The sequence below is a fragment of the Hymenobacter sp. genome (assembly GCF_036388155.1).
Classification (GTDB): domain Bacteria; phylum Bacteroidota; class Bacteroidia; order Cytophagales; family Hymenobacteraceae; genus Hymenobacter.
This window is the reverse complement of the sequence record NZ_DASVSI010000086.1, coordinates 1-53,401: the sequence shown is the minus strand read 5'-3', so window position 1 is coordinate 53,401 and position 53,401 is coordinate 1. Positions and strand designations below refer to the sequence as shown.

43 protein-coding genes are annotated in these 53,401 nt (G+C 61.7%); 30 read left to right on the top strand and 13 right to left on the bottom strand.

The features are described from left to right. Nucleotides 1–67: 67 nt before the first annotated feature. From VF629_RS12050 to tsaD, 4 genes are all read right to left on the bottom strand, one after another. Nucleotides 68–859: a C40 family peptidase gene (locus tag VF629_RS12050; protein ID WP_331058732.1), complete on the bottom strand. Its 792-nt coding sequence runs from the start codon at nt 857–859 to the stop codon at nt 68–70. Nucleotides 860–949: 90 nt separating this feature from the next. Beyond that, the gene (smpB, locus tag VF629_RS12045) at nt 950–1,408 is read right to left on the bottom strand and encodes an SsrA-binding protein SmpB (RefSeq protein WP_331058731.1); all 459 of its coding nucleotides are present in this window, start codon (nt 1,406–1,408) and stop codon (nt 950–952) included. A 25-nt stretch (nt 1,409–1,433) separates the two neighbouring features. Next, nucleotides 1,434–1,892, bottom strand: coding sequence for a thioesterase family protein (locus tag VF629_RS12040; protein WP_331058730.1), 459 nt, complete (start codon nt 1,890–1,892; stop codon nt 1,434–1,436). Between the two features lie 130 nt (nt 1,893–2,022). Then, the gene (tsaD, locus tag VF629_RS12035; protein WP_331058729.1) at nt 2,023–3,036 is read right to left on the bottom strand and encodes a tRNA (adenosine(37)-N6)-threonylcarbamoyltransferase complex transferase subunit TsaD; all 1,014 of its coding nucleotides are present in this window, start codon (nt 3,034–3,036) and stop codon (nt 2,023–2,025) included. A 285-nt stretch (nt 3,037–3,321) separates the two neighbouring features. Between tsaD and VF629_RS12030 the strand changes: the two genes are divergently transcribed. The 16 genes from VF629_RS12030 to VF629_RS11955 all read left to right on the top strand — a co-directional run bounded on the left by VF629_RS12030 (nt 3,322) and on the right by VF629_RS11955 (nt 22,804). Next, on the top strand, nt 3,322–7,941 hold the full coding sequence (locus VF629_RS12030) for a translocation/assembly module TamB domain-containing protein (protein ID WP_331058728.1): 4,620 nt from the start codon (nt 3,322–3,324) through the stop codon (nt 7,939–7,941). A 171-nt stretch (nt 7,942–8,112) separates the two neighbouring features. Continuing rightward, a complete protein-coding gene (locus tag VF629_RS12025; protein WP_331058727.1) occupies nt 8,113–9,012 on the top strand; it encodes a cell division protein FtsX in 900 nt (299 codons plus the stop codon). A gap of 97 nt (nt 9,013–9,109) precedes the next feature. Beyond that, nucleotides 9,110–9,439, top strand: coding sequence for a DUF3098 domain-containing protein (locus VF629_RS12020; RefSeq protein ID WP_331058726.1), 330 nt, complete (start codon nt 9,110–9,112; stop codon nt 9,437–9,439). 17 nt (nt 9,440–9,456) lie between these two features. Then, entirely contained in the window at nt 9,457–10,287 is an 831-nt protein-coding gene (locus tag VF629_RS12015; protein WP_331058725.1) for an undecaprenyl-diphosphate phosphatase, read from the top strand. Then, nucleotides 10,284–11,132 carry a tRNA pseudouridine(55) synthase TruB gene (gene truB, locus VF629_RS12010; protein ID WP_331058724.1) on the top strand — a complete coding sequence of 283 codons (849 nt, stop codon included), beginning with the start codon at nt 10,284–10,286 and terminating at the stop codon, nt 11,130–11,132. Before VF629_RS12015 ends, truB begins: the two co-directional genes overlap by 4 nt. A gap of 206 nt (nt 11,133–11,338) precedes the next feature. Next, entirely contained in the window at nt 11,339–12,286 is a 948-nt protein-coding gene (locus VF629_RS12005; protein ID WP_331058723.1) for a bifunctional riboflavin kinase/FAD synthetase, read from the top strand. 54 nt (nt 12,287–12,340) lie between these two features. Continuing rightward, nucleotides 12,341–13,585 (top strand): carboxypeptidase-like regulatory domain-containing protein, encoded by a 1,245-nt coding sequence (locus VF629_RS12000; RefSeq protein ID WP_331058722.1) that lies wholly within the window; start codon nt 12,341–12,343, stop codon nt 13,583–13,585. 67 nt (nt 13,586–13,652) lie between these two features. Continuing rightward, the gene (locus VF629_RS11995) at nt 13,653–14,882 is read left to right on the top strand and encodes a carboxypeptidase-like regulatory domain-containing protein (RefSeq protein ID WP_331058721.1); all 1,230 of its coding nucleotides are present in this window, start codon (nt 13,653–13,655) and stop codon (nt 14,880–14,882) included. A 10-nt stretch (nt 14,883–14,892) separates the two neighbouring features. Further along, nucleotides 14,893–15,594, top strand: a complete 702-nt coding sequence (locus tag VF629_RS11990) for a CoA transferase subunit A (RefSeq protein WP_331058720.1) — start codon at nt 14,893–14,895, stop codon at nt 15,592–15,594. Between the two features lie 14 nt (nt 15,595–15,608). Further along, nucleotides 15,609–15,989 carry a hypothetical protein gene (locus tag VF629_RS11985; RefSeq protein ID WP_331058719.1) on the top strand — a complete coding sequence of 127 codons (381 nt, stop codon included), beginning with the start codon at nt 15,609–15,611 and terminating at the stop codon, nt 15,987–15,989. Then, on the top strand, nt 15,982–16,227 hold the full coding sequence (locus tag VF629_RS11980) for a hypothetical protein (protein ID WP_331058718.1): 246 nt from the start codon (nt 15,982–15,984) through the stop codon (nt 16,225–16,227). Before VF629_RS11985 ends, VF629_RS11980 begins: the two co-directional genes overlap by 8 nt. Before the next feature lie 20 nt (nt 16,228–16,247). Then, entirely contained in the window at nt 16,248–17,654 is a 1,407-nt protein-coding gene (locus VF629_RS11975) for a serine hydrolase domain-containing protein (protein ID WP_331058717.1), read from the top strand. Between the two features lie 132 nt (nt 17,655–17,786). Beyond that, nucleotides 17,787–18,443 carry a 3-oxoacid CoA-transferase subunit B gene (locus tag VF629_RS11970; RefSeq protein WP_331058716.1) on the top strand — a complete coding sequence of 219 codons (657 nt, stop codon included), beginning with the start codon at nt 17,787–17,789 and terminating at the stop codon, nt 18,441–18,443. Between the two features lie 274 nt (nt 18,444–18,717). Then, complete coding sequence (locus tag VF629_RS11965) at nt 18,718–19,896, top strand: hypothetical protein (protein WP_331058715.1); 1,179 nt, start codon at nt 18,718–18,720, stop codon at nt 19,894–19,896. A 130-nt stretch (nt 19,897–20,026) separates the two neighbouring features. Beyond that, nucleotides 20,027–20,893 carry a hypothetical protein gene (locus VF629_RS11960; protein WP_331058714.1) on the top strand — a complete coding sequence of 289 codons (867 nt, stop codon included), beginning with the start codon at nt 20,027–20,029 and terminating at the stop codon, nt 20,891–20,893. 165 nt (nt 20,894–21,058) lie between these two features. Continuing rightward, nucleotides 21,059–22,804 (top strand): bifunctional GNAT family N-acetyltransferase/carbon-nitrogen hydrolase family protein, encoded by a 1,746-nt coding sequence (locus tag VF629_RS11955; protein WP_331058713.1) that lies wholly within the window; start codon nt 21,059–21,061, stop codon nt 22,802–22,804. A 60-nt stretch (nt 22,805–22,864) separates the two neighbouring features. Here VF629_RS11955 and VF629_RS11950 read toward each other — a convergent pair whose 3' ends face one another. Further along, nucleotides 22,865–23,395: a GNAT family N-acetyltransferase gene (locus VF629_RS11950; protein WP_331058712.1), complete on the bottom strand. Its 531-nt coding sequence runs from the start codon at nt 23,393–23,395 to the stop codon at nt 22,865–22,867. 226 nt (nt 23,396–23,621) lie between these two features. On the opposite strand from VF629_RS11950, the gene VF629_RS11945 reads away from it, so the two are divergent. The 3 genes from VF629_RS11945 to VF629_RS11935 all read left to right on the top strand — a co-directional run bounded on the left by VF629_RS11945 (nt 23,622) and on the right by VF629_RS11935 (nt 29,484). After that, nucleotides 23,622–24,335 (top strand): SDR family oxidoreductase, encoded by a 714-nt coding sequence (locus VF629_RS11945; RefSeq protein ID WP_331058711.1) that lies wholly within the window; start codon nt 23,622–23,624, stop codon nt 24,333–24,335. Nucleotides 24,336–24,747: 412 nt separating this feature from the next. After that, nucleotides 24,748–27,942: a TonB-dependent receptor gene (locus VF629_RS11940; protein WP_331058710.1), complete on the top strand. Its 3,195-nt coding sequence runs from the start codon at nt 24,748–24,750 to the stop codon at nt 27,940–27,942. Nucleotides 27,943–27,957: 15 nt separating this feature from the next. Further along, nucleotides 27,958–29,484: a RagB/SusD family nutrient uptake outer membrane protein gene (locus VF629_RS11935; protein WP_331058709.1), complete on the top strand. Its 1,527-nt coding sequence runs from the start codon at nt 27,958–27,960 to the stop codon at nt 29,482–29,484. Between the two features lie 102 nt (nt 29,485–29,586). Here VF629_RS11935 and VF629_RS11930 read toward each other — a convergent pair whose 3' ends face one another. Then, nucleotides 29,587–30,309 carry an RDD family protein gene (locus VF629_RS11930; RefSeq protein WP_331058708.1) on the bottom strand — a complete coding sequence of 241 codons (723 nt, stop codon included), beginning with the start codon at nt 30,307–30,309 and terminating at the stop codon, nt 29,587–29,589. Between the two features lie 129 nt (nt 30,310–30,438). Between VF629_RS11930 and VF629_RS11925 the strand changes: the two genes are divergently transcribed. The 11 genes from VF629_RS11925 to VF629_RS11875 all read left to right on the top strand — a co-directional run bounded on the left by VF629_RS11925 (nt 30,439) and on the right by VF629_RS11875 (nt 43,003). Then, nucleotides 30,439–31,416: a stage II sporulation protein M gene (locus VF629_RS11925; RefSeq protein ID WP_331058707.1), complete on the top strand. Its 978-nt coding sequence runs from the start codon at nt 30,439–30,441 to the stop codon at nt 31,414–31,416. 127 nt (nt 31,417–31,543) lie between these two features. Continuing rightward, complete coding sequence (locus tag VF629_RS11920; protein WP_331058706.1) at nt 31,544–32,500, top strand: hypothetical protein; 957 nt, start codon at nt 31,544–31,546, stop codon at nt 32,498–32,500. Nucleotides 32,501–32,621: 121 nt separating this feature from the next. Further along, on the top strand, nt 32,622–33,407 hold the full coding sequence (locus VF629_RS11915) for a DUF4129 domain-containing protein (protein WP_331058705.1): 786 nt from the start codon (nt 32,622–32,624) through the stop codon (nt 33,405–33,407). Nucleotides 33,408–33,427: 20 nt separating this feature from the next. Next, the gene (locus VF629_RS11910; RefSeq protein WP_331058704.1) at nt 33,428–34,918 is read left to right on the top strand and encodes a DUF4350 domain-containing protein; all 1,491 of its coding nucleotides are present in this window, start codon (nt 33,428–33,430) and stop codon (nt 34,916–34,918) included. Nucleotides 34,919–35,068: 150 nt separating this feature from the next. Continuing rightward, nucleotides 35,069–35,332 (top strand): hypothetical protein, encoded by a 264-nt coding sequence (locus tag VF629_RS11905; protein ID WP_331058703.1) that lies wholly within the window; start codon nt 35,069–35,071, stop codon nt 35,330–35,332. After that, complete coding sequence (locus tag VF629_RS11900; protein ID WP_331058702.1) at nt 35,333–36,433, top strand: MoxR family ATPase; 1,101 nt, start codon at nt 35,333–35,335, stop codon at nt 36,431–36,433. A gap of 143 nt (nt 36,434–36,576) precedes the next feature. Continuing rightward, a complete protein-coding gene (locus VF629_RS11895) occupies nt 36,577–37,128 on the top strand; it encodes an NADAR family protein (RefSeq protein ID WP_331058701.1) in 552 nt (183 codons plus the stop codon). After that, the gene (locus tag VF629_RS11890; protein WP_331058700.1) at nt 37,125–38,468 is read left to right on the top strand and encodes a DUF58 domain-containing protein; all 1,344 of its coding nucleotides are present in this window, start codon (nt 37,125–37,127) and stop codon (nt 38,466–38,468) included. Before VF629_RS11895 ends, VF629_RS11890 begins: the two co-directional genes overlap by 4 nt. A gap of 211 nt (nt 38,469–38,679) precedes the next feature. After that, entirely contained in the window at nt 38,680–40,650 is a 1,971-nt protein-coding gene (locus tag VF629_RS11885) for a beta-N-acetylhexosaminidase (RefSeq protein ID WP_331058699.1), read from the top strand. Nucleotides 40,651–40,670: 20 nt separating this feature from the next. Beyond that, the gene (locus tag VF629_RS11880) at nt 40,671–42,125 is read left to right on the top strand and encodes a DUF6056 family protein (protein WP_331058698.1); all 1,455 of its coding nucleotides are present in this window, start codon (nt 40,671–40,673) and stop codon (nt 42,123–42,125) included. A gap of 263 nt (nt 42,126–42,388) precedes the next feature. Continuing rightward, on the top strand, nt 42,389–43,003 hold the full coding sequence (locus VF629_RS11875) for a 3'-5' exonuclease (RefSeq protein WP_331058697.1): 615 nt from the start codon (nt 42,389–42,391) through the stop codon (nt 43,001–43,003). A 28-nt stretch (nt 43,004–43,031) separates the two neighbouring features. On the opposite strand, the gene VF629_RS11870 is transcribed toward VF629_RS11875, so the two are convergent. The 7 genes from VF629_RS11870 to VF629_RS11840 all read right to left on the bottom strand — a co-directional run. Then, nucleotides 43,032–46,853: a hypothetical protein gene (locus tag VF629_RS11870; protein ID WP_331058696.1), complete on the bottom strand. Its 3,822-nt coding sequence runs from the start codon at nt 46,851–46,853 to the stop codon at nt 43,032–43,034. Nucleotides 46,854–46,923: 70 nt separating this feature from the next. Further along, nucleotides 46,924–50,793 (bottom strand): HAMP domain-containing sensor histidine kinase, encoded by a 3,870-nt coding sequence (locus VF629_RS11865; RefSeq protein WP_331058695.1) that lies wholly within the window; start codon nt 50,791–50,793, stop codon nt 46,924–46,926. A 458-nt stretch (nt 50,794–51,251) separates the two neighbouring features. Beyond that, nucleotides 51,252–51,497, bottom strand: coding sequence for a hypothetical protein (locus VF629_RS11860; protein WP_331058694.1), 246 nt, complete (start codon nt 51,495–51,497; stop codon nt 51,252–51,254). 64 nt (nt 51,498–51,561) lie between these two features. Further along, on the bottom strand, nt 51,562–52,137 hold the full coding sequence (locus tag VF629_RS11855; protein ID WP_331058693.1) for a DUF420 domain-containing protein: 576 nt from the start codon (nt 52,135–52,137) through the stop codon (nt 51,562–51,564). Further along, a complete protein-coding gene (locus VF629_RS11850; protein ID WP_331058692.1) occupies nt 52,121–52,795 on the bottom strand; it encodes a hypothetical protein in 675 nt (224 codons plus the stop codon). Before VF629_RS11850 ends, VF629_RS11855 begins: the two co-directional genes overlap by 17 nt. A 3-nt stretch (nt 52,796–52,798) precedes the next feature. Then, nucleotides 52,799–53,143 carry a cytochrome C oxidase subunit IV family protein gene (locus VF629_RS11845; RefSeq protein WP_331058691.1) on the bottom strand — a complete coding sequence of 115 codons (345 nt, stop codon included), beginning with the start codon at nt 53,141–53,143 and terminating at the stop codon, nt 52,799–52,801. Nucleotides 53,144–53,239: 96 nt separating this feature from the next. Further along, on the bottom strand, nt 53,240–53,401 hold a 162-nt coding region (locus VF629_RS11840), incomplete at its 5' end, for a cytochrome c oxidase subunit 3 (RefSeq protein WP_331058733.1).

The following is a 53,401-nucleotide window of genomic DNA, read 5'->3' as shown; positions in this document are numbered from 1 at the left end:
TACTGCCCCGAGCGAGATGTCTCGGCTGCGCTCGACATGACGTTCTGGTAGCGTCTGGCCTTCTTCCCTACTCTGGCAGCAGGCGTTTGAGCAGGCGCAGCTTGTGGCTGTAGCGCTGCCGCTCGCGGTTGAAGATGCCGTTGTGGTCGAGCGGGTCGATGCGGACTTCGCCGTGGGCGTGCAGGATTTGGCCTTCGTCCAGCACCATGCCCACGTGCACGATGCGGCCCTCGGCGTTGTCGAAAAAGGCCAGGTCGCCGGGCTTGGCTTGGGCAACGAAGTGCACGGAGCGGCCGTGGTCAATCTGCTGGCGGGCGTCGCGCGGGAGTTGGATGCCCACCAAGCCGTAGAGCTGCTGGCACAGGCCAGAGCAGTCGAGACCGAAGATACTTTTGCCGCCCCACACGTAGGGCGCTTTCAGGTACATGAGGGCCGTTTTGCGCAGCAAGGTGGCCTGGCGGGCAAAATCGGGGGCCGCGGTGGGGTTGGTGGCCGTGCCGTTGAAAAAGTAGTTGCGGTCGCCGATGCGCACGTTCATGCCGTCGAAAAACGGCAGGCGGCAGCCCAGCGTGAGCGGAATTTTGGTGGTGGCGTCGCTCACGGCCTGCACCACGTCGAGGGCGCGCGGGTGGTCTTGGGCGCACCACTGGGCGTAGTACTCGGGCGACACCGGCGTGTGCTGCTTGAAATCAATCCAGCCCACGTAGTCGTCGGCGGCCAGCTGCACTTGCAGCCAGCTGTCCTGCGTCACCAAAATCTGGTAGCATTCCCCAAACAGCAGCTGGGTAACCAACTCGGCCCGGTCGTTGGGCTCGGCGCGGACGGGGACAGCGCTAAGGGCGCAAATACCGGGATTCAAGAGGTGAATGGGCGAATGAGTGAATGACTGAATGCAAAGAACGGTAGCAAAGCATTCACCCCTTCACTCATTCGCCCATTCACCCACTGATTACATCCGCTCCATGTCCCGCTTCTGGGCTTTTTCCTTGAGGTCGTTGCGCTTGTCGAAGAGCTTTTTGCCTTGGGCCAGCGCAATTTCGATTTTGGCAAAACCGCGGTCGGTCACGAACAGCCGGAGCGGAATGATGGTCAGGCCCTGGTCTACGCTTTTGCCGGCCAATTGCTTGAGCTCGCGCTTGTTGAGCAGCAGCTTGCGGGCGCGCATGGCGTCGTGGTTGTTGTAGGTGCCCAGCGCGTAGGGCGCGATGCGAATGGAGTGAATCCAGAGGTCGCCGCGCTGGTCGAAGGTGCAGTAGCCGTCGGTGAGGTTCACGTTGCCTTCGCGAATGCTTTTGATTTCGGTGCCTTGCAGCATCACGCCCGCGTCGTACTTGGCCAGGAAGGTGTATTCATGGCTGGCGCGGCGGTTCTTTATATTGATAATGACGGGTTTGTCGTCTTTGGCCATGCGGAAAGTTGTCAGTTGCACGTTGTCAGTTGTCGGCCTGACGCGGCGCGGGAGGTGATGTAAAAGGGGCCACTCCGGCCTCGGCTTGCAGCGCGGCGAAGCGGGCCGCCAAGCGGACGCGGGCCACGATGCGCTGCCCGGTGTGGCCAGTAGCCACGAGGCGGGTGCCCACCCGGGCTTCTACGGCACAACGCAAATTGGCGCCGTCGAGTCGCTCAAAGGTAGCCGTCAGGACCACGGTTTCGCCCACGAAGGCCGGCGCGTGGTGCTGAATGGCCAACTCGGTGCCAATGCCTTCCTCGTCGGCTTCTTTCATTTCTAGCACAAACAGCCGGGCGGCCCACTCCATTTCACGGCCCAGCGCAAAAGTGCTGAGCACCTGATGGACCAAGCCGCCGGTGTCGGGGCCAAAGTCGGCGTAGTCTTCCGACCGTACCAGGTAGCGGTGGGTTTTGGTATCGCCGGGCTGGAAGGAATTGGTCATGAGCAGTAGCGCGGACTTTTAGTCCGCGGTTTTGCGAAGTAGGAACGGCCGGTTTGCTTATCGCAACAACGGTTAATTTGCTGCGAACTGACTGAACGCGGACTGAAAGTCCCTGCCGGGCACGGCCGCGCTACGTCAGCTTCAGGCGCGGGTCAGGGCTGGTGAGCTGGGTGGCGAAGTCGCCGGCCTCGTACTGAAAATGCGCCGTCATGGCCACCATGGCGGCGTTGTCGGTGCAGAAGGCGAAGTCGGGGATGAACACCTCCCACCCTTGCGCTTCGGCTTCGGCTTGCAGGGCGGTGCGCAGGCCGGAATTGGCCGCCACCCCACCGGCCAGAGCTACTTGGGTGAGGCCGGTGTCGGCAGCGGCGCGGCGCAACTGGCGGAGCAGCGTGGCCACAATGGTGTGCTGGATGCTGGCGCAGAGGTCGGCCAGGTTCTGGGCCACGAAGTCGGGGTTGGCAGCGGTTTCTTTTTTCAAGAAGTAAAGCACCGACGTTTTCAGGCCACTAAACGAAAAGTCGTAACCCGGCATGGCTCCGACGGGGAACGGAAAGCGCGTGGGGTTGCCCTGGCGCGCCAGCTTGTCAAGGTGCGGGCCGCCGGGGTAGGGCAAGCCAAGCAGCTTGGCGGTTTTGTCGAAGGCTTCGCCGGCGGCGTCGTCGATGGTTTGGCCCATGATGTCCATTTCCAGCGCCGACTTCACCACCACCAGCTGCGTGTGGCCGCCGCTCACCGTGAGGCAGAGGAAGGGAAACGTCGGCTTGGGGTCACGGATGAAATGGGCCAGAATGTGGGCGCGCATGTGGTTCACGGCCAGCAGCGGCTTGTCGAGGGCCAGGGCCAGAGTCTTGGCAAACATGCCGCCTACTAATAAGGAGCCGAGCAGGCCCGGCCCCTGAGTGACGGCCACGGCGTCGAGGTCGGCTTTGGTGACGCCTGCTTCCTTGAGGGCGGCCGTGACGACGGGCAGCAGGTGCTGCTGGTGGGCGCGCGAGGCCAGCTCAGGCACCACGCCGCCGTACTGCTCGTGTACTTTTTGGGTGGCCACGACGTTACTCAGCAGCTGGCCGCCGGCCAGGACGGCGGCGCCGGTGTCGTCGCAGGAAGATTCAATCGCGAGGATGATGGGATGGGCAAGCATAACGTAACGGTAAGGCGCAGCAGAAAGTAAGCAGAGCGGCACAAGGCCTTAAACTTATGAAGCTCCTACGCCTCAAAGGTAGCGGGCCGGGCCGGGGGCCTTCGTGTGGTTGGGCGGCGATGACCAACTTTGCAACCAAGCCAAGGAGTTGAACCGCAGCCTGCCCGCGGCCGTTCCCTTGGCTTAATAGTTGATTACGATGCCCGACGGCTATTGTCATAAACGGCTAAAAAACCGCAACTTTGCGGATTACCCCGCGTTTTCGCTTCAAAATCATCTGCCCCGGTGCGTCGTTTCCTTTCCATTCTGCTGAAAGTGCTGCTGGGCCTCGCCCTGTTGGTGGTGTTGGCCGTGGTGGGGGCGCTGGTGACATTGCGGGTGCCGAGCGTGCAAACGCGGCTGGCCCGGGAAGCAGCGTCGGTGCTCACGCAAAAGCTGGGGCAGCAAGTCACGATTGGGCGGGTGGACGTGCGGCCGTTTTCGCGGGTGCTGCTGGACGGGGTGCGCGTGCTGGACCGGCGCGGCGGCGAGTTGTTCAGCATTGGCCGGGCCGACGCCGACATTTCCCTGTTTTCGGTGTTCGACCCACGGCACCTGCACATTGCCAAGCTGACGCTGAACGAGCCCCGGTTTGAGCTAAAGAACCTGGCGGGCCAGCCCGACACCACCACGTTCAGCCAGTTTATGTCGGCGGTGAAGCGGCTGATGGGGCCTTCGGACACCACCAAGTCGGCTCCATTCGATTTCAAGATTGCCGACGTGGCCCTGCGCAACGGCCATTTTGCCATTGAGAAGCAGGACGCGCCGCGCTCCCCGACCTACGGCAAAAGCATTGACTACGCCCATTTGGTGGTGGACAGCATCTACGCCGACGTGTCGAAAATCAGGCTGGGCGACACGCTGCGCCTGCGCATCAGCAACCTGCACGCGGTGGAATCACCCTCGAAAACGCAGTTGCGCGAAATCACGGCGGACATGACGTATGGGCCGCATTTCTGGGAATTCAAAGACCTGAGCTTGCGCGTGGGCCGCAGTCAAATCAAAGACTACGTGCGGTTTGAGTACCGGGTGTTCAGTAATTTCACGGAGTACAACGACTCGATGAGGACCGTTGCGCGCTTGCGTGGCTCTCAGATTTTCACCGACGACATTGCCAAGTTTGCTCCCCAGCTGGCCACGCTGCACGAATCGGTGCAGATATCCGGCGATGCATCCGGCTACGTGCGCGACTTCAAGGTGAACAACCTGGACGTGCGCTACGGCAAAGGCACGCACATTGTGGCCAAGCGCGCCCACGCCGACGGCCTGCCCAACTACCGCGAAAGCTTCATCGACCTGCGCCTGATGCCCTCGGTGGTGGTCACCAGCGACCTGAAAAAGTGGCTGCCGGCTTCGGCCAACAAGCTCGTGCAGCGCCTCGGTACCGTGAAGCTGCAAGGGCAGGTGCTGGGCTTCTACAACGACTTTGTGGCCAATGCCTCGTTTGACACGGCCCTGGGTTTTGTGGCCACCGACGTCAACCTCAAGACCAAAACCGACCTCACGCACGCGGCCTATTCTGGCACGGTGCGCTCGAATGCTTTTCAGGTAGGCAAGTTTTTGGGCGATGAATCGGTCATTCGGGACGTGACCCTGAATGGGCGGGTGTCCGGGGTGGGCTTTATCCCGCCGTTTGCGCGGGGCCGGGCTTCCCTGAACGTGCCCAGCATTTGGCTGAATGGATACCGCTACCGCAACATTGCCCTCAACGGCGACTTCCACCAGCAGTCGTTCAACGGCCACATCACGGCCAACGACCCGGCCGTGCGCCTAGTGGCCGACGGCCACGTGGACCTCGACCGCGAGCACCAGGACGTGGACATCAAGGCCAAGATTGAGCGGGCCGACCTGCGCGCGCTGGGCCTGATGAAGCAGCCGCTCATCATTGCCACCACGGCCGACGTGAAGTTCAAGGGCGTGCAGCTCGACTCGCTCATTGGGCACGCCTACTTGCGGCGGTCGCGCTTCAGCATGGGCAAGCGCCAACTGCGCCTCGATACGCTCGACATTGTGAGCACCCGCAACAGCCGCAACCAGCGCAGCGTGACCATGCGCTCCGAAGCAATAGATGCCAGCGTGGCCGGCGCCTTCAATACCTCCGACGTGGTGCGCGACGTGCAAACGCTCATCACCGAGTACCGGCTGAATTTCGAAAGCAACCCGACGGCCACGGCCAACTACTACCGCCAGAAGCGACAGGAGGCCCTGCCGGTGTACCGCGTCGACCTGCTGCTGAACCTGAAAAAGCCCAACCCCGTGCTGGCCTTGTTTGTGCCCGAGCTGCGCGTGGCCAACGGGAGCCGCATCGACGGCTCGTTCCGAAGCGGCGAAACCTCTATTTTTCAGCTGGGCGGCCACCTCGACAGCTTGCGCTACGGCCCCGTGCAAACGGTGAACGACGACTTCGACTTCCTCACGTCCAAGCTGCCTTATAAGTCCGACATCCTGGCTCAGGTCAGCGTCACGAGCGACCAGCAGGTGCTGCCCGGCTTGGGCAAGACCGAGAAGTTCTTCGTGGAGGGCGTGTGGGACCAGCAGCGCATCAACTTTTCCACAGCGCTAGCCCAAACGGGCACCACCAACAAGGCCACCATCAACGGGGCGCTGGGCTTTTTGCCGCGGGCCGTGGAAGTGGTGTTCCGGCAGTCGGGCCTGCACCTGCTGGACAAGGACTGGACCATTGCGGCCGACAACTCGGTGACCATTACGGACTATGGCCGCGAGTTCGACGTGAAAAACCTGACGTTCAGCAACGGGGTGCAGTTTGTGGGGGCGCAGGGCTTCATCTCGCCCGATGCAAGCAAGCCGCCGCTGCAACTGCAGCTCAAGGACTTCGAGTTGGCCACACTCAACGCCATCACGGGGCAGCGCCTGGGCGGGCGCGTCAACGCGCTGGGCACGGTGAGCGGCGTGTACGGTCCGCTCACCATCAACAGCACGCTGGGCGTGGATTCGCTGAGCTACGACGGCGTCCTGATTGGGCAAGTGGCCGGGCGCGGCGACTGGGACAACGCGGCCAGCAAACTGCGCGTGAACATGGACGTGGCCCGCGCCGGGCAGTCGGTGCTGACGGTGCTGGGCGACATTGCTCCCAAGGACGACACCAACCAATTCAACCTCACCGGCACGCTCAACGACGCGCCCCTGGTGCTGGCGCAGCCTTTCCTGGGCACGCTGTTCAAAAACCTGAGCGGCACCGGCCGGGGCGAACTGCGCCTGACGGGTTTATTCAACGCCCCCAATTTGCTGGGGCTGGTAAATGTGAACAATGGGCGGCTTACGTTCGGCTACCTGGGCACGACCTACACATTCTCGGACCGCATCACCTTCACCAACCGCTCCATTGAGTTCCGCAACATTCGCTTGCGCGATGTGCTGGGTAATACCGGCACCGTGGATGGTATTGTGCGTCACCGCGGCTTTAAGGAAATGAGCCTGGACATTGCGGCCAGCTTCCGTAAGATGCAGGTGCTCAACACCACGCGCAAGGACAACCAGCTGTATTTCGGCACGGCCTACGCCACGGGCACGGCCCGCGTCACGGGCCCAACCGACGACTTGGACATTACCGTGCGGGCCAGCAGCGAGGCCGGCACCCGCATTTCATTGCCCCTCGACAACGCTGCCCGGGCCGAGAAGGCCGGCTACATCAAGTTCGTGAACAACAACCCGGTGGGCGACACCGTGGTCACGAAAAAGGCACAGGCCGTGGCCGCAGCCGATAAAATCGACTTGTCGGGCCTGAAGCTCAACATGAACCTGACCATCACGCCGGAGGCTTACCTGGAAATCCTGCTCGACGAGAGCACCGGCGACGTCATTCGCGGCTCGGCGGCCGGGCAGCTGCGCATGGCCATCGACACGCGGGGCGATTTCAACATGTTCGGGCAGGTGGAAATCGTGCGCGGCGCCTACAACTTCACCTTGCAAGGACTTGTCAACAAAGAGTTTGTGGTGCGCCCCGGCGGCATCATTTCCTGGAACGGCGACCCGCTGGCCGGCGAGATGAACGTGACGGCCATTTACACGCAGCGCACGTCGCTGGCGCCGGTGCTGGACGCGGGCACGTCGGGCAGCGTGGCCGTGGTGCCCGTGACAGCCGTGATGAACCTGACCGGGCCGCTCCTGCTGCCGGCCATTCGCCTGGGGCTGGAATTCAACGACGCGCCGGGCACGCTGCAGGGCGACTTGGCGGCCTTCACGGCCTCGTTGCGGAACGATGAGCAGGAGCTTAACCGTCAGGTATTCAGTCTACTGGTGTTCAAGCAGCTTTCGCCGCGGGGTTCGTCATTGGGCAGCACCATTTCCCTGCGCGGGCAAGACAACTCGGTGCAAAACAGCCTGGGTCAGATTCTGAGCACGCAGCTGGGCTTGCTCACTTCGCAAATCGACCAAAACCTGGAAATCGACTTCAACATCAACGGCCTGACGGCCGAGCAGCTGCAGGCCCTGCAAGTCCGCCTGAGCTACTCCTTCCTCAACGGCCGGCTGCGGGTGACGCGCGAAGGCGGCTTCACCAACAACCCCAACCTGGTGAACACCGGGGCCGGAACCGTGCCCGGCGGCACTGGCACGGTCGGCAACACCGCCGGCCAGGCTTCGCTGCTGGGCGACCTCAGCCTGGAATACTACCTGCGGCCCGATGGCAAGTTCCGCACCAAGCTGCGCTACGAGACCACGCCGCGCGACCTGGAAACCATCAACCAGCCCCGCGCCGGCCTCTCACTGCTGCATACGGAACAGTTCAACTCGTTTGGGGAGTTGTTTAGCCGCAAAAACCCGAAGAAGAAAGAACGCAACACCCAAAAAGCGCGCGCAACCAAGGAAGTACTGACCGTGGACGAGGACCCGCGCACCAACTTGTAGGGCAGGAGGTCGGGAGGGTGTGAGGGTAGGAAGTACAAGGCTGACCAAGCAACTTGGCAGGGCAGCTATACCTAATCATGGAGCTTTGTTTCCTTTGCTCCTTAAAAAACTCCTTCCCTCCTACCCCCATACCCTCTTACCCTTCTTCTGTTCCCGTACCTTTGCCAAAATATGGCTGCCCCTACAACGTCCCACACCCGCAAGAAAAAGCTCGGCTCCTACCCTACTTTGCTCGTGGTGTTCAGCATTACGCTGGCGTTGGTGGTGATAGGCATGTTTGGTTTGCTGCTGCTGCACGCGCAAAAGCTGTCGGAAGTGGTGCGCGAAAACCTTGAAGTGCAGGTATACCTCGACCGCGAGTTGCCCGAGACCGAGCTGCTGCGGCTGCAGCAGGACCTGGGCCAGTCGCCCTTTGTGGCCGAGCGCGACGGCAAGCCCCAAATCAAGTTTGTGAGCAAGGAAGAAGGCGCCCGCCAACTACTGCAAAAAACCGACGAAGACTTCCGACAATTCCTCGGCGACAACCCCTTGCGTGATGCTTACGTGCTCAAAATCAAGCCCGAGTACACCGACACCATGCACCTGCGCCAGCTCGAGCGCAGCATTGCCACCCAGCGCGGCGTGTTTGAGGTGCAGTACCCGCAGGACCTGTTCGCCAGCATCAACAACAACCTGACGCGGGTGAGCCTGGTGCTGCTGGGTTTTGCGGGGGTGCTGGTGCTGGTGGTGGTCATTCTGATTAACAACACCATCAAGCTGGCGCTGTTTTCGCAGCGCTTTCTGATTCGGTCCATGCAACTGGTGGGGGCCACGCGCCTCTTTATACAGCAGCCCTTCCTGCGGCGGGCCACCTGGCAAGGGCTGGCCAGCGGGGTGCTGGCGGCCTTGCTGCTGGTGGCGCTGCTGCAATACGCGTACCTGCAAATTGAAGAACTGCGCCTCTTGCGCGACGACCTTCGCCTGGGCCTGCTCTTACTGGCAGTGGTAGGCCTGGGCGTTGTCATCGGCTTTTTTAGCTCGGCCCGCGCCGTGCACAAATACTTGAAAATGTCGCTCGACGACTTGTATTAACCTTTTTGTTGTCAGTTGCTGGTTGCCTGTTGTTAGTCTTCTATGATGGATGACGTTCAACCAACTAATAACGGACAACCAACAACTGACAACTTTTATGAACCCTTCCCCTGCCCCCCGCTTCGCCTTCGGCCCCCGCAACTACCGCCTGATGTGGATAGGCTTGGCCGTGCTGGCCGCTGGTTTCATCACCATGATGTTCGGCGACAAAGACAACTACGGCGAGGATTTTGTCGGCATCACCCTGGGCCCTATTCTGCTTTTTGTGGGCTTTTGCATTGAGTTTGCGGCCATCATGGTGCGCGACAAAAGCATTGCGGCCACGACGAACGTCTCCGTTTCGGCTCCGGGCCTAACTGCTTCCAACACCACGCCGACCCCGACCCCGGCTCCCACTCCGGCCGCTCCCGCCTACAAGCGCCTGTAGTACCGTACTGCTTCCTTATGACCTATTGGCACGCGTTGCTCCTCGCCATCGTCGAGGGGCTCACTGAGTTTTTGCCCGTTTCCAGCACCGGCCACATGATTATTGCTTCGGCGCTGCTGGGCATTCCGGCCACGCCGTTTACCAAGCTCTATTTGGTAGTCATCCAGTTTGGAGCCATTCTATCGGTGCTGGCCGTGTACTGGCGCCGGTTTATTCAGAGCATCGACTTCTATCTTAAGCTGTTGGTGGCCTTTTTGCCCGTGGTGGTGGTAGGGCTGCTCTTGAAGAAATACATCGATGCCCTGCTGGAATCGGTGGCGGTGGTGGCCTTTATGCTGTTGGTGGGCGGCATCGTGCTGGTGTTCATCGACCGGTGGTTTCCGCAGGAAGACCCCGGCGAGGGCGGCCGGCCGGTCACGAACCCGAACTGGCGCCAGGCCTTCACCATTGGGGTGTTTCAGTGCTTGGCGGTGGTGCCGGGCGTGAGCCGCTCGGCCGCCACTATCATCGGGGGCCTCACCCAGAAGCTCACCCGCCAGGCCGCGGCCGAGTTTGCCTTCTTCCTGGCCATGCCCACCATGGCCGCGGCGGCGGCCAAAGACCTGTACGATTACTATAAAGAAGCCACCGCCAAGGGCATCGACGTAGCGCAGATGTTCACGGGCCAGGAGTTGAAACTACTGGCGCTGGGCAACGTGGCGGCCTTCGTGGTGGCGCTGCTGGCCATTCGGGTGTTTGTGGGTTTCGTGACCAAGTACGGCTTTCGGGCGTTTGGCATTTACCGCATCATTGCGGGCGGCATCCTGTTGATTATGTTGGCGTTGAAGATTCCCCTGATTTTAGTATGAGTACGAAAAGCCTGGCCGATTTTGACTTCGAAACGGGTGAAGTCCTGCTACTCGACAAGCCCCTGACGTGGACGTCTTTCGACGTGGTGCGCAAGGTGAAAAATGCGCTACGCATCAAGAAAGTTGGCCATGCCGGCACCCTCGACCCCCTGGCCACCGGCTTGCTGATTCTGTGCACGGGCCGCAAAACCAAGGAAATCGACCAGATTCAGGCGCAAGAGAAAGAGTACACCGGCACCTTCCGCCTGGGCGAAACCACGCCCAGCTTCGACCTCGAAACGGCCGTGGACATGGCCCGCCCCTATGCCCATCTAACAAATGAGCAGATACTAGCCGCCACCACCTCGCTCACCGGCACCATTCAGCAGACCCCGCCTATATTTTCAGCCGTGAAGATTGACGGCAAGCGGGCATACGAAATTGCGCGGCAAGGTCTGGAAGCAGAAATCAAGTCGAAAACGGTGGAGGTAAAAGCCTTCGAGCTGACGCGCATTGCGCTGCCCGAAGTTGATTTCCGCATCGTGTGCTCCAAGGGCACCTACATCCGCAGCTTGGCGCGCGACCTGGGCCTAGCGCTGGGCTGCGGCGCCCACCTCACGCGGTTGGTGCGCACCCGCATTGGGGAGTTTCGGGTGGAAGACGCGTTTTCCCTTGAGGCTATCCAGGCCCTGCGCCCGCCGCGGCCGGAAGGCGACGAACCGCGCACTCGCACCGACCGGCCCCGCACGGCGCCCAACCGCGCCGGGCTGCAGTACTACGCGGCCCTACAAGCCGATGCGCTGGCCGCGAAGCAGCACCAGGCCTCTGCCGACGAAGCCGCACCGTCGGTGGGAGCGGCCGAGTAGCTCATTGAACTGCGTCGAGACGCGAGGATGGGTCTCTACATTGAACGGTCGGCTGCACTCAAATAAAGCGGCCACAGTCGTTCAACGACCGGACGCAAACAGGCGTCTCTACCCCGGACTGAGCCGGATACGCGGCCAGTTCAGCGCAGCGCCCATTACCTTCGCGGCGTACTTTTTTCATCCTCCATTCGCTTTCCGGCGCCCCAATGCACGTCATCCGCGACCCGGCCCTGTTTCCTTCGTTGACCAATGCCGTGGTCACCACTGGCACGTTTGATGGCGTTCACGTGGGGCACCAGCGCATTTTGGGGCGGCTCTGCGAAGTGGCACAGGCTAGCGGCGGGCCGGCCGTGGTCATCACCTACTGGCCGCACCCGCGGCTGGTGCTGGGGCCGCCGCCCTCCCACCCGGAGCTGTTGGAACTGCAGCTGCTCAACACCCTGGAGGAGCGCATCGCCAAGCTGGCCGAATTCGGCGTGGAATACTTGCTCATTGTGCCCTTCACCAAGGAATTTGCGCAGTGGACTTCGGAAGAGTACATCCAGCAATTGTTGCTGCAAACAGTCGGCACCAAGCAGTTGGTGATTGGCTACGACCACCGCTTTGGTAAAAACCGCGAGGGCGGCTTCGACTACTTAAGCCAACACGCCAACCGCTACGGCCTGACGGTGGAAGAAATTCCGCGCGAAGACGTGGACGCCGTGGGCGTGAGCAGCACGCGCATCCGCCAGGCCCTACGCCAGGGCGACATTGCCACCGCCAACCGCTACCTGGGCTATCATTACCCACTCACGGGCCTGGTGGTGCACGGCCAGAAGCTGGGCCGCACCATCGGCTACCCCACCGCCAACCTCGTGACCACCGAGCCGCTGAAGCTCGTGCCGGCAATTGGCATCTACGCGGTGTGGGCCACCACGGCGGCGGGCACGCGGCACCAAGCCATGCTCAGCATTGGCGTGCGGCCTACTATTGGCCAGGATTTGGCGCAGACCATCGAGGTGAATTTGCTGGACTTCAGCGGCGATTTGTACGACCAATTGCTCACGCTGGAATTTGTGGCATGGTTACGGGGAGAAGAAAAATACGACGGTTTGGACGCGTTAAAGGCCCAATTGGCGTTGGATGCAGTGAACACGCGAGCCGCATTGGCTTAGCTGGCTGCTTATTTTAAAACTAGTGTACTAGCAATGATGTACTTACGGATAATTATGCTCTTCTGTGGCCTGCTGGGCTGGGCTAGCGCGGCGCAAGCCCAAGGAAAGCTCACCGGGGTGGCGCTGGACTCGGCCACCAACGAGCCCTTGTCATTCGCCAGCGTATTTCTGGCCAATACCACGCTGGGCGTGACCACCACCGAGAAGGGCGAATTTACCTTCCCTAAAGTGCCTACTGGTACTTATGACGTGGTGGCTTCTTACGTGGGTTACCGCTTGGCCAAGCAGAGCGTTACCATTGGCCGTGAGCCCCAGCAAGTGACCCTGAAGCTGGCTTCGACCGGCAACCAACTGGGCGAAGTAGTGGTGAAACCTGCCCCCAACAAACCCGAGGAATACGAAACGTTTTCGCGCCTCTTTATAGGCGCGAGCACTTTTTCGGACCAGTGCCGCATCAGCAACCCTGACAATGTGCGCGTGCTTTACGACGACTCAACCAAGGAGCTCACGGCCCGGGCCAAGGAGTTTGTGCAGGTCGATAACGAAGCGCTGGGCTACCGCCTGAAGTACTACGGGTTGGAGTTTGGCTACAACAAGGCCGACGGCACCATTTCTTACTACGGTGAGCCGGTGTTTGAGGAAATGAAGCCGCGCGACGAGAAGCAGCGCCAGTTATGGGCTGCTAACCGCCTGACTGCCTACACGGGTTCGTTCATGCACTTTCTGCGCAGCGTGTACACCAACCGCCTGACGGCCGAAAACTTCCTGGTGCAGCAAGTGCGCGTGGGACCCAACCCCCGCTACGAAGCCGCCCAAACCAAGCAGCGCCTACTAAAGGAACGGCGGGCGAACGGCGGCGCCACCCGCGCCGAGCGCGACTCGGTGCTGAAGTGGAGCCGCGAGGCGCCCATTACGGCAGCCCTCAGCACCGCCCCCATGCCCATCGACAGCATACGCCGGATGTCCCTCGACGGCAAACATACCTACCTCAGCTTCACCGGCGACCTACAGGTGGCTTACTTTGGCGAGGCGCCCGACCCACGCTACAAGAAGGCCATGTCGCCACTGGGCGCATCGAAGAAGCCCTACCCCGCCAAGCGACAGGTTTCGAGGGTGCGCCTGTCGGACGGCGAGGCCGAGATTCAAGCCAATGGCTCGCCCATGAACCCGCTGGACGTGTTGCTGGGCGAGTACTGGGGCTTTGAGAAAATCGGCGAGTTCATGCCCTTCGACTACGTGCCGACGGACGCGCCACCGGCTCCCGTCAACCTTAAGGAGTCGACAGGAGCGGGCCGCTGAGAGAGGCACAAGTAGCGTTGCCACTACATTCGTGGGTAGATATCTTTCTGTGCCCTCGCCTGTCGCAATGCGCCTTCACCTGGCCTTGTTCCTGCTTTTCGGACTGCTGCTGCGCGCGGGTAATGCCGGGGCGCAAGCGTCGGTTTCGGGGCTGGTGCTCGATTCGGTTACGCAGGCGCCGCTGTCGTTTGCCAGCGTGTTTCTGGCCAACACCACGCTGGGCGTGACCACCACCGAGAAGGGCGAATTCACTTTTCCCAAGGTGCCCACTGGCACCTACGACGTGGTGGCCTCTTACGTGGGCTACCGCCTGGCCAAGCAGAGCATTACGGTGGGCACCGCGGCCCAGCAGCTCACGCTGCGGCCCAGCCCCACGGCCAGCCAGCTGGGCGAAGTGGTGGTGCGGCCCAACCCCAATCGGGCCGCCGACTACCAAAAATTCAAGGAGCTTTTCCTGGGCCGCACCACGTTTTCAGGCCAGTGCCGCATTCACAATCCTGACGACGTGCTGGTGGACTTCGACCCCACCGAAAACGAGCTCACGGCGTCCTCCTACAAGTTTGTGCAGGTCGACAACCAAGCTTTGGGCTACCGGATTAAGTATTATGGCTTGCGTTTCACCACCAACTTTACCCAAAGCGTGGTCACGTTCTACGGCCAGCCGGTATTTGAGGAGATGAAGCCCCGCTCTGCCCGCGAGCAGCGCCGCTGGGAGGCCAACCGAGTCACGGCCTACCGCGGCTCGCTTGCCCACTTCTTCAAAAGCGTGCGCGACGACCGGGTGAACGCCGAAGGATTTGTGGCGCAACGTCTGCGCATCGTGCCTAACCCCCGGTTTGCGCGCGCCGACAGCCTGCGCCGCAAATTGGCACGCGAACGGTATTTGGCCGAACTCACCAAGGCTGAAAACGACTCGCTGGCTCGCTGGCGCAAGGTGCCGCCCGCCTATTCCATGCTTTACACCGCGCCGCGGCCCATCGACAGCCTGCGCCGCGTGACAGCGGATGGCGCGCAGGTATTCTTGCGCTTTCGCGACCGCCTGCAAGTGAGCTACCTGCGCGAAAAGCCCGACCCGCAGTACCGGCAGCGAACGTTTCCGCCCAGCGCAGCAGCCTCGGCTCCCGCCGACCGGCAGGTGTCGGTGTTGGTGCCCCTGCTGCCCGAAATTGAGATTCAGCCCAACGGCCAACTGGCCAATCCGCTGGCCGTATTCACCGACGAATACTGGGGGTTCGAAAAAATGGGTGAATTTTTACCCGTGAATTACCTGCCACCGGCTCCGGTGCCCAGTCCCTAAACTCCCACCCATGATTGACAAAACTGTCCCAAATGCCCAAGCCGCCCTGCAGGGCCTGGCCGATGGCATGACCCTGATGCTCGGCGGCTTCGGCCTCTGCGGCATTCCCGAAAACTCGATTCAGGAAATCCTGCGCCTCGACGTGAAGAACCTCACTTGCATTTCTAACAACGCCGGCGTCGACGACTTTGGCATTGGGTTGCTGCTGCAAACCAAGCAGGTTCGCAAGATGATTTCGAGCTATGTGGGCGAAAACGCCGAGTTTGAGCGCCAGCTGCTGAGCGGCGAACTAGAAGTAGAACTGATACCGCAGGGCACATTGGCCGAGCGGTGCCGGGCGGGCGGCGCGGGCATTCCCGCGTTTTTCACCCCGGCCGGCTACGGCACCGAAGTGGGCGAAGGCAAAGAAAGCCGCGAGTTCAACGGTAAAATGTACCTCTTGGAAACCGCCCTGCACGCCGATTTCGCCTTCGTGAAAGCCTGGAAAGGCGACACCGCCGGCAACCTTGTTTACAAAGGCACCGCCCGCAACTTCAACCCGATGATGGCCACGGCCGGCAAAATCACCGTGGCCGAGGTAGAAGAGCTGGTGCCCGCCGGCGAGCTCGACCCCAACCAGATTCACACGCCCGGCATTTTCGTGCAGCGCATTTACCAGGGCGAGCGGTACGAGAAGCGCATTGAGCAGCGGACGGTGCGGGCCGCGTCCTAAAGCAGGTAGGAGCCATGCGAGTTGCTTTGCGTATCCGCCTGCTGCTGGGATTAGCGGTGTTGTTATTGGCGCTGCTGCCAGTAGCTTTTGGGGTATACCTCAACGAATCCAGCCCGCCGCCAACCACCGCTCAGCTACCGGGCCGCTGCTCGCGCTATTGTGAAGCGCACGGCTGCCCGCACGCCACGCCGGCTAATAGTCCAGCCTATTCTCAACTGCGGCCGCTGTTTGAGGCCACCATTAAGGGACTGATGGGCGGCGGACGGCAATGGTATGCGGCCGTCAATATCGGCTTTTACTTGGTCCTGATTCCACTGCTACTGCTGGGCCTCACTTATGGGGCACTACGAAACGCGGTTCTGATACGGCAACTTAAAGCACTGCATCGTGAATAGTTTGATTGCTTGGGGAGCACGCTTTGTCCGTTTTGCTTTTTGGTATTGCACTGATTTCATGGTAAATCTGGGCAACCGCACGCATACCTCCTATAACGAAGCCAATACCTGGGTACTATTGCTGCTCATTCCAGGGCTATTGGCGCTGCTGGTCGTCGTACGCCTTGTGCAGTGGTTTCAGCTGCGCCACCTTATGGCTGCCCGCCGCCCGCTTTGCTCCTTTCCCAGGCCCTCATAGCTGACAACCATTTAATCTTTATGACCTTCCGCAAAAACTCCCTCGCGCTGCTCCTACTGCTGAGCGGCTACGGCGCCACGGCCCAGGTAGCGGCCCCAGCCCGGAAAGCGCCGGCCCGCAAGGCAGTGGTGGGCAAGCCGCTACCGGCTACTTCAGCCCCAGCCACCGTCGACCCAGCCGAAGCCCAGCGCATCGACGAGCTGCTTACCAAGTACACGGCCGATGTGGGCTCACGTGGCGCGTACGGTCCCTTATCGAAGCCGACTACCAACGGCTCCATACGCCGTTACGATAAACACGTGCCCGGTGCCCTTGCGCTGGTGATACGTGACGGCAAGGTGGTATACCGCAAGTCCTTCGGCGTTGATGACATGTTTGCCCAGACGCCGCTCCGTACCGACGCTATTTTCCGCATTGCCTCCCAAACCAAAGCCATCACCAGCATTGGCCTGATGCTGCTGTACGACGAAGGCAAATTCCAGCTCGACGACCCCGTTTCGAAGTACTTGCCGGCGTTCAAAAATCCCAAGGTGATGGCGACTTTCAACGAAAAGGATACCACCTACACCACGGTACCGGCCAAGAGCGAAATCACCATTCGGCAGTTGTTTACGCACACGTCGGGCATCAGCTACCCCGTAATCGGGTCCAAGGAGGCGAAGGCTATTTATGCCAAAGCTCGCATTCCGAGCGGTATTGGCACACCAGCGGGCAACCTGGCGAAGTCTATGGATGCGCTGGGGCCGCTGCCGCTGATGCACCAGCCGGGGGAGCGGTTCACCTATGGCCTGAGCATCGACGTGCTGGGCCGGCTGATTGAGGTGCTCTCGGGCCAGCCGCTGGACCAGTACCTGCGCACGCGCCTGTTTGAGCCGCTGGGCATGAAGGACACGTGGTTTTACTTGCCTGCCGATAAAAAGGCTCGTTTAGCTGAGCTTTACACCGAAAATGCAGCCCACCAAACCGTGCCCATGACCCCACGCGACGGCATGACGCCGGACTACCCCAAGGCAGCGGGCACGTATTTTTCGGGCGGCGCGGGCCTCTCGTCTACCATCGACGACTACGCCCACTTCCTGGAAATGATGCTCAACAACGGCACCTACCAGGGCCGCCAGCTGCTGAAACCTGCCACCGTGGCCCTGATAACGCAGAACCAAATGGGCGACGTGAGCCAGGGCGGTAACAAGTTTGGATTGGGCTTCAGCATTGTGAGCGCGCAAAACGCCGCCAAGCAGCAGTTTGGCTTGTCGGAAGGCTCGTATGAATGGGGCGGCATCTTTGGCACCACGTACTGGGTTGACCCCAAAGCCAAGTTGGTGGCGTTGATTTATACCCAGAAATACCCCAACACCACCGGCGGCGACTTGGCCAACAAGTTCAAGGAGGCGGTGTATCAGTCCTTTGTGCCAAGCCAAATCAAATAGCCCGTCCTGCCGAGCGCAGCCGAGGCATCTCGCGCGCATCGTTCAACGATTGAGTTACTGCCCCACGCGAGATGCCTCGGCTGTGCTCGGCATGACGTTCCTCTTAAATATCTCATTCCCAAAACACCCATCATGCTCGACAAACACGGCATCGCCAAAAGAATAGCCCAAGAAGTGAAAGACGGCTCCTACGTCAACCTCGGCATTGGCATTCCCACGCTGGTGGCCAACTACATCCCGGCCGGCATCAACGTGGAGCTGCAGTCGGAAAACGGCCTGCTCGGCATGGGTCCCTTCCCCACCGAAGACCAGGTTGACCCCGACCTCATCAACGCTAGCAAGCAGACCGTGACCACCCTGCCCGGCTCCAGCATCTTCAGCTCAGCCGATTCTTTCGGCATGATTCGGGGGGAGCACGTCGACCTGACTATTCTGGGGGCCATGGAGGTGAGCGAGCGCGGCGACATCGCCAACTGGAAAATTCCCGGCAAAATGGTGAAAGGCATGGGCGGCGCCATGGACCTGGTGGCTTCGGCCAAGAATATCATCGTGGCCATGCAGCACGTAGCTAAAGATGGCAGCAGCAAGCTGCTGACGGACTGCACCCTGCCCATTACCGGCCTGCGCTGCGTGAAGAAAATTGTGACCGAGCTGGCCGTGCTCGACGTGACGCCCGACGGCTTTGTGCTGCGCGAGCGGGCGCCCGGCGTGACGGTGGAGCAAATAGTGGCCGCCACCGCTGGCAAGCTCGTGGTGCCCGAAGGTGAGGTGCCGGAGATGAGCATTTAGCAGCGGTTTGCCTTAACAAACCGCTCGCCCGAGCACCCCGAAAGGTCGTTTCGGCCCGCTAGAACAGCTCAGTGCGCGTCGTTCTAGCGGGCCGAAAGGAAATTTTGGTGGAACGACACCCGAGCAAGCACGCCGAAAGCAGTCCTTACGCGAGCCGAAGCGCAGCTTTGGGGTACACGGTCTGGCCCGTTCCCGCCCGGGCAAACCGCTTCGTAGTGGAGCACGACGAGGAGCGTCAACGCGTACCTTCGTTGTTCCTCATTGCTACGTTTTTATGCGCAAATTTTTACCCCTCTTTTTGCTGGCGACCGCGCCTGCGTGGGCCCAAACCACCGTTTCCCCCGTCATCGACCGGACGGACATGCCCGCGCCCAGCGCCGCGGCTCCCGTCGACACGCTGCGGCTGAGCGTGGCCAGCCCGGCGCTGCCCGGTGCGGCGCCGGCCCTCTCGCAGCGCGGCGCCAACCAAACGTGGAACTACACCAGCCTGACGCCCCTCAACCAGCGCGTGGAGCAGTTCGTGCTGGTGAGTTCTTTTGCGGGCACGGCGCCCCTTTACGCCCTGACCTTCGGCGCGTTGGGGGGAGCAAACCGGGCCACTACGGCCGCGCCGCAGGCGTTGCCGCTGCCCTTGCCGGCCGGCGTCCCCATCACCCTCACCGATACCTACCAGTTCTTTAACACTTCGGCGCCCGGAGCTGCCACGCAGGATTTTCGCTCCGTTGGCTACGGGGGTACGCTTTCGGCCACCGCGGTGCCGGCTACCTACGCCAGCCAAGCCCAGCAAGACGTCATCTACCGCTTCCCGCTGAGCTTTGCCAGCCTGGCTGATTCCAGTGAATCGTTCTTTTCAACCCCTGCGGCGTTGGGCGCGGTGGCTTACCTCAGCCAGAAGCGTAAGCGCGTGAACGTGGCCGATGCCTGGGGTTCCCTCATCACCCCGTTTGGCACTTTCAACACGGTGCGGGTGGTGAGCAAGCTCAGCGACCACGACAGCGTATCCATCGGCGGCATGCCCGGCGTAGGCTTCGACTTGCCCCTGACCCGCGAGTACAAGTGGCTGGCCAAAGGCGTGCACGTGCCGCTGCTCACCATCGTGACGCAAGTAGTTGCGGGCCGCGAAACCGTGACCAGCGTGCAGTACCGCGACAGCTACCGCCGCCTGGGCCCGCTGGCCGCCCGCGACGCGGCCACCAATGCCGTGCTGGCGGCCTATCCCAATCCATCGGCGGCGGGCAGCCCCCTGGTCCTTACCGTGCCCGCTAGCAGTGGCCCGCTTGCCGTGTCGGCTACTGATTTGGTGGGCCGGGAGCTATTTCGGCGCAGTTTCCGCACCTCGGCCGCCGGCACCATTGCCCTCGATGCCGAGGCATTTGGCCGCTTCCGCGGCGTGGCCCTCCTCACGGTGACTACCAGCCACGGCACGGCTACGCGCCGCGTGGTGCGGGAGTAATGCCGGCATGGCAGTTCCCCAGGTTGGGAAGAGGCTCCATCACTGAAAGGAGTATGTAATTGGCTTTTCGGCGGCATCGAGTGCTTGGCTGCACCGTTGCAGCGGACCTTTGAGCGTTAATTACGACACTATGAAAAAGCTGCTTTTGCTCTTGCTGCTGGTGTTGCACGTGCCGGCCTGGGGTAGCCAAATTGTGGTGGGCCTCACCTCAGACAATCTAATTAGCTGGAGCGTGTGGGAACGGCAGGGCAGCACACTGAAGCACTACTTGCTGCTGTACAACAAGGGCACACAGGAAGTAGACGTAAAAATCAAGCTGAAACGATTTGCTTCGGTGGGCACCAATTTCAAGGACGTGCCAACCAACCGGACGTTTTTCCACGTCACGGTGCCGCCCCACCAACTGCTGCAACTCAAGTACCCAAAGAAGCTGCTTCGGTCGGATTACACCGAATACTTCGAAAACGACAAGGCCATCGGCCTGCTGCCCGCCACCACCGACCAGCCCGGCAAAGCATTGCTGAACGACTCCTACCGTTTTTACACCGACCAGGGCATCAATGCCAGGCATTTAAATTATTGGGTAGCGCTCGAATCCATTGACGACTTGCCCAACCGCATTTCCCTCACGGCCGCGCACAAGTTTTATCCACCGAGCGAGATGCTCAAGCAGGAATATCACTTGGTGAAGCTCTACCCCGGCGGCCCCAATTACCGATACCCGGAAGGCGGCACCTTGGATTCGGTGTACGCGGCGGGGGCCGATGCCTCCATTGTTCGGCTGGATGCAGCCCGCCCCGGCGCTGTGGTGCCCGTGAGCCCCGGGGTGGTCGGGCCCGGGTTTTCGCTCTACACCGTCTACATTGAGCGGGTCGAGGACGGCTACATGTACGACGAAGCCAAGCGGCTCGTGCCCGACAAATCCTTCGGCTCTTCGATTGGCTTCCTGCCCGTCTTTCCCAAGCAACCCAAGCAGAACGGTGGCGCCAGACCATAAATTTAGTAAACTACCGCACCGTTCTGCCTCCATTTTCGTTTCACTACCCGTTGGCAAATTATGTCGACGGGTTTTTTTACGGGTAATTTTGAGGGGACGCCATCCGGCCAGCGGCTCCCGTACCGCCTTTCGCCTCTTTTTCCTTGCAGTTTCGTTTTTGATAATATGGCCACTTCATCCAACGGCAAATCTTCTGCCTCTTCGAACGGTAATGGCAAAGCCGCTACCAACGGCTCCCACGCCAAGAAAGTGGGCAAGCCCAGTCCGGCGCTCACCCCCGTCGAACGTCTCACCCCCACCGCCGTGCCGGCCCACAAGCTGGTGCTGCGCACCCTGCGGCGCTCCGACTTTAAGGCCGTGAAAGACATCATGGACAAGGTGTATTCCAACATGGAAGGCGCCTGGGCCGCCGACGAGTTTGCGGCCCTGCTCCGCAAGTTTCCCGAGGGCCAGATTGGCATCGAGGACAACGGCCGACTGGTGGCCGCGGCGCTGGCCATCATCGTGGACTACAGCAAGTTTGGCGACAAACACACGTACGCCAAAATCACGGGCCACGGCAAATTTGACACCCACGACGACGACGGCGACACCCTCTACGGCGTCGACGTATTCGTGGACCCCGAGTACCGCTCGCTGCGCCTGGGCCGCCGCCTCTACGACGCCCGCAAGGAGCTGTGCGAGAACCTGAACCTGCGCGCCATGGTGGCCGGCGGCCGCATTCCCGGCTACGCCGCCTACGCCAACGAAATGACCCCGGCAAAGTACGTGGAAATGGTGCGCAACAAGGAAGTGGTCGACCCCATCCTCACCTTCCAGCTCTCCAACGAGTTTCACGTCCGCAAAATCATCCGGGGCTACCTGCCCTACGATTCCGAGTCGAAGGCCTTCGCCACGCTGCTGGAATGGATTAACGTGTACTACGAGGAAACGGAAAAGCTCATCGGCAACACCAAATCCAACGTGCGCATCGGCGTTGTGCAGTGGCAAATGCGCGCCACCCGCAGCCTGGAGGACTTGCTGCAGCAGATGGAGTTCTTCGTGGACACGGTGAGCGGCTACAAAGCCGACTGCGTGATGTTTCCGGAGTTCTTCAACGCCCCGCTCATGGCCCTCACCAACGAGGACTCGCCGGCGGTGGCCATCCGGGCCATGGCGGCTTTCACCGAGCCCATCAAGGCGAAGATGATGGAGCTGGCCGTGAGCTACAACATCAACATCGTGGCGGGCTCGATGCCGGTGTACGAAGATGGCAAGCTCCACAACGTGGCCTACCTCTGCCGCCGCGACGGCACCGTGGACGAGCAGTACAAGCTGCACGTGACGCCGGACGAGGCTAGCTACTGGGGCATGCGCGGCGGCGACAAGCTCAAGTGCTTCGACACGGACTTTGGCAAAATTGGCATTCTGGTGTGCTACGACGTGGAATTCCCCGAGCTGGCCCGCATGCTGAGCGACGAAGGCGTGAAAATTCTGTTCGTGCCCTTCTGGACCGACACCAAGAACGCCTACCAGCGCGTGCGCATTTGCGCTCAGGCCCGGGCCATTGAGAACGAGTGCTACGTGGCCATCACGGGGTCGGTGGGCAACTTGCCCCGCGTCGAGAACATGGACATTCAGTACTCGCAGTCGGCCGTGTTCAGCCCCTCGGACTTTGCCTTCCCGCACGACGCCATCGTGGCCGAAGCCACGCCCAACACCGAGATGACGCTCATCGCCGACCTGGACCTGGACTTGCTCAAGGACCTGAACACCAGCGGCGCCGTGCGCAACCTGCGCGACCGCCGCAAGGACCTCTACTCCTTGGGCTGGACCATTAAAAAGACGGACCGCGACGACGACCTGTTGGCGCAGGGCTCGGAAGAGCGCCTACCCCGCACCAGCCGCCGCAAGGCCGTGGCAGCCGGTTAAACCCGGGCTGTGTGAACGCAAAAAGGGTGGCAGCCGGACTGGCTGCCACCCTTTTTGCGTTCACACGGTCAGCAGCTTATAGTAAATGACAGTGGAATGGAGTGAGCCGTCGCCGCTTTGGGCGTACTCGGGCACTACCCCGGCCACTTGGTATTGCAACGCTTGGTAGAGCTGCTCGGCCGCGTCGCCCTGGCGCGTGTCCAGCACCAGCGTGGAGCGGCCCAGTTGGGCGGCGTGGGCCTCCAGGGCCCGCAGCAGTTGGCGGCCTATGCCCAAGCGCCGGGCGGTGCTGTGCACCATCATTTTGGCGACTTCGGCCCGGTGGGTGCCGTTGGTTTGGGGCGCCAGCGCCAGCTGTACGCTTCCCAGGATGTCGTGCGAGTCGCTGTTTCGGGCGACGAACAAAGCCACGGTGCCGGCCTCAACACTGGCCCCGACGCGGCGCCAGAAGCTGCTGGCCTCAGCAGTCGTGAGCGGCGGCAAGAATCCCAGCGCGGCACCCGAGCCGATGGCGTCCTGAAACAGGCCCACCAGTTGCGGAAGGGCCCGCTCAATTTCGGCGGGAGTAAGAGTAGATAGCGTGACGTTCATCGGGGGCGTGTTTTAGATGAAGAACGGTTCAAATTAAGCGCAACGGCCTTTACCCAGCACCTTCTCGGGCCCAGTAATTACTGCCCCAGTCCCGGTGAGCTCAACGCGCGTGCTCCGCAAACAATTATTCCCTTGTTTACCTGATTGACCAGTATAGTCCGGCAGCCATTTTTGCGTAAACTGCAGCCCTAATTTTTTCTTCCCGTTCTCACCACACCTGAAAGACATGCACGTTTTCATCACCGGGGCCAACCGGGGCCTGGGCCTCGAACTCACCCGCCAATACTTGGAGCGCGGCGACCACGTGTTCGCCGCCAGCCGCCAGCCCGACCAAGCCGCTGAACTCCAGCAATTGCAACGCCAGTACGGCGAGCACCTCGTGCTCCTGCCCCTCGACGTGACCAGCGCGGCGTCCATCGACGCCGCTGTGCAAGGCGTACGCCAGGCCGCCGACTCGCTGGACGTGCTCATCAACAACGCCGGCGTGTACCCGCACGCCGGCTCCGGCGACGACCACCAGCGCCTGGGCCAGCTCACCCACGACGACGCCATCGAAACCATGCAGGTAAACGCCATTGGCCCGCTTTTGGTGTCGCAGGCGCTGCTGCCGCTGCTGCGCGCCGGGCGCAAGGGCCGCATCATCAGCATTTCCTCGGGCCAGGGCTCGCTCACGTGGAAAGCCACCGGCGACCCCTACCACTACAGCGCCAGCAAGGCCGCCCTGAACATGTACATGCGCAGCCTAGCCGCCGAAGTGGGCCACATGGGCCTGATTTCGGTAATTGTGGACCCCGGCTGGATGCGCACCGAGATGGGCGGCGACCACGCCAACCAAGACCCCGCCGACTCGGCCCGCGGCATCGTGCGCCTGGCCGACCAACTCCACGCCGAAGAAAACGGCAGTTTCGTGACCTGGCAAGGCCAGCCCGTGCCGTGGTAACCACATGCTCGGAGACGCTAGCCAACGTCCATTCACGCTAGCGTTGCAAATAAGCGAAATGCAAAAAGCCCGTTCAGTTGAGCAATCAACGGACGGGCTTTCTGTCTATTCGGAAATGCGAACCCTATTGTTTTTTTAGCTCTTATTATGATGCATTAAGGAAGTTTATTTAGTTCTTAATTAGGAAAATCATTGGCTATAAACTTCCAATTGAATTTGGGGGCTCCCAATTACGGCAATAGGCTTTTTTCACATCAGATACCCCAAACTACTAGCCCTTTTTACAAAAATTAATCTCATTTTAAGGTAAACACTGACGAGAGTTCAAGTGACAAGACCCTATATTCGCCAATCCAGTCACTCGTTTCATTTAAACAATCGTCACATGGGAAAACTACTATTACTCCTATTTATGGTCTTTGCCTTTGGGGCACGTGACCTAAGGGCACAGGACCGCAACGTGACCGGCACGGTCAAAGGGGCCGACGGCGGCGCCCTTCCGGGCGTGACGGTGCTCGTAAAGGGCACCAACACGGGCACTTCGACCGATGCCGATGGCAAGTTTGCTATAGCAGTACCGCCAGCGGCTGGCACTTTGGTGTTTTCTTACGTGGGTTACGCTACTCAGGAGGCAGCTATCGGGGACAAATCGTCCTTCAACATCAACCTAACCACCGACACTAAGGGTCTCGATGAGGTTGTAGTGGTGGGCTACGGCACCCAGTCGCGGCGCGACCTGACGGGCAACGTGGCTACCATCAGCGGCAGGGAAATCAAGTCGTTGCCCGTGCAAAGCTTCGACCAGGCCCTGCAGGGCCGGGCCTCGGGCGTGAACATCACAACCCCCAACGGCGTGCTCAACGCCCCGCCGGTTATCCGTATTCGGGGCGTGAACTCGATTTCGCTCAGCGGGGCGCCCCTGTTCGTGGTGGATGGCATTCCGACCTATAGCGGCAACAACTCGGCTGTGGCCAACGTGCCGAACAACCCGCTGGCTAACATCAACCCCGACGACATCGAAAGCGTCGAAGTGCTTAAGGATGCTTCGGCGGCGGCCATTTATGGCTCCCGGGCTATCGGCGGCGTTATCCTGATTACGACCAAGCGTGGCCGAAAGGGGCAGGCCCCGCGGCTTTCATTCGACAACTGGGTGGGCGTGACCCAGCCGGTGCGGCTGATAGAGGTGCTGAACGCGCAGGACTATGTGACCATCAAAAACGAGTCCGTGCGCAACCTCAACGCCAACCGCGTAAAGCTGGGCGAGCCCGGCACCAACGTTGAAGGTTTTAAAATTGGACAGGACGCCAACGGCAACAACATCGACACGGACTGGTACGACTACGTGTACCGGACCGGCATCTCGTCGAACCACAACCTGAATTTCTCGGGCGGCACCGACCGCACGACGTACTTCACGTCAGTGAACTACACCAAGCAGCGCGGGATGCTGGAAAACAACGAGTTCCGGCGCTACGGCGCTCGCCTCAACGTAGACCACAAGCTGTTTGACCGCGTCACGGTGGGCACCAACGTTAGCTACTCCAACAATCGCAACGACTCGCCGAACTCCGGCTCGGTGGGCGACGGCGCGTTCGGCACCGGCGGCCTGGGACGCCTACCGCTGGTATTGCAGCCTAACGTGGCGCCGTTTAATCCCGACGGCAGCCCCAACATCTCAGGCGCCGGTCTGGGCCCGGGGCCTAACATCAACCCCACCACGAATGCCCCGCTTGTCGGCAACTTCTACAACCCGGTTGTGGAACTGGAAAATAACTACTACACGTCGGAGAGCAACCAGATTCAGGGCAGCTTATTTGCCAACTGGGAAGTGCTTAAAGGCCTGAACCTGCGCACACAGTACGGCATCGACAACGTCACCTTCGAAGACCGTTCGTTCCTGACCTCGATTGCCGGCGACGGCGCCACACCGGGGGGCTCAGCCACCAACTTCCTGCGCACCAACAAGCGCTGGAACTGGCAGAACACGCTGCAGTATGACCGCACGTTTGGCGAGAAGCACAACTTTTCGGTGCTGCTGGGCCAGGAGCAGCAGCAAACCGACGTACTGCGCTCGGGCTTTAACCGCACCCAGGTGGCTGACCCGTTCTTCACCACCATCCAAGGCAACTTCACTAACATCACCCCAACGGGTGAATTTCAGGGCGCCAACTACTTGGTGTCGTTCTTCGGCCGGGTGAACTACAATTACGCTCGCAAGTATTTATTCACCGCCATCGCCCGCCGCGACGGCTACTCGGCTTACGCCCCCGACAATCGGTTCAAAAACTTCTACGGCGCGTCGGCCGGCTACGTTATCTCAGAAGAGGACTTCTGGAAAAACAGCGCCCTGGCCAGCAAAGTGGACTTCTTGAAAGTGGTGGGCAGCTATGGCGAAGTCGGTAACTTTCAGGGCATCGACGATTTTGCCACGCAGCAGCTCTACTCCTCGGGTCTTTACGGTGCCAACCCCACGCTGTATTACTCGCAGGCCGGCAACCCCAAGCTGACCTGGGAAGTTGCCCGCAAGAGCGACGTGGGCCTGGCGTTTGGCTTGTTTGACAGCCGCCTGACGGGTGACGTAACCTACTACCGCAACTTGATTGATGACCTGATTCTGCCCGCGCCCGCCGCGCCCTCCCTCGGCATTCCGAACACGCTCGGGCCGGGCAACCTGCAGCTGTCCATCCCGGCCAACGTGGGCGCCATGGAGAACAAGGGCATCGAGCTAAACCTGCGCTTCAACGCCATTCAGAAAACCAACTTCACCTGGACGGTGAGCGGCAACTTCAGCACGCTCAAGAACGAGGTGCTGGAGCTGGCCACCGCCGACCAGCGCATTCCCACCGCCACCTCGGGCCTCGAAACGGTGAACTTCACGAGCGTGGGCCGTTCGGTGGGCTCCATTCTGGCCGTGCCCACGCCCGGCGTGAACCCGGTGAACGGCCAGCGCCTGGTAACGCGGGCCGATGGCAGCCTAATTCAGTACAACCACCAGGGCACGAGCGGCCTCGGCTCTACGGGCTGGACGCTGGTGTCGACCGGCGCCAACGTGCCGGCCCCGAGTCAGCTCGCCGACGGGGTGTACTTCGGCCCGGTGCTGCCCACCTGGTACGGCGGTTTCGACAACACCTTCACGTACCGGGGCTTCGACCTGGGCGTGTTCGTGCAGTTCTCGGGTGGCAACTACATCTACAACGGTACCAAGTCTGGCCTGCACGACCAGCGGTTCTGGAACAACGCCACTGACATTAAGGAGCGCTGGACGTCCGAAGCCTCCGGCAACGCGAAGTATCCCCGCGTGGTGTACACCGACAACGTTTCGAATGGCTCGGCTCTGGTGCTGTCGTCGAACGTGGAGAAAGGCGACTTTGCCCGCCTGCGCAACCTGTCGCTGGGCTACACCTTCAATTCGGGCCTGCTGAGCAAGGCCAAAATGAACTCGGCCCGCGTGTATGTGCAGGCCCAGAACCTGTTCCTGCTGACCGACTATTCGGGCGTCGACCCCGAAGTCTCGACCAACGGCGCCAGCAACACCGGCGCCGGCGTCGACCGTAACTCCATCGGCCAAGCCCGCACGTTCACGGCCGGTCTTTCCCTGGGCTTTTAATCGCATCATCCCCTCATGACTATCATCGCAAAACGCATTACCCTGGCTCTGACGGCGGGCCTGCTCACGCTGGGCACCTTCAGCTGCAGCGAAGAGCGCCTAAACCCTATCCCGGAAGCTCAGATATCGAATACGGTAGCCTTCGATACGCCAGCCCGCATTATGCTGCAAGTCAATGGCTTGTACCGTTACGTAAAGACCGGCGGCTTTCTGGGCGGCCGGGTGCAGGTGCACAGCGACATCCGCGCCAACGACTTTATCAACCGCACCAACAACGGCGTAACGGGCCTGCTGGTCTGGAACCACACCGTCACGGAGCAGTCGCAGAACGATGTCATTAACACCTGGGGCTTTGGCTACAGCGCCATCAACCAGATAAACGTTTTTTTGGACGGCCTTACCGCCAACACGGGCAAGTACGTGGCTCCCATCTTCCCAACCACCTTCGCCGCGACGGCGCTCGGCTACGAAGGCGAAGCCCGGTTTTTGCGAGCGCTGTGCTACTACCACTTGCTGCAGTTCTACGCCCGGCCCTTTGCCGACGCTAACGGCAGCAAGCCCGGCCTCCCGCTGCGCCTGAAAGGCGAAACCAACAACGACAACAACGCCCTGGCCCGCAGCACCGTGGCTCAGGTGTACGACCAGATTCTGCTAGACTTGAAGTTCGCGGAAGACAACCTGCCCCTGATTCCCGCCACCGGCACGGTGCCCAATACGGCCGCCACGCGGGCGCACCGCAACACGGCCATCGCGCTGAGAACGCGGGTGCTCCTGACCATGGGCCGCTACGCCGACGTGATTACCGAGGCCAACAAGCTCGTGCCGGCCGCGGCGCCGTTCGTGGCCCCCACCGGCGTTGCTCACGCGCTGAACCCATCGCTGCCGGCTGTGTTCGCCGCGGCCGGGACAACGGAAAACATTCTCTCCTTTCCCTTCACGGCGCAGGACGCACCCGGCGTTCAGAACCAGCTTGGCTTTTACTTCCTGCCGGCGCTGCCTTCCCCGCCGCCAAGTCCCGCGCCACCATTTGGTAATGGCGAATACAGCCTCAACCCCGGCGCCGGCGGCATCCTAAACGACCCCCGCTGGGCCGCCACCGACACCCGCCGCACCAACTTCGTGCAGCTAGTCGGCACCGAGTCGTATTTGCGCAAGTATACCGCCGGCACTCCCTACACTGACCCAGCTCCCGTCATCCGCTACGCCGAGGTGCTGCTGAACCTGGCCGAGGCACGGGTGCGCTCGACGAACACCGTGGACCCGCAGGCTCTAGCTCTGCTCAACGCCGTGCGCGGCCGCTCGAACGGCGGCACCTACACGGCTGCCAGTTTCGCCTCGGCCAACGATATGGCTGACGCCATCCTGCTGGAGCGGCGCATCGAGTTCCTAGGCGAGGGCCTGCGCAACACCGACCTGCTGCGCCTGCTCCAGCCCATCCCCGGCAAAGCGTCGGTAGGCGCCGTTAATCCCACCGATGCGCTCTACATCTGGCCGATTCCTAACACGGAGTTGGCCGCCAACAGCCTAATGGTCCGCAACTAAGGCATTATTGCGAATCTCACAAAAAGAGCGGCTTGCCCAATGGGCAAGCCGCTCTTTTTGTGGGCATGTTCGGCCAGGCCATGGCGCGTCACCGCCTGCCATTTACGCCCCATTCGCCGCCAAATAAGCGTGGTCGCGCAACACCGTCTGTAGGAAAGGGCCGTCCTGCAGTTCCGTTTGGATGCCGGTGATGGACTTTACCTTATTGGCCACTTCATTCAATAGCAAGTAGTTTTCTTGCTTGGAGCCGTAAAATAACAGCTTGCGAATCAGGGCAACGTCGTGGTCGGAAAGGGCGCTGGCTTGGCTGAACACGGGCTGGTAGCCGGACAGGGAGGCGGCGTCGACGGCCATGAGCGAGCTGTGGGTGGCGCGCTTCTTCAGGCTGATGACGGCCGTGCCGGCGGCAAGGTCACCAAGGCGCTGGCCCCGGCCGTTGAGCAGAATGGTCATCATCGCCCCCACACCAAACGTCATGACGATTTCGACGGGGCGCAGCAGCCAGCGCAGCACAAAGTCGCCGAGGCCGGCGCGGGTGCCGTCGAGGCGCACCACGCGCAAGTCGAGGGCTTTCTTGCCCAGGGTCTGGCCGTTGAAAAACACCTCACACGCCAGAAAATAAAAGGTGGTGGGCAGCAGCATGAGGTAAAAGCCTATCTGGCCGGTGCCGCCCAACCGTAGCTCGCGGTTGAGCACGCTCCAGGCAATGAACCACGTGGCGTATAACCCGTAGTCGATAAGCGAGGCCAGAATGCGGTCGCCCACGCTGGCGATTTCGACTTCGAGCGTGACGTTTTGGGTGGTGTGGATGCGGATGGTGCTCATAAGAAGGCGCGGTAGCGGGGCAGCGGCGGTATCGGAGTCGAAAAATACGTCGGAGGGGGCGTTCGTTGCGCATCGGGGCCGCGGCGACTTCGGCGCGGCTTGCTACCTTTAAGGCTCTAACCACGCCCCATGCGCGAAGCTCTTTTTTTGCGGCAAAACCAAGCCCGTTGGCAGCAGTACGAAACCCAACCGGCAACCAACCCGGATGAGCTCGCGGCGCGGTTTGTGGCCCTCACCGACGACCTGGCCTACGCCCAAACCTTCTACCCCGAGTCGCCGACCACGGCTTACCTAAACTCGCTGACCGGCAAGCTGCACCAGGCCATCTACAAGAACAAAGCAGAAGCCCGCGGGCGCTTTGCTCAGTTTTGGGCCCGGGAGCTGCCGCTCGTGGTGAGCCGCCACCACGCCGTGCTGGGGTGGTCGCTGGCGTTTTTTGCGCTGTGCACCGCGTTGGGGGCCCTTTCGGCCGCGTACGACGACACGTTCGTGCGCTCCATTCTCGGCGATGGCTACGTGAACGAAACGCTGGACAACATTCGCCGCGGCGACCCCATGGCCGTGTACAAACGCGAAGACGAAACGTCGATGTTCTTGTTTATTACCATCAACAACATTCGCGTGGCGCTGCTCACGTTTGCGGCCGGCATTGCCGCCGGGGTGGGCACGGGCTACCTGCTGTTTCGCAATGGCCTGATGCTGGGCGCGTTTCAATACTTTTTCTACCAGCAGCACGTGCTCAAGGCCTCGGTGCTCACCATCTGGATTCACGGCACGCTCGAAATTTCGTCCATCGTGCTGGCCGGCGGGGCGGGGTTTGTGATGGCCCGGGGCTTGTTGTTTCCGGGCACGTACAGCCGGGCCGAGTCGTTTCGGTACGCGGCGCGCGAGGGCGGCAAGCTGGCCATGGGCCTGGTGCCCATCTTCGTGCTGGCCGGCTTCCTGGAAAGCTTTGTAACGCGGCACACCGAAATGCCCATCGAGGCCAGCCTGGCCATCATTGGTGGGTCGGCGGCGTTTATCCTTTGGTATTTTGGGTGGTACCCCTGGCAGCTGCGGAAGCAGGGCGCCACCCTGGCCGAAACTACCCCGCTGCCCCGCTCTTAGTCTTAGAAATACCCCGTCAGAAGCTAGCCGTAGCCCGGCCTTTCCAGGGTAACCGACAATCAAACAATACCGTCTTGCTGCTTGCTTTTGACTGCTTACTTACCACCTTTTCTTTCACTGTCTGTTTATGCGCCTAAGCTTTACCCAAGAATCGGATTTCCGCCAACAACGGGATTTCGGGCAAAAAATATCGGCCACGTTTGAGTTCATCAGCGCGCACTGGCGGGGGTTGGGCCGGGCGCTGCTGTTCATTGTGGTGCCGGCCGCATTACTGCAAGGCATCTTGAGCGGCCTCATGCAAAAGGAATTGCTGCTGGCCAGCGCACGCCGAAACGGACGGGGCGGTGGGTTTCTGGGCAACCTGGCCCAAGCCGGTGAGCTGACGGGCTCGCCCTATTACTGGGTCAACATCGTGCTGGGCGCCACTTTCATCACCTTGCTGGTGCTCACGGTATACAGCTACATGCGCCGGTGCCTGCGGCCCACTCCTTCCCCCGAGCCCATCACCACGGGCGAGGTGTGGGCGGAAGTAAAAGCCCGGTTCCTGGAATCGTTTCTCTCCTACTTCGGCCTGGTGATTGTCATCATTGTTGGCTACTTTCTCTTCGTCATCCCCGGCATTTATTTGTCGGTGGTTCTCACCCTGTTCTACATCGTGCTGGTGATGGAGAACACCGGCTTTGGTGCCACCATCAGCCGCTGCCGCCAGCTGGCGCGGGGCAAGTGGTGGTCCACGCTCGGGCTGCTCTTCATCATGTTCATGATGCTGGCCATTTGCTCGGGCGTTATTGGCGGGGTGATTGGCGGCATCATTGGCGCTGTTGGCGGGTTGCTGGGCCTGAACCAAGGCGGCAGCGCCAGCTCGTTCCTGAGCGTGCTGGCCATTGCCACCTCCACCCTGACGGGACTGCTGTCGATGTTTTTTTATCCGCCACTGCTCATTGCCCTTGCCTTCCAGTACTTCAACCTGGTGGAGCGGCACGATGCCATCGGCCTGCGCAACCTGGTGGGCCAACTGGGCCAAGCGCCGGCGGCGGCGCCAACAGCCGCTGCCTACCGCCCCGACGAAGAAGGAGAATACTAGGCATTGGGGCACAGGAAACAAGTAGCAAGTAGTAGCCCATCAACTAAGCGGCTGCGCCGAAAACTTTACTTCCCTGCTAGTTAATTCTGACTACTCAACACCACTCATCGCCCCCAACCTTTTGCATTTTATCATCCCAGTGGCTTTTTTCTTGTTTCGGTTGCAGGTGATGGCGATGCTGCTGGTGCTGAGCGCGGCGCCGGCGGTGGCGGCGCCCGAGCCCACGCCCCCGGCCGTGACCCGCGCCCTGCCGCCCGACCAGGGCCCCGCCCCGCGCCTGCGCCAGCCCGACGCCGACCGCCTGCGGGAACTGCGCGGCCAACGGGAGTTTCAGTACGTGGAGCCGGTGGCCCGCGCCGAGCAAAGCGCCTGGGAGGCATTTAAGGCGCGGCTGTGGCGGGCCCTTGTCGAGTGGCTGAACAGCCGCAGCTACAGCCACTTTTGGCGCTGGGTATTCTACGCGCTGTTCCTGGGGGTTGGCGTGTTTGTGGTGCTCAAGCTGCTGCAAGTGGACCTGACGGCCCTGCTGGGCCGCACGCCGCGGCGCGCCAAGCTGGCCTACGACACCGCGGCCGAAAACATTCACGAAGTGGACTTTGCCACCCGGCTTGCCGAAGCCGAAGCCGCCGGCAACCTGCGCCTGGCCGTGCGCCTGGGCTATTTGCAGCTGCTCAAAGCCCTCTCCGACCGCGGCCTCATCCAGTGGCAACCCGACAAAACCAACCACGCCTACCTGGCTGAACTGCCCCCCACCGGGGCCCTGCGCGCCGATTTCCGGGAGATAACCCGGCAATTTGAGTTTGTGTGGTACGGCGAGGTGGCGCTGTCGGGGCCGCTGTACGAACGGGTGCGGGCCGGCCACCGCACTTTTCAGGGCCAGGTAGTGGGCACTCGTCGCGCCGCCTGATTTACTTTTTCATCGCCACCATGACATCTACTTTTCGCTGGTACGTAGTGGGGCTGCTGGCTTTGTTCAGCGGCTACGTGGCGCTGGAATATTACCGGCCCAAACCCGTGGACTGGCGCCCCACGCTCATCAACACGCACAAAATACCTTACGGCACCTACGTGCTGTACGACCAGCTGCCGCGCCTGCTGGGCAACGACACCGTGGAAACCATCCGCGTGCCCATTTACAACCAGCTCACCGGCACGCCCATGGAACTGACCGATGCCATGGCCCAGGCGCCCACCCGCATTGAAACCCGCGAGCCCGAAGCCCCCAGCGAAGCGCCGGAAACGTCTGAAGCGGAAGACTCCCCCGGGGAGGAAACGGACAGCGATGCCGTGGAAGTTGACACCACGGAAGCCTCTGCCAGCGGGTGGGCAACGGCCGACTCAGCTGCTTCGGCTACGGCACAAGACCCAACAGCTATGGCCAGCGAAGGCGAGGACGAAGAGGACGAAAGTGATGATGAAGAGGACTTTCTAAAAACCGGGGCCAACTACCTGTTCGTCAACACGCGCTTTCAGGCCACCACGACCGACGCCGCGACGCTGCTGCGCTTCGTGGCCAATGGGAACGACGTTTTCATGGTAGCCGAAGATTTTGGCGGCTCCAACTCTGCGTTTCTGGATACGCTGGGCGTGGGCACCCGCACCGTGACCCTGCCCGCCCACGCCGGGCCCCAGGGCTTGCCGGTGCTCGACTCGGTCACGCTGCATTTCACCAACCCTGCGTTGGCGGGGCCGCGCTACGTTCTACCGGGAGCCGACGCCAACGTGCGCTTCGAAGTCGACTCCGGCCGGGTGGGCCGCACCTTGGTGGCCGACGAAAAGGGCCAAGCCGCGCTGCTGCGCCTCGACTACGGCCGCGGGCACGTGTACCTGTGCTCGGTGCCCATTGCCTTCACCAACCAGTTTATGCTGCGGCCGGCCACGAGCCAGTTTGCCGCCACGGCCCTCTCCTACCTGCCCGCCCGCCCCGTGTGGTGGGACGAGTACCAAAAGCAAGGCCGCGTGGGCGACCAGTCGCTGCTGCGCATAGTGAAGGGCAGCGCGGCGCTCAACACCGCCTTTTACCTGTTATTGATTGGCGGACTGCTCTTTGTGCTGGTGGAAGCGCGGCGGCGGCAGCGCATCATCCCCACCATCAAGCCCCTGCCCAACACCACGCTGCTGTTCACGCGCACCGTGGCCAGCTTATATCGGCACGGCAGCAGTCACGCCCGCATTGCCGAGAAAAAAGTCGGTTTATTTATGGACTACTTGCGCACGCGCTTTCAGGAAACCAACCCTGATTTTGCCGACGCCGATTTCCGCGAACGGCTGAGTCAGAAATCAGGCCTGGCCAGGCCCCGCGTCGACGAGCTGCTGCGCCTAGTGAATTTTGCGCGCACCGCACCGCAAATGACTGACCAGCAACTCCTGCTTTTAAGCAGGGCGCTGAATGATTTCAAGCGGGAAGCTGGCCGCTAGTCTCTTTTTGCACTGAACCCAGAAACCTCGTTTTTACCAAATTGTACAATTCCCATAAAGTGGCTTTAGCAGCAATTTGATGCACTTTTTAGCTCCCGTTTCAACTCTTTTGGTGTTGTTCCCACCCATCATCAGCTTTCGGTTTTGCCGATGCTAACGGTTGAAAAGCTGAGGCTACTCATCCAGTGCAATTGGGATGAGGACCTGTTCGTGCGCAGCGCTTCGGTTCAACAAAAGGCATTGCTGGCTGGTCTCGACTGGGGCAAATATGCGAGCTTGCTGCAAGATTTGACACTGGTATCCAAAAAATTAGTTTCTCCCGAATACGCCCGCACCGTTCATCAGCAGCTGCTTGCGGCCTGCGCCGATGAAGCTACCGCTCAGACTTTTATTGGCTACGCCAGCACCTTGTAAATGGAAAACGATAACCTCGACCTCCCTTCGCCTACTTATTCCGTCGGCCCCCCGCCAGATGACCTGGCTCCTGCTACCACCCCGCAGGCAGCAGCTCCGGCCGCGGCAGACACCGCAGCGGCTGCGCCGGACGCCGTCTTTGCGCCGCGTACTGATTTTGCCCGGCTCACTACCCAAACGGAGGCCATTCGCGCCGAAATTGGTAAAATCATCGTCGGTCAGAGTGACCTATTGGAATTGCTGCTGACGGCCGTGCTGGCCGACGGCCACGTGCTGCTGGAAGGCGTGCCGGGCGTTGCCAAGACCCTCATGGCCAAGCTGCTGGCACGCACCTTGGAAGTACCCTTCAGCCGCATTCAGTTCACGCCCGACCTGATGCCGTCGGACGTGCTGGGCACGTCGGTTTTCCAGCAGAACAAAGCCGACTTTGAGTTTCGGCCGGGCCCCATTTTCGCCAGCGTGGTGCTGATTGACGAAATCAACCGCGCGCCGGCCAAGACCCAATCGGCCCTGTTTGAGGTGATGGAGGAGCGCACCGTGACGCAGGACGGCACCACCTACCCCATGGCGGAGCCCTTCCTGGTGCTGGCCACCCAAAACCCGGTGGAGCAGGAAGGCACCTACCGCCTGCCCGAAGCCCAGCTCGACCGGTTCCTGTTCAAGTTGCACGTGGGCTACCCCACCCTGGCCGAAGAAGTGCAGATTTTGTCCGGCCACCACGCCGGCCAGGGCAGCACCAACCTGGAAGCTGTGCAACCCATCCTCAGCGCTGCCGACTTGGCCGCGCTGCGCCAGCAAGTGCGCCAGCAGCGCGTGGAAGCCAACATTCTGGAATACATCGCCAAACTGGTGGGCCAGACGCGGGCGCACAAATCACTGTACCTCGGTGCGTCGCCCCGCGCTTCGCTGGCCTTGCTGAACGGCGCCAAAGCCTTGGCCGCGCTGCGCGGCCGCGACTTCGTGACGCCCGAGGACGTGCAGTTTCTGGCGCCCAGCGTGCTGCGCCACCGCATCATGCTCACGCCGGAGCGCGAAATGGAAGGCGGCACGCCCGATGAAGTGGTGAAGCAAATTATGCAGAACGTGGAGGTGCCGCGGTAAAACTGTCTGAACGAGGTAGAGACGCAACCCTTTGCGTCTCCGCGTCCGCACCGTCTGGGTGTGGTTCAGGCGCAATTTATTCAACGCCGAGACGCAAAGGATTGCGCCTCTGACCCGTCCAAAATAGTATATACCAAGGCCTTATGTTTTACTCCACCGCTTGGCTCCTTGGCCAGCTGGCGCAGGGTGCTCGCGTCAAGTACTCGTTTTTCTGGGGCCACCAGCCCAGCAAGGACGGCGTCGTCACCAAGTCTTGCCTTAGCCAATGGTGGCTGGCCGACTTTGTGGTTGATGGCGTCACCTATCGGTCTACCGAGCACTGGATGATGAGTGAAAAGGCTCGTCTTTTCCACGATGAGGAAGCTTTGGTTCGAATTCTTGCGGCCAAAAATCCGGCCGAGGCCAAGAAGCTGGGCCGGGAGATTCGAGGATTCGAGCCCGAAGCCTGGGAGGCGCACAAGGTAGACATCGTACGGACCGGCAACTTGCATAAGTTTGGCCAGCACAAGGATTTGTTGGAATTCCTGCTTTCGACCAACGACCGGGTACTGGTCGAAGCCAGCCCAGTGGATGCCATCTGGGGCATCGGCTTGGCTGCTGATTCTGCGGATGCCGAACACCCAGCCCGCTGGCAGGGCCCCAACCTACTGGGGTTTGCCTTAATGGAAGTCCGAGACCAACTGCGCAACTCATGACGCTTTTTCTTACTCCGCGCTTCTTCCTGGCTGTTGCCTTGCTGGCTACGGGCTTCGTGGTGGCGTTTTTTCTGCCTTGGCTGCTGGGACCGATGCAGATTGCGCTGGGCGTCTTCGTGGTACTGGCGCTGCTCGATGCGCTGCTGCTGTACTCGCCGGCCAAGAACAACGCCCCGCCCGTTTTTGGACGCCGCGTGATGGGCGATAAGTTGGCCAACGGCTCGGACAACGAACTGCAGATTTATGTGGAGAACAACTACCGCTTTTCCATTCAAACCGAGACCATTGACGAAATCCCGCACCAGTTTCAGCGGCGCGACGTGCTATTTCGGGCCACGGTGAAGCCCGGCGAAACGCAGGTGATAAACTACCAGCTGCGGCCCACCAAGCGGGGCGAATACGAGTTTGGGAGCGTGAACATCTTCGCCGCGTCGCCGCTGGGGCTGGTGCGCCGGCGCTTCCGCTTCGACCAGGGCCGGACCGTGCCGGTATACCCGTCATTTCTGCAAATGCGCCAGTACGAGCTACTGGCCATCCACAACCGCCTCACCGAGGTGGGCGTGAAGCGGGTGCGGCGGGTGGGCCACAGCATGGAGTTTGAGCAAATCCGGCCCTACGTGCCCGGCGACGACCCGCGCAGCATCAACTGGAAAGCCACGGCCCGCCGCACCGGCACCAGCGACACACTGGTCATCAACCACTTTCAGGACGAGCGGGCCCAGCAAGTGTATTGCCTCATCGACAAAGGCCGGGTGATGCGCATGCCTTTCGACGGCCTGAGTTTGCTCGATTACGCCATCAACGCCACGCTCGTGGTAAGCAACATTGCCCTGCTCAAGCACGACAAAGCCGGCCTGATAACCTTCTCGAACCGCCCCGGCGCCACCCTGGCCGCCGACCGCCGCCCCGGCCACTTGCTCAAGCTGCTGGAAATCCTTTACCGCCAGAAAACCAAGTACCTTGAAACCGATTTTGAGCTGCTCTACGCCACCGTGCGGGCCCGCATCAAGCAGCGCAGCTTGCTGGTGCTGTTCACCAACTTCGAGACCCTGCACGGCATGCAGCGGCAGCTGCCCTACCTGCGGCGCCTCGCCAAAGACCACCTGCTGCTGGTTATTTTCTTTGAAAACACCGAGCTGCGCGAATACCTGGACGCCCCGGCGGCCACCACGGAGGACGTGTACAACCAAACCATCGCCGAGAAATTTGCCCAGGAAAAACGCCAGATTGTGCTCGAACTGCAGCGCTACGGCATTTATTCCCTGCTGACCGCGCCTAAGGATTTGACAGTAAATACCATCAATAAGTATTTGGAATTCAAAGCTCGCGGGATGATTTAGCCCCTGGGCCACGGCTGCTACAAGGGCCTGGGGTGAGGCTTGGGCGAGTGTGGGAATTGCCGGTGGATGGCGTGGGCTATTTTTGTTTCTTGCGCCGAACCAGCCCGCTTCAGAACCCCAGAGTCCGTACTTTGCCTTGATGATGAGATTTTGGCTTTGTTTTGGTGGGTTGCTGGCGTGGTTGAGCCTGGCAACCCTCTCGGCACAACCCGTGCATACCCTGATGCCCGTGCCCAGCGAAATGCGCTGGGGCAAGGGCCGGCTAAACCTGAAAACGCCGCTGAAGCTGCAGCTACCCGCCACGCCCGACCCGGCCGTGCGCGACGCGGCCCGCCGCCTGCTCGCCCGCCTGCAGGGCCCCGCCGAGCCAGCCACCGGCCCCCTGCTGCAAATTCGCTACGGCCGCGTGGGCCAGCCCGAGAAGTTCGACGAGGAACGCTACAGCCTGCGCGTGACGCCCATGGGCGTGGCCATCGACGCGCCTACCAGCCTGGGCGTGCTGCGGGCCCTGGCCACGCTGGAACAGCTCCCCGTTACCGAGAAAAAACAGCGCTACTTGCCCGAGGTCGACATCCTGGACCAGCCGCGCTTTGTGTGGCGGGGGCTGTTGATTGACCCGGCGCGGCACTTTCTGCCGGTATCGGTCATGAAGCGCAACCTCGACGCCATGGCGGCCGTGAAGCTGAACGTGCTGCACTGGCACCTGAGCGACGACCAGGGCTTCCGGGTGGAAAGCAACGTGCTGCCGCGGCTGCACCAGGTGGGCGGCGCCAACGGCTACTACACCCAGGCCGAGGTGCGCGACGTGCTGGCCTACGCGGCGGCCCGCGGCATCCGGGTGGTGCCGGAGTTCGACGTGCCGGGCCACACCACCGCCTGGATTGCGGCCTACCCGCGCCTCGCTTCCAACGACTCAACCTACGGCGTGTCGCCCAAGTGGGGCGTGCTCAACATTGCCATCGACCCCACCCGCGAAACCACTTATTCGCTGCTCGATTCGCTGTTCACGGAAATGACGACGCTGTTTCCGGACCCGTATTTCCACGTCGGGGGCGATGAAAACGACGGGCGGCAATGGCGGCGCAACCCGCGCATTGTGGCGTTTATGCGCGAAAAAGGCATGGTGAAAGCCGACGGCAAAACCGTCGACAAGCACCAGCTGCAAACCTACTTCAACCGCCGCGTGCTGGCCATGCTGCAAAAGCGCGGCAAGACGATGATAGGCTGGGACGAAATCCTGGGCCCCGACTTGCCCAAGGAAGCCGTTATTCAAAGCTGGCGCGGCAAAAAGGGCCTGAACGACGCCGCCAAGCTCGGCCACCCGGTTTTGCTGTCCAACGGCTACTATATCGACCTCAACTTGTCGGCCGCCTCGCACTACGCCTCCGACCCACTGCCGGCCGACACGCCCCTCACCCCCGCCGAGCAGAAGCTGGTGCTGGGCGGCGAGGCAACCATGTGGACCGAATTTGCCGACTCCGTCATCATCGAATCGCGCATCTGGCCCCGGGCCGCCGCCGTTGCCGAGCGGCTGTGGTCGCCGCAAGCCACCACCCAGAACGTGGCCGACATGTACCGGCGCCTCGACGCCACGTCGGCCCGACTCGAAACGCTGGGCTTGCGGCACCGCAGCGTCCCCAGCGCCGCGCTGGTGCAGCTGGCCGGCTCGCCGGCCAGCGCCGTGCCCCTGCGCACCCTGGCCGAAGTGCTGGAGCCCGTGAAAGAGTACAAGCGCCACTTTCAGGGCTTCAAGTACACCACCCAAACGCCCCTAAACCGGCTGGTCGACGCCGCGCCCGCCGAGTCGGACGTGGCCCGGCGCTTTGCCGCGCTGGTCGACAGCGTGGTGCTGACCAACACGCCCGCGCCCGCCCGCACGGCTGCTACGCTGCGGCAGGTAAGCGCGCTGCGGGCGCAGTTGCAACGCTGGCAAGCCAACGACGCGCTGCTGCAGCCGCTGCTGTCGCTCAATCCTTCGCTGCAGGAATACGGGCCGCTTTCCACCCGCCTCTCGGCTGTGGCCACGTTGCTGCTGGAGCGCCTCACGCAGCTGCAGGCCGGCCAAAAAGCCCCGGAGGCGTGGTTGAAAAGTGCCCGCGCCACCCTGGACGCGGCCCAGGCGCCGGCCGGCCAAACCGAGTTGGCCATTGTGCGAGGTGCGCGCAAGCTGGTGGGCATTTAGGGCCGTGAGGAACCGCAAACGTGTTCGATTCTAGTCGCCTGCGCCTGCTTTTTCTTCGCGTGGCCCTGGTGTTGGCCGTGGCGCCGTTTCTGCTGCTGACGGCCTTCACCCAGCCCTTCTTCGATGACTTCCGCAACGCGTATTGGACGCGGGCGCACGGCACGTGGGGCGTGCAAAGCTGGCTGTTTGCAACGTGGACGGGCCGCTTCACTTCCACGTTTTTCATGACCGTGCTCAACCCCGTCACCTACGGCTGGCTGGGCGGCGTGAAGGCGGTGGCCGCCGCGCTGCTGGTGCTGCTGTGGGCCAGCATGGCGCATTTTCTGCGCGCCTTCTTTCGCACGGCGCTGCGAGGGCGGTGCTCCTGGGGCACGGCCGGGTGGGCTGCCGGCCTGCTGCTGGCGCTGTTCTGCAACGCGGCCCCGGCGCCCTTTTCCTTTCTGTACTGGTTTTGCGGGGCCGTTGCGTACCAAATTCCCCTCATTGGCCTGCTCAACTTCCTGGCCCTGGCGTTGCGAGCAGCCTGGGGGCCAGAGGCTGCCCGGTGGCGGAGTGCCGGTTGGGCTTGCGTTCCCCTGGTGCTGGCGCTGGTGGGCAATGAATTAACGCTCGTGCAGGCCGTGCCGCTGCTGGCCATGCTCGGCTACACCCTGCCGCGAGCCGAGCGGCCCAAATTGTGGCTGTGGCTGGCCGTGGGCGCTGCCGCCACGGCCGTGGCCGTGCTGGCTCCTGGCAATTGGGAGCGCGCCCGTGTCATGGCCCCGCCCGACCCGCTGCACACTTACCGCTGGCTGGTGCTCCTGCCGCGGGCCGCGTTATCTGCCGTACTTTTTCTGGCTAAACCCATGGTCTCGCTGAGCCTGTTGGCCGCAGCAGCTACGGGCGGGTGGCTGGGCTTCCAGCAAAGAGCCGCCGGGCAAGTGCTGTCCCTATCTCGCCGGCAGTGGTGGGCAGTGCTGGCGGCCTTTGGGGCATTATATGGCAGCGGCTTTGTGCTGTTTCGCTACCTGACGGTGGGCGCCCCGCTCATGCGGGCTCAGAATGAAATCCTGCTGGCAATGCTCATGGGAGTGGCCGCGCTGGGGTGGGTTGCGGGGCAGCAGTTCGCCCCGTCAGGGCACTGGCAGCGGCTCGGTGGCGGAGTTATCAGCTTATTGGTGGCTGCGCTGTTCAGTTTTGGCCACGTGCCCGAAGCCTGGCGGGAGCTGTGGGTCAGCGCGGCGCCGTTTGATGCGCAGATGCAGGCCCGCTTCGCCCGGCTTCGCACGGCGCGGCGGGTGGGCGAACCCGTGGTGGTACTACCGCCTCTGCGCCTGCCCTACGGGCGGGTGCTCGTGCCGCTGCGTCAGTTCAGCTCCGACATCGAATTTGACATTGACCTCACCACAGGCTGCGAAGGCAACATCAACGGCGTGATGGAACGCTACTTCGAGGTGCCTGACGTGTGCTGTGACGCTGCGCTTACTGAGGAATGAGGAGGAAAGAACAAGCCGACGGGCGGAATCGACCACCAGACCGATGCTGGCGCGCGTCTGTGACGCGTGCCGACTATGCGGGCGTTGAAAACGCCCCCGGCCGCGCCGTTTGGGAGTCGTTCGGGCCTCGTTCAGGCGGCGAGCCAGAGGCTCGAAACCAGTCGGCACGCGTCCCAGACGCGCGCCAGCACCGCCGGTAATAATCCTTCATTTCCCACTTCTCATTCCTCGTTAAGCCCAGCGCCTACTATCTTCCCGGTATTATGCAAGCAACCATTACCCAAGCCCTGGCGGCCCTCAACTTCACGGCCATCGACTTCGAAACCGCCAACGAGCGCCGGGCCAGTGCCTGCGCCGTGGGCGTGGTGCGCGTGCAAGGCGGGCAAATTGTGGAAACATTCCAGACGCTTCTGCGGCCCCGCGAGCTGCGCGTGGACTGGCGCAACTACCAGGTTCACGGCATTGCCGAAGCCCAGCTGCACGACGCGCCCACCATTGCCGACGTGTGGGAGGACTTGCTGCCCTACCTGCACTGCCAGCCCGTGGCGGCGCACAATTCGGCCTTCGACGTGAGCGTGCTGGAACACTCCCTGCGCGACTTCGGCATGCCCGTGCCCCCCTTCCATTGCCTGTGCTCGGTAAAGTTGTCCAAAGTGGCCTGGCCGCACCTCGAGCGCCACAAGCTGGACCACGTGGCCGCGCATTTCGGCATTCCGCTCAACCACCACGACGCGCTGAGCGACGCCCGGGCCTGCGCCGAAATTACCGTGCGGGCCTTGCAGTCGGACACGCCGCTGCCGCTGTGCTTCAAGCAGCGCGAGCTGACGGCTGGACTGGCTGCGCGGGCGGCGAAGATGGCCTATTCCCGCTTGGTTTAGGCAGCAGAGTGATACTTGTTTTCAGACCCTAAAACAGCACCGCCACCTGCATGCGGCCGGTGTGTACGGTGTTGAGGCCGCTGGCTTTGCGGCCGTCGTAGGCCAGCGTGATGTTCAGGCCGTTGCTGAGGCGCTGCTCCATGTTGAGGTTCCAGGTGAAGTTGCTGCCGGGGCGCAGGGCGTTGAGGATTTCGATGGCGACGAGCGAATTGGGGTTGGTGCCGTCGAAACGCACGCGGGTGTAGCGGGTGCCCGCCGTAACGGTGCGTTTGTTCACCTGACTGAGGCGCGTTTCGATGCCCAGTTCGTCGAAAATGCCGGGGTTGAGCTCGGCGTTTTCAATTTCCAGGGTGTTTTGCTTGCGGGTGTGCAAGTAGGTGCCGGTGAGGCGCAGCGAGGGCGTGGGCTGGTAGCTGATTTCGGGCTGGATGCTGTAAATCAGCAGGCGGTAGTTGCGGTTGAGCAGGTAGTCGCTGGTGGCCTCGCGGATGTCGCGCGCGCCGGTGATGCGGCCCGTGAACGAGGTGGCCAGGGTGCGCCGCACCAGCAGGCTCTGCGTGCTCAGGTTGCGCAGGTCCGAGCCTTGGGCGAGCAGGGTTTTCTGCTGGGTTTGCTGCACCGTGAACTCCGAGCCAAAGATGGGGTTGGAACGATTGAAATACAGCGTATTGCGCACCAACTGGTTGAAAGCCAGTAGTTGGGGGTCCTCTTTGTCGTAGCTGAAGGGGCTGAGGCGCGAAAGCAGCTTGGGGTCGGTGGTGCGGCGGTCCACGGTCACGCTGGTGAGGGTGGCAAACCGCGACACCACCGCGCGCCAACCGCCGGCTTCGCGCCAACCGCGCGGGGCCGCCGTGGTGAGGCGGTAGCCCAGCCGGTTGGTGAACGCCGTGATGTAGTCCAACGTGGGCAGGTACACTTTGATGTAGGTGCGAAACTGCGCATCCGGGGTTTGGGCCTCGAAAAATTCGTCCTTGTCCTGCTGGCCGTCGGCATCGGCGTCGCCGGCGTAGTAGTGCGTGCCCTGGCCCGCCGGCACGGCCAGAAACGAGTAGTCGCGCTTGAGCTCGCGGCCGGTGGCCACGCTGTAGTTGAGTTCGGAGCGAATCTGGTTTTGCAGCAGGTTCACGTTGTAAAACAACTGGCCCAGCACCGTGCGGTTGCGGGCCAGGCCCAGCGAATCCAAGTCGCGGTAGGTGGCCAGCAGGCGCAAGTCCTGGGTTTTGCCCAGGCGCGAAGCCAGCGTGCCCTGCCAGGTTTGGGCGGTGCCGCGCCGCTGCAGGGCGGTTTGCTCCGGGTTGGGCGTTTGGTCGCGGCGGTAGCTATAGTCGAGCCGAAACTGGGTGCGGGCCGAGTCGCGGCTTTGGATGAAGACGTTGTGCTCGTCGAAGTAATTGGCCGAGCGGATGGTGTCGGTGCTGGTGGAACTGACGCGGTTTTTGTCGAAGCGGTAGGCGTAGCCCGGCACGATGTTGCCGCCCACGAAGCGGCCGGTGGCTTCGCCCCGGGCCCAGTCGGAATGGAACCGGCCCGCGTCGGCATCGAGCACAAACAAGGAGCCGCGCAACTCCAGGTTGCCCAGCTTCTGGGCCGCATCCAGCCAGTGCTGCAGGCCTTGCACCTCGCCCGGGCGGTAGCGGCGGCTCAGGCGGTAGTTCACGTTGTTGGCCGCGTCTTTGGCCACGCCCACGCTGAAGTTGAAGATGTTGTCCGTGCGGGCCACTTGGCCGGTGGCGTTGCCCTGCACGGTGCTGGCGGCGCTCCAGTTGCGGTCAAATTCAATGTCGCGGTAGCGGTCAATCGGCGCAAAGCGCTTGCCGGTGTACTCGTAGTCCAGGGTGGAGCGCAGGCGGTAGCCCCGCAGCAGGCCCACGTTGAGCGCCGCGGGCAGCTCCCGGTCTTGCACCACGTAGCCCATACGCATGGCGCCGTCCTGGTCGCTGGCCGTCGAGAAGCGGTTGCGGTCGAGCCGCGAGCGGGCGGCGTCGAAAAACACCGTCATGCTGCTGTCCAGCTGGTAGCTCACGCCGCCGGTCACCATCTGCTTGAGCAGCGGCGTGGGAATGCGCCGGATGGGCCGGTAGCGCCGGCCCGGCCCCGAGGTCGCGTATTCGTACACGCGGCCGTTGCTGGTCACGTCGGTGTTGGTGGTGGACAAGCGGTACTCCCCGTTGCCCTCCCCCACGTCCGTAAACGACACCGAGTACACCACGCCCAGCGTGTCGGCCCCCACGGCGCGGGCGTAGCGCCCGGTCGTTGGGTCGCGGCGGTAGAAGACCTGCGTGCGGTTGTACGGAACCTGCACGGCGCCATCGGTTTCGCCAAAGGCCACGTTGCCGGCCTGCCGCAATTGCCTCCGTAAGGTGCTGTCGAGGCCGAGGTTGGGGGCGTTGTTGGGGTTGTCGGCTTCCTGGTAGAAGTTGCCGCGCACGCTCAGCTTGCCCAGCTGCTGGTAGTGGCTGGCGGCCACCAGCGAGCGGGCATAGTTGAGGTCCGAGTACTCGAAATCAATCTTAATCCGGGAGTTGCGGGTGATGAGGTGGCGCGGCGTAAACGTGACCTCGGCCAGGTTGTAGTCGATGGTGTAGTCGGCGTCGAAGCCCCGGGTTTGCAGCCGGCCATCCAAATACACCCGCTCCGAGTTGGCCAGCACGATGATGAACTGCTCGCCGTTGGGCCCGTTGAGGCGGTACGGCCCCTGCACGTTCTCGATGGGCGGCACGTCGATGCTCGCAAACTTTCCCTTGGCCACGCCGCCCGCCACGGTGGTCGAGGAGCGCCACACCAGCCCCTTGCGCACGCCCGCATCGGTGACGACGGCTCCGGTCACGGCTCCCGTTACGGCTGCGGTGTCCCCCTGCAGCGATGGCAAGCCGACGCCGTTGGGTGCTTGCCGGTTGGGGTCAGTGAGTTGGGGCTGGCTGATGGCCGGCGGGTTGAGCGTAGCCGGCGACGGCCCCGCAGGCAAGCCGCTGGGCACCTGGCCAGGCTGCCCGCCCAAAAACACGGCATTCGACACGCCCGGCGCGGCCCCCAGCCCCGACAACCCCACCAGCGGCGGGCCAATATTGGCCTCAGCAGCGGCACCCTGCACGTTTTTGTAGTAGCGCAGGAAGTAGTCGGGCTTGTTGCGCAGCACCACGTCGCCGGCGGTCAGGTTCCAGTTGGGGTTGATGAGGGTGAGGTATATCTTGTCGAACTGCTGCAGCTGCTGGGTGTTGCCCTCGGGCTGAAACGGCACGTTCTGGTCGCTGATGGCGGCCGTGAGGTGAATGTTTTCCGCCAGCTGCCCTTCCAGCTGCAGGTTTAGCGCGGAGTTCACAAACACGTTCTGGGTATTGCCAAAGCTGATGCCCCGCGCCAGGTTACCGGTTTTGTTGATGCCCGGCGTGCTCAGAATCTGCTCCTTCACCGAGAAATCGTCGAACCGCATGGCATCGCGCCGAAAGCTCAGGCTGTCCATCAGGCCAATGGGCCGGCGGTAGCGCGCCGCCGACAACCGCAGCGGCAGCACCCGGTAGCACACCTCCAACGAGTCGGGCAGCGGCGCCCCGGTGCTGTCGCGCGGGGCAGGCCGAATCCAGCGAAACTGCTCAGTGCGCCCGTCGTAGTCCAGGCCGCGCCCGCCGGCCAGCACCGAAGACGGCACCACGGTCAGCGTGTCGGGCAGGGCAAAATACGTGGTGTCGCGGCCCGCCTCCAGCCGCACGTAGCGGCACCGCCGGGTACTAGGTGGCGGGGCCTCGCCCCTGGGTGCGGGGCGCACCTGCGCCGCGGCCCAACCGCTTACCACCATCAGCGCCGCAACCAGCAGGCCCGCAAAGGGAAAGCACAGGCGTAAACGACGAATCATGCAGTAAAGGTCGGGTTTACCAGGTAACGGGAGAAGCTACGCTTTCGTGCCTGAAATGCAGGGCAACCCATTACCCCGCCAGCGGCAGCTCGATGAAAAAATCCGTTCCCGTGCCCACTTCCGTCTCAAACCAGATTTGGCCCCCAGCGCTCTCGATGCCGCGCTTGGCCACGGCCAAGCCAATGCCCGAACCGGTTTCCTTGGTGGTGAAATTCGGCACGAATACTTTTTCGCGCACTTCGTCGGGAATGCCGGCGCCGTTGTCGCGGATGGCCACGCGTACGCGGCTGCCGTTGGCCGGCACCAACGACACGTCGATGTGCGGCTCGCGGCCGGCCGGCACGGCCTGGCGGGCGTTTATCAGCAGGTTGTTGAAGGTGCGCACCAGCAGGTTCTCGTCGGCGAACACCACGTAACGGCCGGTTTCGGCATCGGGCGGCAAGTGCAGCTCCAGGGCGCCATCGGCGGCATCGGGCTGGTGCAGAGAGGCGCAGCGGCGCAGCACAGCGGCCACGTCCAGCCGCTCGGGCCGCATGGCCGGCAGGTTGGTGAAGGTGCTGAACGAGGTGGCGATGTCGCTCAGCACGTCGATTTGGGTGATGAGTGTTTGGGAAATGCGCCCGATGAGCTCCTCCGCGTTGGGGCGGCGCTCGGCAATGGCTTTTTGCAGGAATTGCAGGCTCAGCTTCATGGGCGTGAGCGGGTTTTTGATTTCGTGGGCCACCTGCCGGGCCATTTCGCGCCAGGCGGCTTCCTTTTCCTGGGCGGCAAGCTCGCGCTTGCTGGCCTCCAGCTTGGTGAGCATGGCGTTGTACTCGCGCACCAGCAGGCCGATTTCGTCGTCGGAGCTGCGGTAGTCCAGCAGCTCGTTTTCACCCGTCAGGGTGGTCTGTGTCAGCTTTTCGGTGATGAGCTTGAGGGGCGCCGTGAGCTGCCGCGCCGCCACAAACGCCAGCCCCAAAAACAGCAAGAACATCAGGGTGAAGATGTTGAGAATGGTGCTAAACAGCTCCGTGAGCTTGGTATTCAGCTCCTTCTCCGAATCAAAAAACGGAATGCCGATGTAGCCCAGGATGGGGCCCGTGGGCAGGGCCGTGTCGTCGCTGGCACTAGCATCGGCTGATTGCCGGGTGACCGGTCTAATTTTGGCGCTTGACGATGGAGCGGCAGGGCCGTTTGCGATGCTGTGCCCGCCCAAATCGGCCACCACCTCCTCTCCCACCCCGGCCCGTACGGGCAGGTACAGGGCATTGAAGGAGAGCGACCCGGCGCGCTCCGTGAGCAAGGCGCGCGGCCGGTTGCGCTCGCGCAGGTCCACCACGGCTTGCGGGTTCAGCAGCGGGCCCAGCAAGCCCGCGTCGAAGATGAGCGGCTGGCTGCTGGCCAAAAAATCGCCGTGCGCGTCGTAAAGGTTGAGGTCGGTTTCGGTGAGCGAAGCCACATTTTTAGCCAACGCGGCCAGCGTGGGGCGTGCCGTGCTATCAGACAGCAAATGCCGCTGGCGCCGCAGGCTCTCGAGGGCCAACTGGCCGCGCCGCTCGTAGGTGCGGGCCAAATCGCGCTGGTAAGAAGCAATGAGCTGACTGGCCGTGGCCACGCTCACCACCAACAGCGGCACCACAATGCCCACGTTCAGCAATAGCTGGATTCGGGTACTGAAGTTGAGGCGCAGCCGCGGCGCAGCTTGCCCCCGGCTCAGCAACACCAGCCCGCTTACCAGCAGCCACACCAAGGACGAGAGCAGAAACTGGAACGAGAAGTTGGCCAGCCAGTCGCCCGGCGAATACGTGGCGGTGGTCACCACCACTATCCGGTCTTGGGAGCCCTGCACGGCGTAATGGTGGTAGCCCCGGCGGCTGATGCCGCTTTCGTAGAGGCGGGGCTCGCCCAGCAGCGCGGCCGGCAAGCGGTTGGCGTAGTCAAAATCGCCCTCGCTGTACACCAGCCGGCCGTGGTTGTAGCCCGCGTAGCTAAGCTCGGTGGCCAGCGCGGGCTGAAAGAATTTTTGGTCGACGAGCAGCTCTGGCAACACGCTGTAGGTGGTGAGTTTCTTGAGCGTAAGCTCCACCCGCACCCCTCCCAAGGGAAGGCCAAAACCGTTGACCCGCGTACCCGGCACCGTGATGTGCGCCACGTAGCGCCGCGAGCTAAACGGGTTTTCGGAGTGAACCAGGTAAACGCCTTGCTGGGCCGTGGGCGTGGCAATGCGCTCTAGCTCGGTGCGCGCGACCACTAGGTTGGGCGTACCTGGCACGGCACCCAACGGGTCGCCGGCTTCGTCGTAGAGCGTGATGCTGCTTTCGTATTTATCAAAATACTCGCCCAAGTACTGCCGGGCAATTCGTTCGCGCACGGCTTCGGGCTGCCCAAAAGCGGCGGAGAGGGAGCGCCGCACAAAGGGGTCGGCCGCGATGGCTCGCATCTGCACGCCCAACAAGTATTCACCCTCCAGGTCGTTATCGATTAGCAGGTTGCCCGCCAGCCGCTGCTTGTCCACCAGCAGCTGCTTCTCAAAGTGTGCGTACAGCGCCAGGGCGCCCGTGGCCGACGTGAGCGCCAGCAGCAAAACGATGAGCACCGAGGCCTGGTAACTGCCGGTTGTAGGGGCCACCCGCAGGTTTGCGGCCCGCACCAACGCCGCAAACAGCAACAACACCGCGGCCAGCAACAGCCAGGGCAGCCCCCAGGCCAGGCCCGCACCCAGCACCGGGACGGCCGCCAGGGCCGGGCCCAGCAACAACATTCGCCGCGAAACGTGCTGGAGCAAGGCGCCGGCCAACTGCGTCAGGCCAAAAAAGCCGACCAGCCACGCGGCGGTGTGCATGAGCACCGCCAGCGCCAGCAGCACCCAAAACCCGGTTATCTGCAGGTTGCGGGTGACGTCCAGGCTGAGCTGTGTGCTGCCAAAAGCCGTGGTGTAGTACGTGAACAGCAGCGCCGACCAGCCGCAGAAAGCAGCCCCAATGGCCGCGACCGCCACAGCCTGCCCCGCAGGCGTACGCGGCACCCACACGCGTGCCAACACGCGCTGCTGCTGCCACAGGGCCGCTGCTCCCGCCGCCGCCAGCAGGGCCATGCCCGCGTTGAGCAGCAAGTCGCCCAGCGTAGGCGCCCACCAAGAAGCCGCGTAAACCCGGGGGTCGAACAACGCCAATTCAATAAAAGAGTACGGCAGGCCCTGATAGAGCAAGGTGGCCCGCAGCACCAGCAGCGGCAATACCAAGGCCGTTATGGCCGCCGTGGGACGGCCCGCCCGCCACCAGCGCAGTGCCAGCAGCAGCCAGCCCGCCGCATACAGCAAGCTGCCCAAGGCCAAGAGCGCAAGTGGGACGTATTGCCCGGTAAGAGGGTTGGGCTGCAGGCGTTTGATGGAGAACAAGTAGCGACCTTCGGCCGACTCGAAGCGCCCGCCGCTGGCGGTGCTGTCGGCAGTTATTTGCAGCTCTAGCCCCCGGAACAGTCCTTTTTCGCCGCCTTCCCGCAAGTACCGATTGCTGATGCGGTATTTCCGCTCCAGGGGAACGTAAGTAAGGATTACAAAGCGGCCGGCGGGGCGACGCAACAGCAAAAAATGCCCAACCGGGCTTTCCACCAATTGCTCGGTAGCGGTGCCGTTGGCTTCGTTTTCGGGTCGTAACGTAGCATCCGACCAGTAGCGCAGCACGTTGTTTTCCAGTACGCATACCGGGTAGGTGGTTTGGGTGAGCAGCTCGCGGAAGCTGTAATTCCCTTTTGCCAGCTGCGCGGCCACGGTATCAGCTTCCTGATGAGCGGTGATTTCGGCCTCCCGCACCAGTTGCCGCAGCCGTTTGAGGTCGGTGCGCTGCACCACGCCAGGCGTTTGCGCATAGCGACTAGCCAAATAGCCCCCGCCAAAACAAATCGCAGCCGCGAGCAGCAACAGCCAAGGCAAACGACGCCACGCGGGAAGTTGAATCACAGAGTTGCCGGGGTTAGAAAGCAAGCGCAAAAATGAAGGTCATTGGGAAACTGGGGCCTCAACTCAAAGGCAATCATGGTTCGAGTAAATACCAGTAACCACGACAAAAGTCGAATAACGGTAGATTTTGCTGCACTGCTGCTGAGCTACCCGTTTAACCTATCGTCTTTACAAACAGGCACCCTGCAAAATCCAAGCCTAACGAAAAATGCCGCCTTGCGGCGGCATCATTTTCCGAAAAATAGATTCATGGCATCTACTTGAACGATTTGCCGTTGCGAGGCCCAAAACAAGACCCGCCGAATGCGTAAAGCATTACCGCCGGGGCAAATCGAAACATAAAAGTAGTTAGAGCCAATACCGCCGCGTAAACCCACGCGTCGGGGTCATGGCCCAAAAAGTACGGCAGCCCCTTCCTAGGGCGAGCAACGCCAGCAGCGAAGACTGCGGAACGGCCACTACTTCTTAGGAGCCACTTTGGGATGCGTCCGGCGGTACCAGAAATACCCGATGGCGCCCATCAGCAGGTAAGGCACGGTCATCATGTACACAATGCCTTTGTTAAGGCCCGCCACGTCGTAGTCGTCACGCTCTTGGCGCGCCGACTCTACCTGCGACTTACACATGACGCATTGCGCACTAACCGCCATCGGAGCGAGGCTTAGCAATACGCCCAGGAACAAGGCAAAAAAGGTCTTTTTCATATTGATAGAACACTAGGGCTGAAGCAAAGTTTCCGCGGAGCATGACAGACTCCGCGGGATTACGCTAGGCGTAATACGGGGCAATCATAAAGTACACAATTACGCCCGTAACCGAGACGTACAGCCAGATGGGAAACGTCCAACGGGCAATAGACTTGTGCTTGGTATATTGGCCCGTGAGCGCAAAATACAGCGTGAATAACACCAAGCCCACCGTTACTATCGCCAACGCAATGTGCGAGAGCAACAGGAAGAAGTACACGTACCGGGCCGCACCAACGCCCCCAAAATGCGTGCTATCCACTTGCGAATGGTACGCCACGTACGACAGCAGAAACAACCCACCGAGCGCAAAGGCCGTGCCCATGGAAGCCCGATGCGCCAGCACATTTTTCTGCCGAATGAAGTAGAAACCCACCAGCAGCGCCACCGCCGTCAGCGAATTCAGGGCCGCGTTGACGGCCGGTAGCGAGCGGAGGTACACGTCGGCCCCATCTATTTTGAACAGGCCTTTGAAGTAGAAAAGCACGGCTACCAGCAAAGGCACCACCACACCCAGTGTACCAAGGATGATTTTGTAGCGCGTGTAGTCGCCGGCGGCCAGCACCGGGGGGTGCAATTGTTCAGTGGGGGTGTTCATAATCGTAGAGCTGCACGGTAATCTCCGTGAGTAATCGGTCTATTTCGCGGCCATCGGTACCGTCGTAGATACCGCGCACTTGCCGCTGGTTGTCAACTAACAACAAGCGGCCGGCGGGGATGTTGGCGGTATAAACGGCCCCGGGCAACCGCTTGGGGTCGCTCGTGAGCCGGAACTCCCGTTGCGTCAGCCGGCGCAGCGTGTCGGGGGGGCCAGCGAGGAAAAACCATTTCCCGGCAATCGTGCCGTACTGCTCGGCCAAGCGTGTCAGGGATGCATCTTCCTTTTTGCCGCCGTCCAATACAAACGTCACCAGGCGCACTCTTGGTTCTTTCCGGAATTTCTCCTGCACCCGCAGCAATGCCCGGGCCACGCTGGCACTGGCAGCGTCGTCGCCGTAGAATTGGGCTATGTACAGCCCTTTGCTCAACTCTTCGCTGCTCACTTCGCGGCCCGTAGAGGCCGGCAGTCGGAACGGCGCGATTTGGTGGAAAACAGTATCGCGCCGCCACATCCCCCCTACCTGCGTGGAATCCACGCGGTCGGGCAGGTAAGTGGGCAGCGCGTAACGGTTGGTGCCGAAGCTGAAGAGAAACAGAAAAGCCAGTACCGGCACCAATAGCAGCAGCCCCAGCAATAGGGTTTGGCGGGGCCGCATCGGCTATTTAAACATGTTTTGCAGCACTTCGCCGACGTAGGAACCTTCGGTTACCAGGGCCACCAGCAACCACACCAGCAAAGAGGTAGGCACCAGAATGGTCCAAATCAAGCCTTTGGTCTCATGCTTCAAGTGCATGAACTCTCCCACAATGAAGAAGGCCTTCAGGATGGTGAGAACGATGAAGATGCTGTTGCGTAAGGTGCCTGCATCCATAAAGAACACAAATACGAATTCTACCGCCGTAATAGCGACGAGGATGAGAAAGGTTTTCCAAATCCAACCGGTGTTCGGCTTGGCAATTTCGCCGGGGGCGAGTTCTTGGTCAGTGGTTGCGTGCGCGGCCATTTTGTTGGGTTATGAGTTGTGAATTATGAGTTTCGGATTGAACAGGTTGTAATCTGGACAACCCCAATCGGTCACTCTTAACTCATAAAATAAGGATTAAACAAGGTAGAAGAAGGTGAACACAAATACCCACACCAAGTCCACAAAGTGCCAGTAGAGGCCGATTTTTTCAATCATCTCGTAGTGGCCACGCTTATGGAACGTGCCGTTGGTGGTGGCAATGAAACACCACACCAGCAAGCAGACACCTGAGAACAC

Coding starts and splice junctions, on each gene's coding strand:
- VF629_RS12040 (WP_331058730.1), bottom strand. CDS start 1,892: ATGACCAATTCCTTCCAGCCCGGCGATACCAAAACCCACCGCTACCTG.
- VF629_RS11870 (WP_331058696.1), bottom strand. CDS start 46,853: ATGATTCGTCGTTTACGCCTGTGCTTTCCCTTTGCGGGCCTGCTGGTT.
- VF629_RS11930 (WP_331058708.1), bottom strand. CDS start 30,309: ATGAGCACCATCCGCATCCACACCACCCAAAACGTCACGCTCGAAGTC.
- VF629_RS11860 (WP_331058694.1), bottom strand. CDS start 51,497: ATGAAAAAGACCTTTTTTGCCTTGTTCCTGGGCGTATTGCTAAGCCTC.
- VF629_RS11990 (WP_331058720.1), top strand. CDS start 14,893: ATGATTGACAAAACTGTCCCAAATGCCCAAGCCGCCCTGCAGGGCCTG.
- VF629_RS11935 (WP_331058709.1), top strand. CDS start 27,958: ATGACTATCATCGCAAAACGCATTACCCTGGCTCTGACGGCGGGCCTG.
- truB (WP_331058724.1), top strand. CDS start 10,284: ATGAGTACGAAAAGCCTGGCCGATTTTGACTTCGAAACGGGTGAAGTC.
- tsaD (WP_331058729.1), bottom strand. CDS start 3,036: ATGCTTGCCCATCCCATCATCCTCGCGATTGAATCTTCCTGCGACGAC.
- smpB (WP_331058731.1), bottom strand. CDS start 1,408: ATGGCCAAAGACGACAAACCCGTCATTATCAATATAAAGAACCGCCGC.
- VF629_RS11875 (WP_331058697.1), top strand. CDS start 42,389: ATGCAAGCAACCATTACCCAAGCCCTGGCGGCCCTCAACTTCACGGCC.
- VF629_RS12000 (WP_331058722.1), top strand. CDS start 12,341: ATGCTCTTCTGTGGCCTGCTGGGCTGGGCTAGCGCGGCGCAAGCCCAA.
- VF629_RS11845 (WP_331058691.1), bottom strand. CDS start 53,143: ATGGCCGCGCACGCAACCACTGACCAAGAACTCGCCCCCGGCGAAATT.
- VF629_RS12020 (WP_331058726.1), top strand. CDS start 9,110: ATGAACCCTTCCCCTGCCCCCCGCTTCGCCTTCGGCCCCCGCAACTAC.
- VF629_RS11995 (WP_331058721.1), top strand. CDS start 13,653: ATGCGCCTTCACCTGGCCTTGTTCCTGCTTTTCGGACTGCTGCTGCGC.
- VF629_RS11960 (WP_331058714.1), top strand. CDS start 20,027: ATGAAAAAGCTGCTTTTGCTCTTGCTGCTGGTGTTGCACGTGCCGGCC.
- VF629_RS11890 (WP_331058700.1), top strand. CDS start 37,125: ATGACGCTTTTTCTTACTCCGCGCTTCTTCCTGGCTGTTGCCTTGCTG.
- VF629_RS11945 (WP_331058711.1), top strand. CDS start 23,622: ATGCACGTTTTCATCACCGGGGCCAACCGGGGCCTGGGCCTCGAACTC.
- VF629_RS11850 (WP_331058692.1), bottom strand. CDS start 52,795: ATGCGGCCCCGCCAAACCCTATTGCTGGGGCTGCTGCTATTGGTGCCG.
- VF629_RS11975 (WP_331058717.1), top strand. CDS start 16,248: ATGACCTTCCGCAAAAACTCCCTCGCGCTGCTCCTACTGCTGAGCGGC.
- VF629_RS11910 (WP_331058704.1), top strand. CDS start 33,428: ATGACATCTACTTTTCGCTGGTACGTAGTGGGGCTGCTGGCTTTGTTC.
- VF629_RS11855 (WP_331058693.1), bottom strand. CDS start 52,137: ATGAACACCCCCACTGAACAATTGCACCCCCCGGTGCTGGCCGCCGGC.
- VF629_RS11920 (WP_331058706.1), top strand. CDS start 31,544: ATGCGCCTAAGCTTTACCCAAGAATCGGATTTCCGCCAACAACGGGAT.
- VF629_RS12015 (WP_331058725.1), top strand. CDS start 9,457: ATGACCTATTGGCACGCGTTGCTCCTCGCCATCGTCGAGGGGCTCACT.
- VF629_RS11955 (WP_331058713.1), top strand. CDS start 21,059: ATGGCCACTTCATCCAACGGCAAATCTTCTGCCTCTTCGAACGGTAAT.
- VF629_RS11905 (WP_331058703.1), top strand. CDS start 35,069: ATGCTAACGGTTGAAAAGCTGAGGCTACTCATCCAGTGCAATTGGGAT.
- VF629_RS11925 (WP_331058707.1), top strand. CDS start 30,439: ATGCGCGAAGCTCTTTTTTTGCGGCAAAACCAAGCCCGTTGGCAGCAG.
- VF629_RS11965 (WP_331058715.1), top strand. CDS start 18,718: ATGCGCAAATTTTTACCCCTCTTTTTGCTGGCGACCGCGCCTGCGTGG.
- VF629_RS11940 (WP_331058710.1), top strand. CDS start 24,748: ATGGTCTTTGCCTTTGGGGCACGTGACCTAAGGGCACAGGACCGCAAC.
- VF629_RS11895 (WP_331058701.1), top strand. CDS start 36,577: ATGTTTTACTCCACCGCTTGGCTCCTTGGCCAGCTGGCGCAGGGTGCT.
- VF629_RS12005 (WP_331058723.1), top strand. CDS start 11,339: ATGCACGTCATCCGCGACCCGGCCCTGTTTCCTTCGTTGACCAATGCC.
- VF629_RS11900 (WP_331058702.1), top strand. CDS start 35,333: ATGGAAAACGATAACCTCGACCTCCCTTCGCCTACTTATTCCGTCGGC.
- VF629_RS11970 (WP_331058716.1), top strand. CDS start 17,787: ATGCTCGACAAACACGGCATCGCCAAAAGAATAGCCCAAGAAGTGAAA.
- VF629_RS11950 (WP_331058712.1), bottom strand. CDS start 23,395: ATGAACGTCACGCTATCTACTCTTACTCCCGCCGAAATTGAGCGGGCC.
- VF629_RS11985 (WP_331058719.1), top strand. CDS start 15,609: ATGCGAGTTGCTTTGCGTATCCGCCTGCTGCTGGGATTAGCGGTGTTG.
- VF629_RS12025 (WP_331058727.1), top strand. CDS start 8,113: ATGGCTGCCCCTACAACGTCCCACACCCGCAAGAAAAAGCTCGGCTCC.